The sequence below is a fragment of the Paenibacillus sp. NPDC056579 genome, assembly GCF_042793215.1.
Classification (GTDB): domain Bacteria; phylum Bacillota; class Bacilli; order Paenibacillales; family NBRC-103111; genus Paenibacillus_S.
Genome location: NZ_JBHTVD010000022.1, coordinates 1 through 55,706 on the forward strand (window position 1 = coordinate 1; position 55,706 = coordinate 55,706).

At 47.7% G+C, this 55,706-nt stretch carries 73 protein-coding genes, 1 rRNA gene and 1 other annotated feature (1 of these 75 running past the window's edge); of the genes, 2 read left to right on the forward strand and 72 right to left on the reverse strand.

The features are described 5' to 3' along the window. The 3 genes from ACFQ88_RS38545 to ACFQ88_RS38555 form a co-directional block, all read right to left on the reverse strand. Window positions 1-91: ribosomal RNA gene (locus tag ACFQ88_RS38545) — 16S ribosomal RNA — on the reverse strand; the annotation flags it as partial. Between the two features lie 346 nt (window positions 92-437). Continuing rightward, window positions 438-656, reverse strand: coding sequence for a hypothetical protein (locus tag ACFQ88_RS38550; protein ID WP_239630985.1), 219 nt, complete (start codon window positions 654-656; stop codon window positions 438-440). Window positions 657-842: 186 nt separating this feature from the next. Beyond that, entirely contained in the window at window positions 843-1,448 is a 606-nt protein-coding gene (locus ACFQ88_RS38555; protein ID WP_379463147.1) for a stage II sporulation protein M, read from the reverse strand. Between the two features lie 163 nt (window positions 1,449-1,611). On the opposite strand from ACFQ88_RS38555, the gene pdaB reads away from it, so the two are divergent. Continuing rightward, the gene (pdaB, locus tag ACFQ88_RS38560; RefSeq protein ID WP_239630983.1) at window positions 1,612-2,400 is read left to right on the forward strand and encodes a polysaccharide deacetylase family sporulation protein PdaB; all 789 of its coding nucleotides are present in this window, start codon (window positions 1,612-1,614) and stop codon (window positions 2,398-2,400) included. A 24-nt stretch (window positions 2,401-2,424) separates the two neighbouring features. Here the strand turns inward: pdaB and ACFQ88_RS38565 are convergent, their stop codons facing one another. Next, on the reverse strand, window positions 2,425-3,018 hold the full coding sequence (locus ACFQ88_RS38565) for a KinB-signaling pathway activation protein (protein ID WP_379463150.1): 594 nt from the start codon (window positions 3,016-3,018) through the stop codon (window positions 2,425-2,427). A 142-nt stretch (window positions 3,019-3,160) separates the two neighbouring features. On the opposite strand from ACFQ88_RS38565, the gene gerD reads away from it, so the two are divergent. After that, on the forward strand, window positions 3,161-3,850 hold the full coding sequence (gene gerD, locus ACFQ88_RS38570; protein WP_239630981.1) for a spore germination lipoprotein GerD: 690 nt from the start codon (window positions 3,161-3,163) through the stop codon (window positions 3,848-3,850). 67 nt (window positions 3,851-3,917) lie between these two features. Here gerD and ACFQ88_RS38575 read toward each other — a convergent pair whose 3' ends face one another. From ACFQ88_RS38575 to clpC, 68 genes are all read right to left on the reverse strand, one after another. Then, window positions 3,918-5,000, reverse strand: coding sequence for a P-loop NTPase (locus tag ACFQ88_RS38575; RefSeq protein ID WP_379463153.1), 1,083 nt, complete (start codon window positions 4,998-5,000; stop codon window positions 3,918-3,920). Window positions 5,001-5,057: 57 nt separating this feature from the next. Then, window positions 5,058-5,810, reverse strand: coding sequence for an N-acetylmuramoyl-L-alanine amidase CwlD (gene cwlD / locus ACFQ88_RS38580; protein ID WP_379463155.1), 753 nt, complete (start codon window positions 5,808-5,810; stop codon window positions 5,058-5,060). Window positions 5,811-5,873: 63 nt separating this feature from the next. Then, window positions 5,874-7,055, reverse strand: a complete 1,182-nt coding sequence (gene sat / locus ACFQ88_RS38585; RefSeq protein WP_379463157.1) for a sulfate adenylyltransferase — start codon at window positions 7,053-7,055, stop codon at window positions 5,874-5,876. Window positions 7,056-7,076: 21 nt separating this feature from the next. Next, window positions 7,077-7,769 (reverse strand): phosphoadenylyl-sulfate reductase, encoded by a 693-nt coding sequence (locus tag ACFQ88_RS38590; protein ID WP_379463159.1) that lies wholly within the window; start codon window positions 7,767-7,769, stop codon window positions 7,077-7,079. 207 nt (window positions 7,770-7,976) lie between these two features. Beyond that, window positions 7,977-8,369: a 30S ribosomal protein S9 gene (rpsI, locus tag ACFQ88_RS38595; RefSeq protein WP_094018023.1), complete on the reverse strand. Its 393-nt coding sequence runs from the start codon at window positions 8,367-8,369 to the stop codon at window positions 7,977-7,979. A 20-nt stretch (window positions 8,370-8,389) separates the two neighbouring features. Next, the gene (gene rplM / locus ACFQ88_RS38600) at window positions 8,390-8,827 is read right to left on the reverse strand and encodes a 50S ribosomal protein L13 (protein ID WP_094018024.1); all 438 of its coding nucleotides are present in this window, start codon (window positions 8,825-8,827) and stop codon (window positions 8,390-8,392) included. A gap of 241 nt (window positions 8,828-9,068) precedes the next feature. Next, the gene (gene truA / locus ACFQ88_RS38605) at window positions 9,069-9,830 is read right to left on the reverse strand and encodes a tRNA pseudouridine(38-40) synthase TruA (RefSeq protein WP_239630976.1); all 762 of its coding nucleotides are present in this window, start codon (window positions 9,828-9,830) and stop codon (window positions 9,069-9,071) included. Between the two features lie 89 nt (window positions 9,831-9,919). Beyond that, window positions 9,920-10,285 carry a 50S ribosomal protein L17 gene (gene rplQ, locus ACFQ88_RS38610; RefSeq protein ID WP_239630975.1) on the reverse strand — a complete coding sequence of 122 codons (366 nt, stop codon included), beginning with the start codon at window positions 10,283-10,285 and terminating at the stop codon, window positions 9,920-9,922. Between the two features lie 39 nt (window positions 10,286-10,324). Then, entirely contained in the window at window positions 10,325-11,269 is a 945-nt protein-coding gene (locus ACFQ88_RS38615; RefSeq protein ID WP_239630974.1) for a DNA-directed RNA polymerase subunit alpha, read from the reverse strand. A gap of 125 nt (window positions 11,270-11,394) precedes the next feature. After that, window positions 11,395-11,790: a 30S ribosomal protein S11 gene (gene rpsK / locus ACFQ88_RS38620; protein ID WP_013921137.1), complete on the reverse strand. Its 396-nt coding sequence runs from the start codon at window positions 11,788-11,790 to the stop codon at window positions 11,395-11,397. A gap of 20 nt (window positions 11,791-11,810) precedes the next feature. Further along, on the reverse strand, window positions 11,811-12,179 hold the full coding sequence (gene rpsM / locus ACFQ88_RS38625; protein WP_239630973.1) for a 30S ribosomal protein S13: 369 nt from the start codon (window positions 12,177-12,179) through the stop codon (window positions 11,811-11,813). 16 nt (window positions 12,180-12,195) lie between these two features. Continuing rightward, entirely contained in the window at window positions 12,196-12,309 is a 114-nt protein-coding gene (gene rpmJ, locus ACFQ88_RS38630) for a 50S ribosomal protein L36 (RefSeq protein ID WP_003333770.1), read from the reverse strand. 90 nt (window positions 12,310-12,399) lie between these two features. Further along, entirely contained in the window at window positions 12,400-12,618 is a 219-nt protein-coding gene (gene infA / locus ACFQ88_RS38635) for a translation initiation factor IF-1 (RefSeq protein ID WP_009676800.1), read from the reverse strand. 2 nt (window positions 12,619-12,620) lie between these two features. Continuing rightward, entirely contained in the window at window positions 12,621-12,929 is a 309-nt protein-coding gene (locus ACFQ88_RS38640) for a KOW domain-containing RNA-binding protein (protein ID WP_239630972.1), read from the reverse strand. An 8-nt stretch (window positions 12,930-12,937) separates the two neighbouring features. After that, a complete protein-coding gene (gene map / locus ACFQ88_RS38645; RefSeq protein WP_239630971.1) occupies window positions 12,938-13,690 on the reverse strand; it encodes a type I methionyl aminopeptidase in 753 nt (250 codons plus the stop codon). Next, window positions 13,687-14,340 (reverse strand): adenylate kinase, encoded by a 654-nt coding sequence (locus tag ACFQ88_RS38650; RefSeq protein ID WP_239630970.1) that lies wholly within the window; start codon window positions 14,338-14,340, stop codon window positions 13,687-13,689. Before ACFQ88_RS38650 ends, map begins: the two co-directional genes overlap by 4 nt. Before the next feature lie 84 nt (window positions 14,341-14,424). Next, a complete protein-coding gene (secY, locus tag ACFQ88_RS38655; RefSeq protein ID WP_239630969.1) occupies window positions 14,425-15,726 on the reverse strand; it encodes a preprotein translocase subunit SecY in 1,302 nt (433 codons plus the stop codon). Further along, on the reverse strand, window positions 15,726-16,166 hold the full coding sequence (gene rplO / locus ACFQ88_RS38660) for a 50S ribosomal protein L15 (protein WP_239630968.1): 441 nt from the start codon (window positions 16,164-16,166) through the stop codon (window positions 15,726-15,728). Before rplO ends, secY begins: the two co-directional genes overlap by 1 nt. A gap of 37 nt (window positions 16,167-16,203) precedes the next feature. Continuing rightward, the gene (gene rpmD / locus ACFQ88_RS38665) at window positions 16,204-16,392 is read right to left on the reverse strand and encodes a 50S ribosomal protein L30 (RefSeq protein WP_239630967.1); all 189 of its coding nucleotides are present in this window, start codon (window positions 16,390-16,392) and stop codon (window positions 16,204-16,206) included. A gap of 11 nt (window positions 16,393-16,403) precedes the next feature. Continuing rightward, complete coding sequence (rpsE, locus tag ACFQ88_RS38670; protein ID WP_028552000.1) at window positions 16,404-16,901, reverse strand: 30S ribosomal protein S5; 498 nt, start codon at window positions 16,899-16,901, stop codon at window positions 16,404-16,406. Between the two features lie 30 nt (window positions 16,902-16,931). Continuing rightward, a complete protein-coding gene (gene rplR, locus ACFQ88_RS38675; protein WP_379463166.1) occupies window positions 16,932-17,300 on the reverse strand; it encodes a 50S ribosomal protein L18 in 369 nt (122 codons plus the stop codon). A gap of 51 nt (window positions 17,301-17,351) precedes the next feature. Beyond that, window positions 17,352-17,894 (reverse strand): 50S ribosomal protein L6, encoded by a 543-nt coding sequence (gene rplF, locus ACFQ88_RS38680; protein WP_239630965.1) that lies wholly within the window; start codon window positions 17,892-17,894, stop codon window positions 17,352-17,354. A 31-nt stretch (window positions 17,895-17,925) separates the two neighbouring features. Next, a complete protein-coding gene (gene rpsH, locus ACFQ88_RS38685) occupies window positions 17,926-18,324 on the reverse strand; it encodes a 30S ribosomal protein S8 (RefSeq protein ID WP_379463169.1) in 399 nt (132 codons plus the stop codon). Window positions 18,325-18,355: 31 nt separating this feature from the next. Beyond that, a complete protein-coding gene (locus tag ACFQ88_RS38690) occupies window positions 18,356-18,541 on the reverse strand; it encodes a type Z 30S ribosomal protein S14 (protein WP_026326663.1) in 186 nt (61 codons plus the stop codon). A gap of 33 nt (window positions 18,542-18,574) precedes the next feature. Beyond that, entirely contained in the window at window positions 18,575-19,117 is a 543-nt protein-coding gene (gene rplE, locus ACFQ88_RS38695; RefSeq protein ID WP_239630963.1) for a 50S ribosomal protein L5, read from the reverse strand. Window positions 19,118-19,149: 32 nt separating this feature from the next. Continuing rightward, on the reverse strand, window positions 19,150-19,503 hold the full coding sequence (gene rplX, locus ACFQ88_RS38700; protein ID WP_239630962.1) for a 50S ribosomal protein L24: 354 nt from the start codon (window positions 19,501-19,503) through the stop codon (window positions 19,150-19,152). An 80-nt stretch (window positions 19,504-19,583) separates the two neighbouring features. Next, complete coding sequence (rplN, locus tag ACFQ88_RS38705) at window positions 19,584-19,952, reverse strand: 50S ribosomal protein L14 (RefSeq protein ID WP_239630961.1); 369 nt, start codon at window positions 19,950-19,952, stop codon at window positions 19,584-19,586. 41 nt (window positions 19,953-19,993) lie between these two features. Further along, window positions 19,994-20,257: a 30S ribosomal protein S17 gene (rpsQ, locus tag ACFQ88_RS38710; RefSeq protein WP_239630960.1), complete on the reverse strand. Its 264-nt coding sequence runs from the start codon at window positions 20,255-20,257 to the stop codon at window positions 19,994-19,996. A gap of 23 nt (window positions 20,258-20,280) precedes the next feature. Continuing rightward, complete coding sequence (rpmC, locus tag ACFQ88_RS38715) at window positions 20,281-20,481, reverse strand: 50S ribosomal protein L29 (RefSeq protein ID WP_239630959.1); 201 nt, start codon at window positions 20,479-20,481, stop codon at window positions 20,281-20,283. Beyond that, on the reverse strand, window positions 20,471-20,905 hold the full coding sequence (gene rplP, locus ACFQ88_RS38720) for a 50S ribosomal protein L16 (protein WP_028552009.1): 435 nt from the start codon (window positions 20,903-20,905) through the stop codon (window positions 20,471-20,473). The genes rpmC and rplP overlap by 11 nt, the downstream gene beginning before the upstream one ends. 2 nt (window positions 20,906-20,907) lie before the next feature. Next, a complete protein-coding gene (rpsC, locus tag ACFQ88_RS38725; protein ID WP_239630958.1) occupies window positions 20,908-21,573 on the reverse strand; it encodes a 30S ribosomal protein S3 in 666 nt (221 codons plus the stop codon). A 13-nt stretch (window positions 21,574-21,586) separates the two neighbouring features. Next, window positions 21,587-21,922, reverse strand: a complete 336-nt coding sequence (gene rplV / locus ACFQ88_RS38730; protein ID WP_239630957.1) for a 50S ribosomal protein L22 — start codon at window positions 21,920-21,922, stop codon at window positions 21,587-21,589. 45 nt (window positions 21,923-21,967) lie between these two features. Beyond that, the gene (gene rpsS / locus ACFQ88_RS38735; RefSeq protein WP_239630956.1) at window positions 21,968-22,246 is read right to left on the reverse strand and encodes a 30S ribosomal protein S19; all 279 of its coding nucleotides are present in this window, start codon (window positions 22,244-22,246) and stop codon (window positions 21,968-21,970) included. Window positions 22,247-22,285: 39 nt separating this feature from the next. After that, window positions 22,286-23,116 (reverse strand): 50S ribosomal protein L2, encoded by an 831-nt coding sequence (rplB, locus tag ACFQ88_RS38740; protein WP_239630955.1) that lies wholly within the window; start codon window positions 23,114-23,116, stop codon window positions 22,286-22,288. A gap of 31 nt (window positions 23,117-23,147) precedes the next feature. After that, complete coding sequence (rplW, locus tag ACFQ88_RS38745) at window positions 23,148-23,438, reverse strand: 50S ribosomal protein L23 (protein WP_028552014.1); 291 nt, start codon at window positions 23,436-23,438, stop codon at window positions 23,148-23,150. Beyond that, complete coding sequence (rplD, locus tag ACFQ88_RS38750) at window positions 23,438-24,061, reverse strand: 50S ribosomal protein L4 (RefSeq protein ID WP_239630954.1); 624 nt, start codon at window positions 24,059-24,061, stop codon at window positions 23,438-23,440. The genes rplW and rplD overlap by 1 nt, the downstream gene beginning before the upstream one ends. A gap of 25 nt (window positions 24,062-24,086) precedes the next feature. Then, window positions 24,087-24,704 (reverse strand): 50S ribosomal protein L3, encoded by a 618-nt coding sequence (rplC, locus tag ACFQ88_RS38755; RefSeq protein ID WP_239630953.1) that lies wholly within the window; start codon window positions 24,702-24,704, stop codon window positions 24,087-24,089. Window positions 24,705-24,755: 51 nt separating this feature from the next. Then, entirely contained in the window at window positions 24,756-25,064 is a 309-nt protein-coding gene (gene rpsJ / locus ACFQ88_RS38760; protein WP_005544556.1) for a 30S ribosomal protein S10, read from the reverse strand. Window positions 25,065-25,307: 243 nt separating this feature from the next. After that, a complete protein-coding gene (gene tuf, locus ACFQ88_RS38765) occupies window positions 25,308-26,498 on the reverse strand; it encodes an elongation factor Tu (RefSeq protein ID WP_239630952.1) in 1,191 nt (396 codons plus the stop codon). A gap of 33 nt (window positions 26,499-26,531) precedes the next feature. Then, complete coding sequence (gene fusA, locus ACFQ88_RS38770; RefSeq protein ID WP_239630951.1) at window positions 26,532-28,607, reverse strand: elongation factor G; 2,076 nt, start codon at window positions 28,605-28,607, stop codon at window positions 26,532-26,534. Window positions 28,608-28,642: 35 nt separating this feature from the next. Further along, window positions 28,643-29,113, reverse strand: a complete 471-nt coding sequence (gene rpsG, locus ACFQ88_RS38775) for a 30S ribosomal protein S7 (protein ID WP_239630950.1) — start codon at window positions 29,111-29,113, stop codon at window positions 28,643-28,645. A 44-nt stretch (window positions 29,114-29,157) separates the two neighbouring features. Beyond that, window positions 29,158-29,577 carry a 30S ribosomal protein S12 gene (gene rpsL / locus ACFQ88_RS38780; protein WP_239630949.1) on the reverse strand — a complete coding sequence of 140 codons (420 nt, stop codon included), beginning with the start codon at window positions 29,575-29,577 and terminating at the stop codon, window positions 29,158-29,160. A 129-nt stretch (window positions 29,578-29,706) separates the two neighbouring features. Further along, entirely contained in the window at window positions 29,707-29,958 is a 252-nt protein-coding gene (locus ACFQ88_RS38785; protein ID WP_379463178.1) for a ribosomal L7Ae/L30e/S12e/Gadd45 family protein, read from the reverse strand. Window positions 29,959-30,107: 149 nt separating this feature from the next. Beyond that, window positions 30,108-33,731, reverse strand: coding sequence for a DNA-directed RNA polymerase subunit beta' (rpoC, locus tag ACFQ88_RS38790; RefSeq protein WP_379463180.1), 3,624 nt, complete (start codon window positions 33,729-33,731; stop codon window positions 30,108-30,110). Window positions 33,732-33,897: 166 nt separating this feature from the next. Beyond that, window positions 33,898-37,434, reverse strand: a complete 3,537-nt coding sequence (gene rpoB / locus ACFQ88_RS38795) for a DNA-directed RNA polymerase subunit beta (protein ID WP_239630947.1) — start codon at window positions 37,432-37,434, stop codon at window positions 33,898-33,900. A gap of 328 nt (window positions 37,435-37,762) precedes the next feature. Then, on the reverse strand, window positions 37,763-38,359 hold the full coding sequence (locus tag ACFQ88_RS38800; protein ID WP_379463202.1) for a class I SAM-dependent methyltransferase: 597 nt from the start codon (window positions 38,357-38,359) through the stop codon (window positions 37,763-37,765). Window positions 38,360-38,492: 133 nt separating this feature from the next. Continuing rightward, window positions 38,493-38,858, reverse strand: coding sequence for a 50S ribosomal protein L7/L12 (gene rplL / locus ACFQ88_RS38805; RefSeq protein ID WP_239630946.1), 366 nt, complete (start codon window positions 38,856-38,858; stop codon window positions 38,493-38,495). A 53-nt stretch (window positions 38,859-38,911) separates the two neighbouring features. Beyond that, the gene (gene rplJ, locus ACFQ88_RS38810; protein ID WP_239630945.1) at window positions 38,912-39,418 is read right to left on the reverse strand and encodes a 50S ribosomal protein L10; all 507 of its coding nucleotides are present in this window, start codon (window positions 39,416-39,418) and stop codon (window positions 38,912-38,914) included. Between the two features lie 149 nt (window positions 39,419-39,567). Beyond that, window positions 39,568-39,716, reverse strand: a sequence feature (ribosomal protein L10 leader region). A gap of 54 nt (window positions 39,717-39,770) precedes the next feature. Beyond that, entirely contained in the window at window positions 39,771-40,463 is a 693-nt protein-coding gene (rplA, locus tag ACFQ88_RS38815; protein WP_239630944.1) for a 50S ribosomal protein L1, read from the reverse strand. 205 nt (window positions 40,464-40,668) lie between these two features. Next, window positions 40,669-41,094 carry a 50S ribosomal protein L11 gene (gene rplK / locus ACFQ88_RS38820; protein WP_028552028.1) on the reverse strand — a complete coding sequence of 142 codons (426 nt, stop codon included), beginning with the start codon at window positions 41,092-41,094 and terminating at the stop codon, window positions 40,669-40,671. Between the two features lie 42 nt (window positions 41,095-41,136). Continuing rightward, window positions 41,137-41,670: a transcription termination/antitermination protein NusG gene (nusG, locus tag ACFQ88_RS38825; RefSeq protein ID WP_239630943.1), complete on the reverse strand. Its 534-nt coding sequence runs from the start codon at window positions 41,668-41,670 to the stop codon at window positions 41,137-41,139. A 28-nt stretch (window positions 41,671-41,698) separates the two neighbouring features. Further along, window positions 41,699-41,911, reverse strand: coding sequence for a preprotein translocase subunit SecE (secE, locus tag ACFQ88_RS38830; RefSeq protein WP_239630942.1), 213 nt, complete (start codon window positions 41,909-41,911; stop codon window positions 41,699-41,701). Window positions 41,912-41,928: 17 nt separating this feature from the next. Further along, window positions 41,929-42,078: a 50S ribosomal protein L33 gene (gene rpmG, locus ACFQ88_RS38835; RefSeq protein ID WP_079914997.1), complete on the reverse strand. Its 150-nt coding sequence runs from the start codon at window positions 42,076-42,078 to the stop codon at window positions 41,929-41,931. 270 nt (window positions 42,079-42,348) lie between these two features. After that, window positions 42,349-42,993: an RNA polymerase sporulation sigma factor SigH gene (sigH, locus tag ACFQ88_RS38840; RefSeq protein ID WP_239630941.1), complete on the reverse strand. Its 645-nt coding sequence runs from the start codon at window positions 42,991-42,993 to the stop codon at window positions 42,349-42,351. Window positions 42,994-43,119: 126 nt separating this feature from the next. Further along, window positions 43,120-43,635, reverse strand: a complete 516-nt coding sequence (locus ACFQ88_RS38845) for an NYN domain-containing protein (protein WP_239630940.1) — start codon at window positions 43,633-43,635, stop codon at window positions 43,120-43,122. A gap of 11 nt (window positions 43,636-43,646) precedes the next feature. Continuing rightward, window positions 43,647-44,387, reverse strand: a complete 741-nt coding sequence (gene rlmB / locus ACFQ88_RS38850; protein ID WP_379463185.1) for a 23S rRNA (guanosine(2251)-2'-O)-methyltransferase RlmB — start codon at window positions 44,385-44,387, stop codon at window positions 43,647-43,649. Window positions 44,388-44,457: 70 nt separating this feature from the next. Beyond that, a complete protein-coding gene (locus ACFQ88_RS38855; RefSeq protein WP_379463187.1) occupies window positions 44,458-44,886 on the reverse strand; it encodes a Mini-ribonuclease 3 in 429 nt (142 codons plus the stop codon). Further along, complete coding sequence (gene cysS, locus ACFQ88_RS38860; protein ID WP_239630937.1) at window positions 44,886-46,283, reverse strand: cysteine--tRNA ligase; 1,398 nt, start codon at window positions 46,281-46,283, stop codon at window positions 44,886-44,888. The genes ACFQ88_RS38855 and cysS overlap by 1 nt, the downstream gene beginning before the upstream one ends. Then, entirely contained in the window at window positions 46,264-46,923 is a 660-nt protein-coding gene (gene cysE, locus ACFQ88_RS38865) for a serine O-acetyltransferase (RefSeq protein WP_379463204.1), read from the reverse strand. Before cysE ends, cysS begins: the two co-directional genes overlap by 20 nt. Window positions 46,924-47,000: 77 nt before the next feature. Continuing rightward, on the reverse strand, window positions 47,001-47,174 hold the full coding sequence (locus ACFQ88_RS38870; protein ID WP_239630935.1) for a hypothetical protein: 174 nt from the start codon (window positions 47,172-47,174) through the stop codon (window positions 47,001-47,003). Between the two features lie 133 nt (window positions 47,175-47,307). Further along, window positions 47,308-48,762, reverse strand: coding sequence for a glutamate--tRNA ligase (gene gltX / locus ACFQ88_RS38875; protein WP_379463190.1), 1,455 nt, complete (start codon window positions 48,760-48,762; stop codon window positions 47,308-47,310). A gap of 43 nt (window positions 48,763-48,805) precedes the next feature. After that, the gene (ispF, locus tag ACFQ88_RS38880; RefSeq protein ID WP_379463192.1) at window positions 48,806-49,291 is read right to left on the reverse strand and encodes a 2-C-methyl-D-erythritol 2,4-cyclodiphosphate synthase; all 486 of its coding nucleotides are present in this window, start codon (window positions 49,289-49,291) and stop codon (window positions 48,806-48,808) included. Continuing rightward, window positions 49,288-49,992 (reverse strand): 2-C-methyl-D-erythritol 4-phosphate cytidylyltransferase, encoded by a 705-nt coding sequence (ispD, locus tag ACFQ88_RS38885; protein ID WP_379463194.1) that lies wholly within the window; start codon window positions 49,990-49,992, stop codon window positions 49,288-49,290. The genes ispF and ispD overlap by 4 nt, the downstream gene beginning before the upstream one ends. Window positions 49,993-50,071: 79 nt before the next feature. Next, window positions 50,072-51,166, reverse strand: a complete 1,095-nt coding sequence (locus tag ACFQ88_RS38890) for a PIN/TRAM domain-containing protein (RefSeq protein WP_239630931.1) — start codon at window positions 51,164-51,166, stop codon at window positions 50,072-50,074. Between the two features lie 183 nt (window positions 51,167-51,349). Continuing rightward, on the reverse strand, window positions 51,350-52,084 hold the full coding sequence (pssA, locus tag ACFQ88_RS38895) for a CDP-diacylglycerol--serine O-phosphatidyltransferase (RefSeq protein ID WP_239630930.1): 735 nt from the start codon (window positions 52,082-52,084) through the stop codon (window positions 51,350-51,352). Between the two features lie 78 nt (window positions 52,085-52,162). Then, complete coding sequence (disA, locus tag ACFQ88_RS38900; protein WP_239630929.1) at window positions 52,163-53,242, reverse strand: DNA integrity scanning diadenylate cyclase DisA; 1,080 nt, start codon at window positions 53,240-53,242, stop codon at window positions 52,163-52,165. 146 nt (window positions 53,243-53,388) lie between these two features. Further along, window positions 53,389-54,756, reverse strand: coding sequence for a DNA repair protein RadA (radA, locus tag ACFQ88_RS38905; protein WP_239630928.1), 1,368 nt, complete (start codon window positions 54,754-54,756; stop codon window positions 53,389-53,391). A 270-nt stretch (window positions 54,757-55,026) separates the two neighbouring features. Beyond that, on the reverse strand, window positions 55,027-55,706 hold the final stretch of the coding sequence (gene clpC, locus ACFQ88_RS38910; protein ID WP_239630927.1) for an ATP-dependent protease ATP-binding subunit ClpC. Its footprint extends 1,765 nt past the window's final position; 680 of the gene's 2,445 nt are visible here — the last part of the coding sequence; its start codon lies off the right edge, out of view; its stop codon occupies window positions 55,027-55,029.

Sequence of the window (55,706 nt, forward strand, 5' to 3'; positions counted from 1 at the left end):
TCCGCCGCTATCCCCGAAGGGACCGCTCGACTTGCATGTATTAGGCACGCCGCCAGCGTTCGTCCTGAGCCAGGATCAAACTCTCCATTAAAGTGCCGCCGAAGCGACCGTATAACAGAGCTTGTCTTAAGCTCAAAATTCAATGCTAGCGAGAATTTTCATTCTCTATTTAACACTCACTCGTTGTTCAGTTTTCAAAGGACAATGCCACTGAAATCCGCAGTTTTACTGGTGATTTCAAGCTTTTCAATTCGTGCCACCTTGTTTAGCAGCGACTCTTATAATATATCACAGCCACCCATACAATTGCAAGCACTTTTTTAAAATCTTTTTCGTTGCTTTCAGCTTTTCCCCACCTAAAGTTCGAAGCTCAAAAGCGACGTTTACTAAAATAACACACATTATAATTCGAAGTCAAGCATTGGATTGAGAAAAGTTTAATGATACATCCGATTGCGTGCATACCTTGAGATTTCCTTCGGGGAAGCAAGCCGGGCGTACATCCGAAATATCACTTTATATCTCGATTCTATAGCCGCTTTAATATCGGCATCGATCCGCTTGTCGTTCAGATCAAACAGCATCTCGTCCAGCTCTTTTTTCAACACATAATCGAGTTCTCTGCATTCTCTTTCGTTAAATAAAAACCCGAGCATTACTTACTACCCCTCTCAGCAACGTTAGATGACCACCATATTTCGCGAAGACGCAAAAAGAGCATGTATTCAAAAAGCTTGGATTCGTTCATCAAGATGTTCGCGCTTTTCAATACACACTCTGTCAGTTAAGCATGATCACGCTTTACTGTTATGCACATATTTGGATATTTTTATGCGAAATGGTTATGGCTTAATTAGCCAATACGTCACTGTGCTCTCTATAAGAGCAGCTACTGTCAAGGTAATGATAATAATCACGAACACGGGAATAAGCGCCTTGGCGAAGCTTCGGAACTCTTCTTTATATACCGACGAGCGTGTTGGATTGACTAGTCCCCATAACGATTTCATAACAAGAACGCCCATTCTCAGACCGAATGCACAGGCAAATACGACAGCCGGTATTTCCAGTATCCCGTGAGGCAAAATACCTTTTATTACGAAAAGAACGGATTGCTGTTGAGCCGACACCGCTATGACGTAACCAAGAATCAAACCGTTCGCAATTAAAAAGAATAAAGGAATGACGCCAAAAAAGGCCCCAACCCCAATTACCAGCAACGATTTGGATATATTATTCCAAAAAATGAGCCAGAACAAAGACCACTGCGGATTCTCCGTCTTCGTGATCGACTGGGCCCATTGCTCCATCCCTTTCAGCTGCATCTCGATAAATGCCTGAAACTGCTCCGAATACCCCGCTCCAAGCACCATACTCACGGTAAAAACCAAGGCGGAAGCAATAAAATAATGCTTCATCCGCTTAAACTGCAGCATCAAATTGTTCATAGGTATCTCCCTTCCTCTGCACCAAAAGAGAACAAATGTTCTGTGTCTACTTAGTACGAGCCGTTAGCATATCTTTCTTGTCCACGCATACAATTTTATCAAAAGGAATTAAACAAGCCCTGATCCGGTTCATAGCGGGCATCCAAAAGGAGGTTCTGTTTTTGTGAATTATTTTTACGTGTTGAACGGAAAAAAATTAAAGCAGGCTTTTATTATTGCCATCGCCGTCGTTTTTGCCATCGGCATTATTTACTCCGAACGCGAGAATATTTCCGTATTTAGCCAAAATGAGCCCGCGGCCATCTACAGCGTACAGACCGACAAAAAGGTAATCGCCCTCACCTTTGACATCAGCTGGGGTGACGTTCGCACCGAGCCTATTCTCAAAATTTTGGAGGACAAGGGGGTCAAGAAGGCAACCTTCTTCTTATCTTCTCCATGGGCCAAGGATCATCCCGAGGTTGTCAGCCGCATCGTAAAGGGAGGGTGGGAAATCGGCAGCCACGGACATAAGCATGTGAACTACAGCAGCTTGAACACCGATGAGGAAATCCGCACGCAGATCAAGACGGCGCATCAAATTTTGAGTGAAGTGACCGGTCAAACTCCTACCCTCCTCCGACTGCCGAACGGAGATTTCGACAAAAGAGTATTGCGTATTGCCGACGAGTTGAACTATTCGGTAATTCAATGGGATACGGATTCCCAAGACTGGCTAAACAAAGGTGTAGATACGATTATTAACCGTGTAGTGACCAAAGCTCATCCTGGCGATATCGTCCTCTTACACGCTAGCGATTCGAGCAAACAAACGCACGAGGCCCTTCCGGTCATTATTGATCAGCTGAGAGCCAAAGGATACGAATTTGTTACGGTTGGAGAAATGCTGAAGCAAACACAGGTTGAGAATAAAGCGCAGGTTGAAGACCAGACCATGAAATCCATCAAATAGGATATGAATAAACAGGAAGAGCCGTTATAGCGGCTCTTTGTCTGTTTTCAGTACTTTGGATAAAATTAAAATTTGCCATGCATTGCTCGCAATCAAAGGAACCATCATAAAAATAGTGGATGCCGCGGTATTCAGACGAATGGCCGGGATGGCTTCTACAGCCGTTACAACGGTCATGAAGAACAAGGTCGGAATAAAGCCGTTGCGGTTGGTGAGCTTCACTTTCCAAGCCGATATCGCCAAGCCAGCTAGCAGCATAAATAAGGGTAAGAGAGAATAGGACAGCCAGCTATCTCCAGGATTATGACGCAGGATAACAAGGTCTATAATAGCTACGATTACCAATATAATTTGCACTGTATCCCAAACCCATTTTTTTCTTATGATCCCCATCATAATGAATCGGACAATCAAATACGCAAAAAAACCCATTTGGCTTAATACACTGATCGTTGCTCCACCAAGAAGCATTGTCAAAATATTGTAGCCGATCGCGTTGCCCCCCAGAAAACTGAACTGCTGATCGTTAGCTTGTAAAATAACTCCTGTGATCAATGCGCTGACGGCACCGATCAGCAAAGTTGTCCAAAATAAATAGAACCACTTTCTTAACGTCACATTGTCGACCCCCAAAACTTCATCTCTTCAAAAGTTAATTGTACCAACGTTCACAAAAAAAAGCCAATAAACCGGCGGAGTGAAAGTTCGTATCGCAGCAAATACTAAGGCCATATTCTTGTTAGGAAAGGAGCTCTAAGCAATGATGAAGCGATGGTGGCAATATGTTTCCCTCCTTCTTGTTCTTATGATTCTGGCTTCCTGCGGCTCGGATAAGCAAGCTTCGCAATCACATGGCGGCAGTTATAAAGATACAAAGACGATGGTGCTGGATATTTTGAAGACGGAAGACGGCAGGAAAGCCATTCAGACGGCCATTGAAAGGACAAATACGCTCGCTCAATCCGAAGGCCAAATGAAGCTCTTGGCGGCGGGAGACGGTCAGCAAATTCAATTGGCGGTAAAGGATGTTTTGACGGATACGTCGAACAACAAGTTTTTGCAAAATGTCATAACCGACCCCAAATTTGCAGGACAATTTGCCAAAGCGATTCAAAAAGATACGAAGCAGCTGCAAAAAGAGCTGATGAAAGACCCGGAGTACCAAAAAACGCTGATGGATGCAATGAAAAATCCGGATTTTGAAAAAATGCTGATGGATACGATGAAAGGCCCTCAGTATCGTTCGCAAATGAAGACCGTCATGCAGGAATCGCTGCAAAGTCCTTTATTTCGCCTTGAACTGATGAATTTGATGAAAAAAGTGCTCGAAGAGGAATCCATGCCGAAAGAACAGGGCCAAGGAAAACAAGCCGGCGGCGGTGGTGGCGGAGGCGGGCAAGAACAGAAGAAGCAGGACCAATCGGATCAAAAAGAGAAAAGTCAGCAGTAATAGTAGAACGAAGACAAAAAGGAGCTGCCCTGAACTGTTGGTTAACAGCTTAGGCAGCTCCTTGCGCTTACTCCACTTTATTGATCACTTTGCGTGCTAGATCCACATAAAGCTTACCTGTTTCGGAATCCTGTTTGTACACCGACGGAGAATAGTCAGGTTCAGCAACATGATTATCCGGAGCGCCAAGAGGCACTTGTATCAGCAGATCGGTATGCAGCTCTTCCGCAAGCTTGGCTCCCCCGCCCCTGCCGAACACATAATCCTTTTCTCCGCATTTGCCGCACTGATAGTAGGACATATTCTCAACGATACCGATGATTTCGTGATTGGTGTGCTTAGCCATAGCTCCAGCCCTGGCGGCAACGAAAGCCGCTGTAGCATGAGGCGTAGTGACGATAATTTCCTTGCTTTGCGGAATCATCTGATGAACATCCAGGGCAACGTCTCCCGTACCAGGCGGCAAATCAAGCAATACGTACTCGACATCGCCCCAGTTGACTTCCTGGAAGAAGTTGCGCAGCATTTTGCCGAGCATTGGGCCGCGCCAAATTACCGGAGTGTTCTCTTCGACGAAGAAGCCCATCGAAATCACCTTTACGCCGAAACGCTCGATCGGTACGATACGATTGCCTACAAGCTCCGGTTTGTCTTCGATTCCCATCATATCCGGTACGCTGAAGCCATAAATATCGGCATCGATAAGGCCGACTTTTTTGCCAAGCCTTGCAAGTGCGACAGCCAGGTTTACGGTTACGGTGGACTTGCCTACACCACCCTTGCCGCTCGCAATGGCAATAAAGTGTACGCCGGCCTCAGGAGCCAGTATATCGCGTACAGCGGCCGTTTCGGTGTTGGCTTGTACCGTATGCTCCTGCAGCTTGCGCGCCGTTTCATTGCGGTCATACTCGGTCATGGGACGAAACCGCAAATGAACCTCGTCCGCACCGGCGTTCCGGAAGGCAACGGAAATTTGCTCCTGCAGCTGCTCCTTATAAGTCTCATCTTCATTAGATAACAAGACGGTTGCCGAAACGCGTCCTTCTTTAATAACAACATCCCGGATCAACTGAAGCTCAGTCAGTCCGAGCTGGAATTCCGGATCATGGAGATGCTGTACTGTATTTAATAGTTGTTCTTTAGTAAGCAACGAATTCACCTCAGCCGATGATAAGTATGGTACTTCCCTTATTATATCATAATTTTGTTAGTAACCCACTTTTTCACCTGCGTAGTATCTTAAGATGCCCTGGTAGATGGAGGCGGCGACTTTTTTCTGGTAGGACGGATTTTTCAGCAAATTCGCTTCGGCCGGATTGGAGAGGAATCCAACTTCGACCAGAGAGCTAGGGACTTTAACCGTTTTGAGCAAATAGTTGCCCTCCAGCGGTTTGGCGACCCGATCCGTATTTTTCAGATTTTGCTTGATTTCATCTTGAATTAATGCCGCTAACATTCCGCTATCCTTATGATTCGGGTAATAAAATGTTTGCGCACCGGACCATTTGGAGGAAGGAATGCTATTTAAATGAACGCTGACAAATAAATCGGCATTTTGCTTGGATATAAATTGCGCCCGGTTTATTAAGTCCTCCGTCTTCCTCTTGCTGTACCCTTTGGTCGACGGCTCGGCCAAATCCTGGTCGCTTTCTCTGGTCATAACGACAATCGCCCCGGCTTCCTGCAAATAGTCTCTCAGATGCATCGTAATCGCCAGGTTAATGTCCTTCTCAATAAGTCCATCCTTGTTCTCCGCCCCTCCATCCGGACCGCCGTGACCCGCATCCAGCGCGATCGTCTTGCCTGACAGCGGCATCGTCCAGTACGTCCACGTCTTGGTTGCGGGCAGCTCATACGTAAATAGAAACAGCATGAGAACAACAAGCATAGCGGACATGACTAACTTCAAGCTGCTGTGCATCGTGAGCCAGACTACGACCCTTTTCCTCCTTTTAAACATGAAAAATCCACCTCACATCCCATAGACTCTGTAACATCTTATGGGACAGGGTGGACAAATATGCTACGAATTCGTAGGCTCGAACTGTTCTCTCATACCTTCGATCAGCACTTCCGCAACCTCAGGACGGGTAAATTGCGGAGGAGGGCATTGGCCGCCTCGCAGCAGCGCGCGAACCTTCGTTCCCGACAAATGGAGATGCTCCGCCTTGTCGTGCGGGCACGTTTTGCTGGATGCCATATTGCCGCATTTGGTGCAAAAGAAGCTGTGCTCGAAAAATAACGGGGTAATCCCCAGCTCTTCGCTGGTAAAGTTACTGAAAATTTCTTGTGCTTCATACGTTCCGTAATAGTCGCCGACACCAGCATGGTCGCGGCCGACGATGAAGTGGGTGCAGCCGTAATTTTTACGTACCATAGCATGGAAAATGGCTTCTCGAGGCCCTGCATAGCGCATAGCGGCCGGGAATACGCCAAGGAACGTGCGATTCCTCGGATAGTAGTTCTCAAGCAATACAAGGTAGCTGCGCATCCGAACGTCGGCGGAGATATCGTCGGATTTGGTTTCCCCCACGAGTGGGTTCAAAAACAACGCATCGACAATCTCCATTGCACTCTTCTGGATATACTCATGTGCGCGGTGAACAGGGTTCCTCGTCTGAAATCCTACGACGCTTTTCCAGCCTTTCTCAACGAACAACCGCCTAGTTTCCGACGGATCGAAGTAATATTGCTGGAACTTCTCCGGCTTCGAACGGTTCAATACTTGAATCGGTCCGCCCACATAAACAGAAGGGCGTGAGAACAGCTTCTGCACGCCTGGATGGGCTTCGTCATCGGTTTTAAATACTTTGAGAGCCTCATGCCTTTGGTCAGCGGTATAGACGCTTTGAACATCCAAAATGCCGTAAACAACGCCGTCCTGCTCGCCGATCAGCGCAGCTTGCTCACCAAGCTTGAGGCCCTCCGCTACGCTTTCCTCTACAGCCAAAGTCACCGGTATGCTCCATACCGTTCCGTCCGCCAAGCGCATCCGCTCGACAACCGATTCATAATCTTCCTTACCAAGAAATCCGGTCAATGGAGAAAACGCTCCTACGCCAATCAGATCAAGATCAGATATCGTCCAGGAATTAACCTTTAAAGGAACCAAACCTTTTGCCAGCTCCAACAAACGTTCTCTCTCTGCACCATCAACAACTCGATTGATTAAGACACCACCGTGTGGTTGAATCGTTTCTGCCATTGCTGCATTACCTCCTCAATATTATTTGTGGAGACCGCATTCCGTCTTCTCGAAGCCGGACCAGCGTCCAGCACGAGGATCTTCTCCTACTGCTACCTGACGTGTACAATGCTCGCAACCGATACTTGGGTAATTTCGATCGTGCAATGGGTTATATATAATATTATTCGTGCGGATATAATTCCAGACATCTTCCGAGGTCCAGGAAGCCAAAGGATTGAATTTTACCAAACCGAACTTTGTGTCATACTCGACTTTTCTAGCATTCGCCCGTGTAGGAGCTTGATCGCGGCGAATTCCCGTAATCCAGGCAGCGTAATTTTTGAGGATATCGGTCAGCGGGTCTACTTTACGGATATTGCAGCATTGCGTAGGATTGCCTTTCCACAGCTCATCACCATACTGCTCCGCTTGCTCGCTTAATGTCAATTTAGGGAGCACTTGAACGAATTCAACACCGTAGTGCTGCTGTAATCTATCCCGAGTTTCATAGGTCTCTTTAAAGTGTACGTTCGTATCTAAGTAAAATATGTCGGTTTTGGGGCTTACCTTCTGGAGCATATCGACCAATACGACGTCCTCTGCCCCGAAACTACAGGCTAAAGTAATGTTCGGAAACTTCTCAACCGCCCAGGCAATCAGAGCTTCCGGACTTTGTTTTTCAAACTGCTCCGCTGCTTCCTGTATGAGCTTCTCTTTTTCAAATAAATTCATTACTGTTCCTCCCATCTTATAATCCCGAGTATATTACTATGTTTTGTTGTATATATAATTATATCTCAACCCTACTTTTTGTCAATTTAAAATTTTCTTGGGCCATTCTTTATAGTATGAGGTGCCCAGAACTTGGTGAAATAAAAAACAAAAAAACCTTTCCACCGTAATAGTGAAAAGGTCTTTGTATATTTCGTATAAAGAAAATTAACGCTTGGAAAACTGAGGCGCACGACGAGCGGCTTTCAAGCCGTATTTCTTACGCTCTTTCATACGAGGGTCACGAGTCAAGAATCCGGCTTTTTTCAAAGAACCGCGGAATTCTGGATCTGCCTTCAACAATGCGCGGGAGATACCGTGACGGATTGCTCCTGCTTGTCCGGAAATACCACCGCCGTTAGCGATAACCAATACATCGTATTTGCCCAATGTTTCGGTCAGGTTCAGCGGTTGTTTCACGATCAATTTCAATGTTTCAAGACCAAAGTACTCATCCAAGTTACGTTTATTGATAATGATTCGGCCTTCGCCTGGTACGAGACGTACACGTGCTACCGAATGCTTACGACGACCTGTTCCATAATATTGAACTTGTGCCACAAAACAGTCCTCCCTTTATCTTAACCGCGAAGTTCCCAAACTTCAGGTTGTTGTGCTTGATGCGGATGCTCAGAACCAGCATATACTTTCAGTTTCGTCTTCATGCTGTCGCCAAGACGATTTTTTGGAAGCATGCCGTGAATTGCGAATTCAAGCACACGCTCCGGTTTTGTGTTCAACAAATCTTGAGCGGAAGTTACTTTCAAACCGCCGGAGTACAAAGAGTGACGATAGTACATTTTGTTTTGCAATTTCTTACCGGTCAATCTGATTTTCTCTGCATTAATGACGATTACAAAATCACCAGTATCCACGTGAGGCGTGAATTGAGGCTTGTGCTTGCCGCGGATGATGCTAGCAGCTTCGCTTGCAAGACGACCCAGAGTTTTGTCTGTCGCGTCAATAATGTACCATTTGCGCTCTACTTCATTAGGCTTAGCCATATATGTGGTACGCATGAATAGTTCCTCCTAAACATTGTTCGCTTCGGTGCTTACGCTTTGATGAAATGACACAGTCATGTGATGATTGTGAAGACAAAAGGTCATTCCATCACCAAATCTATCTGTATCAAACGTTTAATTTGTCATGTTGGGTAAATCAGCAGCCTTCTCTTGACCCGGGGCCGTGGGTTAGCCGATCAAGAAACGCCAAGTGATATTTTACTATAAATCTGACAGGAAATCAAGTCTTGATTGATTATTCATCGTACAAAACTTCCCACATCATCAGTCCGTGTGGCACAGCCGTAGGCCCTGCTTTAGCACGGCTCTGAGCAGCCAGGATGTCCCGCATCGATTCACTCGTACGTTTCCCTTCTCCCACCTGGATCAAGGTGCCTGCAACGATTCTCACCATGTTGTATAAAAACCCGTTACCGGTCAAATAAATATGAATAGCAAACGATTGCAGCACCGGATCCACCGGCTCGCACTCCAGCCTGGCTTCATATATCGTTCTGACGTGCGATAACTTCGTGGATCGGACCGAGCAGAAGGACGTAAAGTCATGCGTCCCCTCAAGCCACTGCAGCCCCTCACGCATCGCTTCCGTGTTTAAGGACGTAGGATGGAAAAACTCCATATGCCGCTTAAACAGGTCGGGATGGCGTCCACAACGGATCGTATAGCGGTACGTTTTCCGAACAGCCGATCTTGTCGAGTGAAACGCAAGATCCACTTCCCTCGCACCGCTCACGACGATATCCTCTGGCAGCCTTGTATTCAGCGCCATGCACCAACGGTTTACCGGAATTTGCGATTCCGTATAAAAGTTGATCACTTGGCCGCGGGCATGTACTCCCGCATCCGTCCGGCCCGACGATGTAAGCTTCACCCGTTCCCCCGTCAGGGAGAACACGGCTTGCTCCAATACATCCTGAACCGTGTTCTTGCTAGGCTGCGTTTGAAATCCGTTGTAAGCTGTCCCGTCATAACTGACGGTCATGCATATATTTCTCACGGCCGTCCTCCATTATCCGTTCGAGCTTAGGCTACAAAAAAAAGGGTTTCATCAGAATCATGAGATCCCGTCCACCCTTTCCCACCCTTTTATGCACGATCTACTAATTCTAAATATACCATTGGCGCTGCATCGCCGCGGCGAGGACCCAGCTTCAAGATTCTGGTGTATCCGCCTTGACGCTCAGCATAGCGTGGAGCCAATTCAGCAAATAGCTTTTGGATCGCATCTTGATTCTCGTTAACTGCTTCACGACGTACAAAGGAAGCAACTTGACGGCGAGCATGAAGATCTCCGCGTTTTGCCAACGTGATTAGTTTTTCTGCAATAGAGCGCAATTCTTTAGCTTTCGCTTCCGTAGTTTGGATGCGCTCGTGTATGAACAAGTCAGTTACCAGGTCACGGAACAATGCTTTACGTGCGCTGGAATCACGACCTAACTTTTGGTATGCCATTTATGTGCAACCTCCTTCTGCTTAATGATTACCTGACGCTTAGTCTTCCATTCTGAGGCCAAGTCCAAGCTCTTCGAGCTTCTCTTGAACTTCTTCCAAGGATTTGCGTCCAAGATTACGAACCTTCATCATGTCTTCTTCCGTTTTCGTAATCAATTCTTGTACCGTATTAATACCCGCACGCTTCAGGCAGTTGTAAGAACGAACAGAAAGATCGAGTTCTTCGATCGTCATTTCCAACACTTTCTCTTTCTTGTCCTCTTCTTTTTCTACCATGATCTCGGCATCCTTAGCTTCATCGGTCAAGCCGACAAATAGCATCAGATGCTCAGTCAAGATTTTAGCGCCCAAGCTAACGGCTTCTTCAGGTCGAATACTTCCATCGGTCCAGACTTCGAGGGTTAGTTTGTCGTAGTTGGTAACTTGGCCGACGCGAGTGTTTTCTACGCTGTAGTTGACGCGGGTAATCGGAGTGTAGATCGAATCAATAGGGATGACGCCGATTGGCTGATCTTCCTTCTTGTTCTTGTCCGCTTGAACATATCCGCGTCCCCGATTCGCATGAATGCGCATATGAAGACGTGCATCGGAGGATAGTGTAGCGATATGCAGATCCGGGTTAAGAATCTCCACATCACTGTCACCACGAATATCGCCGGCAACGACTGGTCCTTCACCTTCAGCATCAATTTCCAACACTTTCTCTTCGTCGGAATGAATCTTTAACGATAGCCCTTTGAGGTTAAGGATAATCTCCGTAACATCTTCCATGACACCTGGAACGGTGGAGAACTCATGCAGCACTCCGTCAATTTGGACAGAGGTTACTGCTGCCCCCGGTAGCGAGGACAGCAAGATTCTGCGAAGCGAATTCCCCAGTGTCGTTCCATAGCCTCTCTCAAGAGGCTCTACAACAAACTTGCCGTAAGTGCCATCCTCACTCAATGATACGGTTTCTATTTTCGGCTTTTCGATTTCGATCATTTATAACCCTCCTTCAAAACGTCGTTTCCCTCTGGATAACTTAAGACGCATAGAACGTGCAGTATGCCTATCCAAACAGTATTCACAACTTTTGGATATTTATACCACTCTTTTGCAATCCTGAATTAGACACGACGACGTTTTGGAGGACGGCAACCGTTATGTGGAATTGGAGTCACGTCTTTAATCAGGTTAACTTCCAAACCAGCTGCTTGAAGTGAACGAATTGCTGCTTCACGACCAGCGCCAGGACCTTTAACCATAACTTCAACGGCTTTCATGCCATGTTCCATAGCTGCTTTGGCAGCAGATTCTGCAGCCATTTGCGCAGCAAACGGTGTGCTTTTACGGGAACCTTTGAAGCCCAGGTTACCGGCACTTGCCCAGGAAATTGCGTTCCCGTGGGGATCCGTAATAGTTACAATCGTATTGTTAAACGTAGAGCGGATATGAGCCACTCCGGAGTCGATATTTTTCCGATCACGGCGTTTCGTACGAACAACTTTTTTAGGTTTAGCCATTTATTTGTTAACCTCCTTTACTATTTCTTCTTGTTAGCTACAGTACGACGAGGACCTTTACGCGTACGAGCGTTAGTTTTAGTACGTTGACCACGAACAGGCAAGCCGCGACGATGACGAACACCACGGTAGCATCCGATTTCGATCAAACGTTTGATGTTCAGTGCGATTTCACGACGAAGGTCGCCTTCCACCTTAACGGTTTTGTCGATCGCGTCACGAAGTTTGCTTACTTCATCTTCAGTCAAGTCACGAACGCGAGTCGAAGGGCTAACACCAGTGTTGGCCAAAATTGTCTCCGAAGTCGTTCTGCCGATACCGAAAATGTATGTCAAAGCGATCACTACGCGTTTGTCACGCGGCAAGTCTACACCAGCAATACGTGCCATTTATAGGAGCACCTCCTTAACCTTGTTTTTGTTTATGCTTAGGGTTTTCGCAAATTACCATTACATTACCTTTGCGGCGAATGACTTTGCATTTTTCGCAAATAGGTTTGACCGATGGTCTTACCTTCATTGTTATTACCTCCTGAGAGTTTTTCGCGAGAAAAACTTGCTTCGAAAGCATGACTGAGCTTACGCTAGCAAACCAAACTACAACTGACATCTATTTAAAACGATAGGTTATACGGCCTCTGGTCAAGTCATAAGGGGAAAGTTCCACTGTCACTTTATCTCCAGGCAGGATCCGGATAAAATGCATTCTGATTTTACCGGAAACATGAGCAAGAATTTTATGACCGTTCTCGAGTTCCACCTTAAACATTGCATTAGGAAGAGGTTCAATCACTGTACCTTCAACTTCAATTACATCTTCTTTGGCCACAGTCATTCTCCTTTCTCTTGCGCTTCTGATTTCATTGGTTCCACATACTTATTCAGTGCAAAACGTAATTTCCCGTTCGTCACGCGACCGCTTTCCTTCAAGCTGTCCACTACTTCGCTGCTGATCGCTTGCAATAACTCGAGATGATTCAAGTTTTTCTTTTTAGGTTGATCGAACTTCCGTTTGTCGCCGTCGGCAATCCAGACGAATCGTTGGTCTTCGACGTTGATTATTACGGCGTACTTCCCGGAGTCCTTTCCGCGAACGATCCTAACAATTTGTCCGAGCTGTGGAATGTTAGCCGAATCCAATCTATCACCTACGTCCGAGACTGCGTCAATATTTCGTAACCGTCTGGAGTGATAGCGATGGTATGCTCAAAATGCGCGCACAGTGTGCCATCCACTGTAACAACCGTCCAATTGTCTTCGAGGGTCTTAACATACCGTTCACCGACGTTGACCATTGGCTCAATTGCTAATACCATTCCCGGCTTCAGGCGAGGACCTCGACCTGGGATGCCGTAATTCGGAATTTGAGGTTCTTCATGAAGCTCTGTCCCTACACCATGCCCTACATACTCTCGAACAATGGAAAAACCTTCATCCTCGACGCATTTTTGAATCGCGTGGGAGATAGTGTACAATCGCGCATCCGGTTTGGCTTCCGCAAGACCCGCATATAGAGAACGTTCCGTCACTTCCAGCAGCTTGCGCGCTGTGTCCGAGATATTCCCTACGCCATACGTCCAAGCGGAGTCACCATGGTATCCTTTATAGTTTGCACCGATATCGATACTGATGATGTCGCCATCTTTTAGCTTACGCCCACTGGGTATGCCGTGTACCAATTCATCATTGACTGAAGCACAGATGCTGCCAGAAAAACCGTTATAGCCTTTAAAAGATGGGGTTGCGCCCTGACTGCGAATATATTCTTCTGCGATTTGATCCAGCTCTTTAGTTGTAATATCGGGCTGAACGGATTTCTGCAACAAGCGATGCGTATCGGCTACAATGCGGCCGGCTTCTCTCATTAACTCCAATTCAGCTGCAGACTTACAAATGATCATTCCGCTTGCCCTCGCAATAGTGAACTGATTTGTGTAGTAACCGCACTTATTTCTTGCTCACCGTTAACCTCACGCAAATTTCCTTTGTTACGGTAATACGACAAAAGAGGTGCTGTCTTGTTCGTGTATTCGTCAAGACGGGTACCGACTTTTTCTTCGGTATCGTCCGATCTTTGATACAATTCGCCGGAACATTTATCACACACATTTTCACGTGCAGGAGGGTTAAACAAGATGTGGTACGTAGCTCCACAAGACTTACAGATTCTTCGACCAGTCAAACGAGCCAAAAGCAGATTGCGATCTACTTTCAAATTGATTACATGGTCTATGCTTCTTCCCAAGGATGCCATTATGTCGTCCAGCGCTTCCGCTTGAGAGATCGTTCTTGGAAATCCGTCAAGCAAAAAGCCTTTCTCACAATCCGGCTGCTGCAAGCGCTCCTTGACGATACCGATAGTGATTTCGTCAGGTACGAGCAAGCCCTGGTCCACATATTTTTTTGCTTCCAAGCCAAGTGCCGTTTCCTGTTTCATAGCCAAACGGAATGCATCACCGGTTGAAATATGCGGGATTTGAAACTCATTAACGATTCCTTCCGCCTGCGTACCTTTACCTGCACCAGGAGGTCCCATAAAGATCACGTTCATAATGACTTCCTCCCCATCGCATCAAATGATGCTAACAGCACAATAGGTGCCGATAGCCAATAAATAACTACCAGAACCTATTTGCTATTTATTAATGAAGCCTTTGTAGTGACGCTTGATCAATTGGCTTTCGATCTGCTTCATCGTCTCCAAACCTACACCGATAACGATCAGCAAGGAAGTACCGCCGATGCTTACCGAGCTAGGCAAGCCTGCTAAGCTTCCAAGGAGCATAGGCAGGATGGAGATCGCGGATAAGAACAAAGCGCCCGACAAGGTAATGCGAGTCATCACTCTTGTCAAGTAAACGGAAGTGGTTTTACCTGGGCGGATACCCGGGATATAGCCTCCGTTTTTCTTCATTTGATCCGCCATTTGCTCAGGGTTAATCTGAACAAACGTGTAGAAGAACGTAAACCCAATAATCAGCAGAACATACAAAACCATCCCTATTGGATGAGTATAGTTCAGGTTCGTAATAATCCAGTCCGCTACCGGATTACCTCTCCAGAAGCTCGCAAGCGTAGGAGGGAATACAAGAAGCGAAAGTGCAAAGATAACTGGAATTACGCCTGCTGCATTAACCTTCAAAGGGATATGCGTCGATTGTCCACCATACATCTTGCGGCCGACTACCCGTTTCGCATACTGAACCGGAATTTTACGAACGCCCTGCTGCACGAAGATAACCCCGGCAATCAAAGCGATAACGACGATTGCGATAATGACCATCTTGATGACGTTCAAGAACAATGCGTCGCCTGCATCCGTAAACTCGGACTTCACGATTTGCGAAATTCCCGTAGGGATAGCAGCCACGATCCCCGCAAAGATGATCATGGAAATACCATTGCCAATTCCATTCTCAGTGATTTGTTCCCCTAACCACATCAAAAATGCGGTTCCCGCGGTAAGAACAATAGCAATCAATATATACGTTGTGACTGTTGGATTTACAACCAAGCCGGCATAGATCCGGTTAAAACCGATAGCTAAGCCAAACGCCTGGATAAGACCCAACACGATTGTTCCGTAACGGGTAATTTGAGCAAGCTTCTTTCTTCCGACTTCGCCTTCTTTAGCCCATTGTGCAAACCTTGGGATTACATCCATCGACAACAGCTGAACTATGATCGAGGACGTAATGTAAGGCATGATTCCCATCGCAAAGATGGAGAACTGGAACAAAGCGCCGCCGGAGAAGGTGTTCAGCAAGCCAAACACATCACTAGAATTAGCCCGATCCTGCATTTTCAAAATGTCCGTGTTAATGTTAGGTACCGGTATAAAAGCACCAATTCGGTAGACGATCAATACCAGCAAGGTAAATATAATCCTACGTCTTAAATCGTCCACTTTAAAAATATTGGAAATGGTACGAAACATTAAATCACCTCGGTTTTACCGCCGGCAGCCTGAATTTTCTCTACCGCAGATTGAGAGAACTTATTAGCTTTTACGTTAAGCTGTACCGTAATCTCGCCATTACCCAAGATTTTGATTCCGTCTCTTGCACTTTTCACAACACCGGACTCAAGCAGCAATTCTGGAGTAACTTCAGTTCCAGCAGCAAACTTGTTAAGCTCGGTCAGATTCACAATCGCGAATTCCTTACGGAAACGGTTAGTGAAACCACGCTTAGGCAAGCGACGATATAGAGGATTTTGACCTCCTTCAAAACCTGGACGAACACCACCGCCGGAACGAGCGTTTTGCCCTTTATGACCGCGAGTAGCTGTTTTACCCATTCCGCTTCCGATACCGCGGCCTACACGTTTACGAGCCTTACGGGATCCTTCAGCAGATGCAAGTTCATGCAACTTCATCGTTTGCACCTCCTCTAATACATTTTGTTGTGCGCTATTATGCTTCGATTTCTTTAACTTCGATCAAATGACTTACTTGGTTGACCATGCCGCGGATAGCCGCATTGTCGTTATGTGTAACCGATTGATGCAGCTTGCGGAGTCCAAGGGAAGTAACTGTACGACGTTGTACTTCCGGACGACCGATCAGGCTGCGTTTGAGGGTGATTTGCAATTGCTTAGCCATTGGTTTCCCTCCTAACCTAACAGTTCTTCAACGGTTTTGCCACGCAGTTTTGCAACTTCTTCAGCACGCTTCAGACGCTGCAATCCTTCCAATGTAGCATTAACCATGTTGATGGAGTTAGAAGAACCTAGGGATTTTGTCAAGATGTCGCCTACACCTGCAAGTTCCAGCACGGCGCGAACAGGTCCGCCTGCGATAACTCCGGTACCTTTGGAAGCTGGCTTCAGAAGAACGCTGCCTGCTCCGAATTTACCGATTACCAAGTGAGGGATTGTAGTTCCAACGATAGGTACATGAATCAGGTTTTTCTTGGCATCTTCGATACCTTTGCGAATCGCATCAGGTACTTCACCAGCTTTACCGATTCCTGCGCCTACCCAGCCTTTGCCGTCGCCTACAACGACCAATGCGCTGAAGCTGAAGCGACGTCCGCCTTTTACTACTTTAGCTACGCGATTAATGTTAACAACTTTTTCAGTTAACTCTAAAGTATTGGGATCAATACGCAAGTGACTTTACCTCCTTATTAAATGGTTTTATTAGAATTCAAGACCAGCTTCACGAGCTGCATCAGCCAAAGCTTGCACACGACCATGGTACAGGTATCCGCCGCGGTCAAATACTACTTGCTCAACACCGTTATTTTTAGCGCGCTCTGCAATCAATGCTCCGACCTTGCGAGCTGCTTCAACGTTACCGCCGTTACCGATGCTGTCTTTCAACTCTTTATCTTGAGTCGAAGCGGAAGCGATCGTTACACCTTTCACATCGTCGATCAATTGAGCGTACATGTGTTTGGAGGAACGGAAGATATTCAAGCGTGGACGCTCAGTCGTACCTTGAATTTTCTTACGAACACGAAGGTGTCTTTTCAAACGGGCTTTATTTTTATCGCCTTTAGTAATCATTCTTGGTTCACTCCTTTCAGCTTGAATGAGAGGTTACCGCATTACGCGATCTTATTTCTTCTTACCAGCTTTACCTTCTTTGCGAAGGATGCGCTCGCCTTCATACTTAATACCTTTACCTTTATAAGGCTCTGGTTCACGTACGGAACGAACTTTCGCTGCTGTAGCTCCGACCAACTCTTTATCGATACCTTTAACGATGATCTTAGTGTTCGAAGGAACTTCGAATTCGATGCCGTTCTCAGGCTCGATTTCTACCGGATGAGAGTAACCTACGTTCAAAACCAGCTTGTTACCAGTTTTGTTGGCACGGTAACCTACACCAACCAGCTCAAGGGATTTTACGAAGCCTTCCGTTACGCCATTAACCATGTTGGCAACAACACTTCTTGTCGTACCGTGAAGGGAACGATGTAATTTATTATCAGAAGGACGCTCGACAGAAATTTCACTTTCTGTAACAACTACCTTCATATCTCTGTGTAATTCGCGGCTCAACGTTCCTTTAGGACCTTTTACCGTAATCAGGGTATTGTCCAAAGTTACATTAACTCCACCTGGAATTGTAATTGGTTTGCGACCAATACGGGACATGGTTTGCACCTCCGTTCATTTGAATTCTGTATTACCACACGAAGCAGATAACTTCTCCGCCTGCTTTGGATTGACGAGCTTCTTTGTCGGTCATAACGCCTTTGGATGTGGAAATGATTGCAATTCCCAATCCACCCAGAACGCGAGGAACCTCTTGGCTTTGAGTGTAAACGCGCAAGCCAGGTTTGCTGATTCTTTTCAATCCGGAGATAACGCGCTCGTTGTTAGGGCCGTATTTCAAGAAAAGACGGATAATCCCTTGCTTGTTATCCTCGATATATTCAGCGTCACGGATAAAGCCTTCCTTCTTCAAGATCTCAGCGATTTCTCTCTTGATCGTCGAAGCAGGGATTTCAACTGTTTCATGACGCACTACGTTTGCATTGCGAATACGAGTAAGCATATCTGCAATTGGATCTGACATCACCATATTGTGAACCTCCTTCCCGAAACTAGGGTAATTACCAGCTTGCCTTTTTAACGCCAGGGATCTGGCCTTTGTATGCTAATTCACGGAAACAAATTCTGCAAATTTTGAATTTCCGTAGAACGGAATGCGGACGACCACAGCGTTCGCAGCGTGTATACGCCTGTACCTTAAACTTAGGAGGGCGCTGCTGCTTAACTTTCATCGAAGTTTTTGCCACTTACTTTTACACCTCCGCTTTGTACCGTTTCGATTACTTCGTAAACGGCATTCCTAATTGGGTTAATAATTCACGGGACTCTTCGTCAGTATTAGCTGTCGTTACGATAACGATATCCATACCCCGAACTTTGTCCACTTTATCGTACTCGACTTCAGGGAAAATCAATTGTTCTTTAAGACCCAACGTGTAGTTACCGCGTCCGTCGAATGCTTTGTTGGAAACACCACGGAAGTCACGAACCCGAGGAAGTGCCACATTGAACAATTTGTCCAAGAAATGATACATACGCTCGCCGCGCAATGTTACTTTCACACCGATTGGCATATTTTCACGCAGTTTGAAACCTGCGATCGATTTTTTTGCTTTAGTTACTACTGGCTTTTGACCAGCGATCAGCTGAAGATCTTGAACTGCAACGTCAAGCACTTTGGAATTGGAAACCGCCTCACCAACACCCATGTTGATAACGACTTTCTCAATTTTAGGAACTTGCATAACAGTGGAGTAGCTGAACTTTTGCATCAACGAAGGTGTAACTTCGTTCAGAAAACGATCTTTTAATCTTGCTGTCATGTTTCATGTACCTCCTTTCCTAACTTATACGATTAATCGATGACTTCACCGGATTTTTTAGCAATACGCACTTTTTTGCCGTTGTCCAATACTTTGTAACCTACACGCGTAGGTTGGCCGCTCTTAGGATCAACCAGCATCACGTTAGAAACGTGAATTGGTGCTTCTTGAGTGATGATACCGCCTTGTGGATTAGCTTGCGATGGTTTCGTGTGCTTCTTGATCAAGTTCACACCTTCAACCAAAACGCGGTTCTCACGAGGGTATGCTGCGATTACGCGACCTTTTTTACCTTTGTCTTTACCAGTAATCACGAACACGGTATCGTCTTTTTTCACGTTCAACTTGTTATTGTAAGACTCTAACTTCTTACCTTTGTTTGGCATCGAAATTCCACCTCCTAAGAGTTTTCGTTAGAAAACCCACATCGTAAGCACTGCTTTATTTAACCGAACACGGTTACTGATTAGATAACTTCCGGTGCAAGAGATACGATTTTCATGAAATCTCTGTCACGAAGCTCACGAGCAACTGGTCCAAAGATACGAGTTCCGCGAGGACTCTTGTCATCTTTTACGATAACAGCTGCATTTTCGTCAAAGCTGATGTAAGAACCGTCTTTACGACGAGCACCGCTCTTTGTACGAACGATAACTGCTTTAACTACATCACCTTTTTTGACAACGCCACCTGGTGTTGCTTCTTTCACGGAGCAGATGATCAAATCACCGATATGTCCCACACGACGACCTGTACCACCCAACACACGGATACACATAAGCTGTTTTGCACCAGAGTTGTCAGCCACATTTAAGCGAGATAGAGGTTGAATCATTGTTTAAACCCTCCTTCCGGAATTGATGCATTGTGCATATCTTAAACGATAACCGCTTTTTCTACTACTTCAACCAGTCTCCAACGCTTGTCTTTGGAGATCGGACGAGTTTCCATGACTCTTACAACGTCACCGATTTGAGCTTCATTGTTTTCATCATGAGCTTTGAATTTCTTCGTATATTTAATTCTCTTGTGGTAAAGGTTATGCTTTTTGTAAGTCTCAACAGCAACAACGATGGTTTTGTCCATTTTGTTGCTCACGACTTTACCAACTTGAGTTTTACGTTCGTTACGTTCACTCATGGGAGATCCTCCTCTCTCGTTCATTAACTAATGATACCCAGTTCTCTTTCACGCAAAACAGTCTTTGCACGAGCAATCTCTTTGCGGACTTCTCGAATCTGAACTGGGTTATCCAGTTGACCGGTAGCCAGTTGAAAACGGAGGTTAAAGAGTTGTTCCTTAAATCCGGCAACCTTTTGTTCAATCTCAGCAGTGGTTAAGTTGCGAAATTCACTAGCTTTCATTTGCTTCACCACCTACATCTTCTCTTTTAACAAACTTCGTTTTGATCGGCAGCTTGTGAGAAGCAAGACGCATTGCTTCGCGAGCAATCTCTTCACTTACGCCGGCAAGTTCAAACATGATTTTACCTGGCTTAACAACAGCAACCCATTTTTCTACGTTACCTTTACCGCTACCCATCCGGACTTCAAGAGGTTTTTGCGTAATTGGCTTCGCAGGGAAAATTTTGATCCAAACTTTACCGCCCCGTTTGATATAACGAGTCATTGCAATACGGGCAGCTTCGATTTGACGGTTAGTCACCCAAGCAGGCTCCATAGCTTGCAAACCATATTCGCCGAAATGTACTTCAGTACCGCCTTTAGCACGTCCGCGCATGTTACCGCGATGCTCTTTACGGTGTTTTACACGTTTAGGAACTAACATGATTAGTTGCCTCCTTCCGTTACAGCCTTTTTCTTAGCCGTTGGAAGAACTTCGCCACGATAGATCCATACTTTTACGCCGATACGACCGTAAGTGGTGTGAGCTTCTGCTGTACCATAGTCGATATCCGCACGCAACGTATGAAGAGGTACTGTACCCTCGCTGTATCCTTCCGTTCTGGCGATTTCCGCTCCACCCAAACGACCGCTTACTGATGTCTTGATCCCTTTAGCTCCGGCTCTCATCGATCTTTGGATCGCTTGTTTCATCGCACGACGGAAAGAAACGCGACGCTCCAATTGTTGAGCGATACTTTCAGCAACAAGGATTGCATCCAGTTCAGGGTTTTTGATTTCAGAGATGTTGATGTGAATCTTTTTGCCGTTAGTCAGTTTGGAAATATAGTTACGAATAACTTCCACTTCCGAACCACCCTTACCGATAACCATACCAGGCTTCGCCGTATGAATAGTAACATTAACACGGTTAGCAGCACGCTCAATATCAATATGGGAAACAGCCGATTCCTTCAGCTTTTCTTTCAGGTATTCGCGGATTTTCACGTCCTCAAGCAGCAAATCGCCGAAATCTTTACCAGCGTACCACTTGGATTCCCAATCGCGGATAATACCAATTCTAAGTCCTACCGGGTTTACTTTCTGACCCACACGTTATCCCTCCTTATTTTTCAGATACCACTAATGTAATGTGGCTGGTACGTTTATTAATACGGCTCGCACGTCCCATTGCGCGAGGACGGAATCTTTTCATTGTTGGACCTTGGTTAACATAAGCCTGAGAGATCACCAAGCTGTTAGGATCCATGGAGTAGTTGTGCTCAGCATTTGCGATAGCCGAGTTCAGAACCTTCTCCACAATCGGGGATGCCGCTTTTGGAGTGTGACGCAAAATTGCGATCGCTTCTCCAACTTGCTTGCCGCGGATCAAGTCTACCACCAATTGCGCCTTACGAGGAGCAATGCGGACGAATCTTGCAATAGATTTAGCTTCTTGCATGGAAGTACCTCCTCTCATCTACAACTCATATTGCGAAACGCTCAATTAGCGTTTACCTGTTTTCTTGTCATCATCGTGACCTTTGTAAGTACGAGTTGGCGCAAACTCACCCAGTTTGTGTCCAACCATATCCTCAGTAACATAAACCGGCACGTGCTTTCTACCATCGTACACCGCAAATGTGAATCCGATAAATTGCGGGAAAATAGTGGAGCGGCGAGACCAAGTTTTGATTACTTGTTTCTTCGTAGTGTCACCTTGCGCTTCGACTTTCTTAAGAAGATAGCCGTCAACGAAAGGGCCTTTTTTCAAACTGCGACCCATGTTTCGTTCCTCCCTTCATTAATCGTAACGAGAATGAAATTACTTCGTACGACGACGAACGATATATTTATCAGAAGCTTTGCCTTTTTTACGAGTTTTATAACCAAGAGTCGGTTTACCCCATGGAGACATCGGGGATTTACGTCCGATTGGAGCGCGGCCTTCACCACCACCGTGAGGGTGATCGTTAGGGTTCATTACAACCCCGCGCACTTCTGGTCTTTGACCCAACCAGCGGGAACGTCCGGCTTTACCGATTTTAACCAGCTCGTAGTCTTCGTTACCTACGGATCCGATCGTAGCGCGGCAAACTTTGAGGACTTTTCTTACTTCGCCGGAAGAAAGACGAATGGTTACATACTCATCTTCTTTACCGAGCAATTGAGCTTCTGTACCGGCAGCGCGTACCAATTGTCCGCCTTTACCTGGTTTCAACTCAATGTTGTGGATCACAGTACCTACAGGAATATTTTCAAGAGGCAGTGCATTACCGATCTTGATATCCGCGCCAACGCCGGACACGATTTGATCGTCCACTTTCAAGCCTTTAGGAGCGATGATGTAACGCTTCTCACCATCAGCATAGTGAATCAAAGCGATGTTAGCCGAACGGTTCGGGTCATACTCGATAGTAGCAACGCGTCCAGGTATTCCATCTTTGTTCCGTTTGAAATCGATAATCCGGTATTTACGCTTATGTCCACCACCGTGGTGACGAACCGTAATTTTACCTTGGTTATTGCGACCTGCTTTTTTGCTCAGAGGAGCCAGCAAGGACTTCTCCGGTGTAGATGTCGTGATTTCTTCAAATGTAGAAACCGACATAGCACGTCTTGCAGGTGAAGTTGGTTTATATTTTTTGATTGGCACTTGGATTCCCTCCTTACTTTAAAAGAATTAATTACGCGTTCTCGAAGAATTCGAGTTCTTTGCTGTCTGCGCTCAAGGAAACAATCGCTTTTTTCCACTCGGATGTATATCCGGAATGACGACCGTAACGCTTAGGCTTAGCAGGCATTCTCAATGTGTTAACATTCGTTACTTTCACTTTGAAAATAGACTCAATGGCCTGCTTGATTTCCGTCTTGTTCGCACGGAGTTCCACTTCGAAGACATATTTCTTCTCGGCCATCATATCACTCGTACGCTCAGTGATCACAGGGCGCTTAATAATGTCGCGAGGGTTCTTCATTACGCAAACACCTCCTCTACCTTCTGTACCGCGTCCTTAGTAATGATCAGCTTGTCATAAACCATAACATCAAGCACGTTAATTCCTTCAGCAACTACAAACTTAACGCCAGGAATGTTGCGTGCGGACAATGCTACGTTTTCTTCGTAACCAGCCGTTACTACCAAAGCTTTGCGGTCCACTTTCAGGTTGCTAAGAATCGCTGCAAAATCTTTTGTCTTCGGTTGAGCCAATTGCAATTGATCCAACACGATGATTTCATTTCCAATTACCTTGGAAGATAATGCAGATTTAATCGCAAGACGACGAACTTTTTTAGGCAGCTTGTAGGAATAGCTCCGAGGAGTCGGTCCGAATACTACGCCGCCACCTTTCCATTGAGGAGCACGAATACTACCTTGACGTGCACGGCCTGTACCTTTTTGTTTCCAAGGTTTACGACCACCGCCGCGAACTTCGGAACGCCCCTTTACCTTATGAGTACCAAAACGCAGAGAAGCGCGCTGCATCAGAACAGCCTCGTTCAACACGTGAACGTGAGGTTCAATTCCGAATACGGAATCCGACAATTCAACTTCTCCCACTTGGGAACCACTAACGTTGTATAATGCTACTTTTGGCATCTGTAATCCTCCTTTCTTGCTTTACTTATTTCTTAACCGTAGATTTCACGCTAACGTAGCTGTTTTTAGCACCTGGGATGGAGCCTTTAACCAAGATTACATTGCGATCTGTATCCACTTTAATGACTTCAAGGTTTTGCAATGTTACGGTTTCGCTACCCATATGTCCTGGCAGGTTTTTACCTTTAGGAACACGGTTAGCTTGGATCGAACCCATGGAACCTGGACCGCGGTGATAACGGGAACCGTGAGCCATTGGACCTGTGGATTGGTTATGTCTTTTGATAACACCTTGGAACCCTTTACCTTTGGAAGTACCTGTTACGTCAACGAATTCGCCTGCTGTGAACAAGTCAGCTTTAATCTCTTGGCCAACTTCATACTCAGTCATTCCGCGAAACTCTTTTACGTAGCGCTTAGGTGTTGCGCCTGCTTTCTTCGCATGGCCCAACTCAGGTTTGTTAGCATTCTTTTCTTTCTTATCTTCAAAGCCGATTTGGATGGACTCGTAACCGTCGTTCTCCACGTCCTTCTTTTGAAGTACAGTACAAGGACCAGCTTGGATAACTGTTACTGGAATAACCAAACCTTCTGGAGTAAATACTTGAGTCATCCCAAGCTTTTTCCCTAAGATACCTTTCATCGTTGACACCTCGTTTCTTCTTATACGTTCATTTATTTATACACATGTGAATTACAGTTTGATTTCGATGTCCACACCGGACGGCAGATCCAAACGCATCAAAGCATCTACTGTTTGCGGCGTTGGGTTAACAATATCGATCAAGCGCTTATGTGTGCGCATTTCGAATTGTTCGCGAGAGTCTTTGTATTTGTGAACCGCACGAAGAATCGTAATGATTTGTTTCTCCGTAGGCAGCGGAATCGGACCAGATACACCTGCACCGGAACGTTTCGCAGTTTCTACAATTTTCTCAGCGGATTGATCCAGAATTCTGTGATCATAAGCCTTCAAACGAATACGAATTTTTTGCTTTGCCATAGTATTCCCTCCTTCTATCGCCCAATTTAGTATCGGACATACTCAGTGAAAATCTCCTGACGCCGCCCCTATGGCAAAGGGGCCGGGTGTGTCAGCAACCTCTCACGTCATCGCAACGTCACAGACCAACGTTCACTATTATATAAAAACCAGAAACAAAAAGCAAGTAAATCTTTATGCATTTGTCTAAAAAAATAAATCCCCTCATCTTATAGAAGATGAAGGGATTATTGGAATCAACAATTACTTGCTGATTGTAGCAACCGCGCCCGCACCAACAGTACGTCCGCCTTCACGAATCGCGAAACGAGTACCTTCTTCGATAGCGATTGGAGCGATCAGTTCAACTGTAACTGTGATGTTGTCGCCAGGCATAACCATTTCAGTACCTTCTGGAAGGTTGATGATACCTGTAACGTCAGTTGTACGGAAGTAGAACTGTGGACGGTAGCCTGTGAAAAAAGGCTTATGACGGCCACCCTCTTCTTTAGTCAAAACGTAGATTTGAGCAGAGAAGTTAGTGTGAGGCTTAACGGAACCCGTTTTAGCCAATACTTGTCCACGCTCGATATCTTTACGGTCTACACCGCGAAGCAATGCGCCGATGTTGTCGCCCGCTTGAGCGGAATCCAACAATTTGCGGAACATCTCAACGCCTGTAACTACGCATTTGCGAGTTTCTTCAGCCAAACCAACGATTTCAACCTCGTCTTGTACTTTAACAGTACCACGCTCTACACGACCGGTAGCAACTGTACCACGACCAGTGATGGAGAATACGTCCTCGACAGGCATCAAGAAAGGCTTGTCAGTGTCGCGCTCTGGAGTTGGGATGTAAGTATCGATTTGCTCGAACAGCTCAACGATTTTGTCAGCCCATGCTCCGTCTGGATTTTGAAGAGCTTCACGAGCAGCACCACGAACGATTGGAGTATCGTCGCCTGGGAACTCGTATTCGTTCAGAAGGTCGCGAACTTCCATTTCAACCAGCTCAAGAAGTTCTTCGTCTTCTACCATGTCGCATTTGTTCAAGAATACTACGATGTAAGGAACGCCTACTTGACGGGACAACAGGATGTGCTCGCGAGTTTGTGGCATTGGGCCGTCAGCTGCGGATACAACCAGGATTGCGCCGTCCATTTGAGCAGCACCAGTGATCATGTTTTTAACATAGTCAGCGTGGCCTGGGCAGTCTACGTGTGCGTAGTGACGGTTAGGAGTTTCATATTCAACGTGTGCAGTGGAGATAGTGATACCGCGCTCACGCTCTTCTGGAGCTTTGTCGATTTGGTCGAAAGCTACCGCTGCGCCACCGTATCTTTTGGACAATACAGTTGTGATAGCAGCAGTCAAAGTTGTTTTACCGTGGTCAACGTGACCGATGGTACCGATGTTAACATGGGGTTTATTACGTTCGAATTTAGCTTTTGCCATGGTTAGATTGCCTCCTTAAATAGACATTTATTATTAGGCGCCTTTGTTCTTTGCAACGATTTCTTCTGCAATGGACTTAGGCACTTCTTCATAGTGGGAAATTTCCATAGAGTAAACACCGCGACCTTGAGTACGGGAACGCAAAGTAGTGGAGTATCCGAACATCTCGGAAAGAGGTACTTTGGCACGGATGATTTGTGCTCCGTGACGAGCATCCATTCCTTCGATGCGTCCGCGGCGGGAGTTCAGGTCGCCCATTACGTCGCCCATGTACTCTTCCGGTACGGTTACTTCTACTTTCATGATCGGCTCAAGCAATGCCGGACGGCATTTCTCAGCAGCGGCTTTCAGAGCCATGGAACCGGCAATTTTAAACGCCATCTCACTGGAGTCAACATCATGGTAGGAACCGTCAACGACAGTTGCCTTAATGTCAACAAGAGGGAAGCCAGCGTATACGCCGTTCTTCATGGATTCTTCAATACCTGCTTGGATCGGAGCGATATATTCTCTAGGAATAGATCCACCCACGATTTTGCTCTCGAACTGGAATCCAGTACCAGCTTCAAGCGGTTCGAACTCAACCCAACAATGTCCGTATTGACCACGGCCACCGGATTGGCGAACGAATTTACCTTCAACTTTAGCCGCTTGACGGAACGTTTCACGGTAAGCAACCTGTGGTTTACCCACGTTGGTTTCTACCTTGAACTCGCGAAGCATACGGTCAACCAAAATCTCCAGGTGAAGCTCACCCATACCGGCGATAATCGTTTGACCTGTTTCTTCGTCCGTATGTGCACGGAAAGTAGGGTCTTCTTCGGAAAGCTTTTGCAAAGCGATACCCATTTTGTCTTGGTCAGCCTTAGTTTTCGGCTCAACCGCAAGCTGGATAACCGGCTCAGGGAAGTTCATGGACTCCAGGATAACCGGATTTTTCTCGTCACAAAGCGTGTCGCCTGTCGTAGTATCCTTCAGACCGACGGCAGCTGCAATGTCACCAGAGTATACAATACTGATTTCTTGACGGCTGTTAGCATGCATTTGCAGAATCCGACCGATTCTTTCACGCTTGCCTTTTGTGGAGTTGATAACGTAAGATCCGGAGTTCAAGATACCGGAGTATACGCGGAAGAACGTCAATTTACCAACAAACGGATCCGTCATGATCTTGAACGCAAGAGCAGCGAACGGTTGATCGTCAGCAGATTTACGAACGACTTCCGTACCGTCATCCAAAGTCCCTTTAATGTCAGGAACATCGATAGGAGCCGGCAAATAATCCACAACCGCGTCAATCATCAATTGAACGCCTTTGTTGCGGTACGAGGAACCACAAACAACAGGGAAGATTTTCACTTGGCAAACACCACGGCGCAGCGCTGCTTTGAGCTCTTCAACCGTAATTTCTTCGCCCTCGAGGTATTTCATTGTAAGCTCTTCATCGAGCTCAGCAACTTTTTCCACGAGTTCAAGACGAAGCTCTTCCACTTTGTCTTTGTATTCAGCAGGAATTTCGGTTTGCTCGATGTCTTTGCCCAAATCATCTTTATACATGTAGGCAACTTGTTCGACCAAATCGATAATTCCGATGAAATCACTTTCAGCACCGATTGGCAATTGGATAGCAACTGCATTTGCGCCAAGTCTTTCGCGCATTTGATCAATTACTCCCAAGTAATCCGCACCGATGATGTCCATTTTGTTTACGTATGCAATACGAGGAACTCCGTAACGGTCAGCTTGACGCCAAACTGTCTCGGATTGAGGCTCAACGCCTTCCTTCGCACTAAACACACCAACTGCTCCATCCAACACGCGCAGGGAACGTTCAACTTCAACGGTGAAGTCGACGTGACCCGGGGTATCGATAATATTGATGCGGTGACCTTTCCAAGCAGCTGTAGTAGCGGCGGAAGTAATCGTAATCCCGCGCTCCTGCTCTTGCTCCATCCAGTCCATAGTCGCTGCACCTTCGTGCACCTCACCGATTTTGTGAGTACGGCCTGTATAGAACAAGATACGCTCGGTAGTCGTCGTTTTACCCGCATCAATATGCGCCATAATCCCGATATTACGCGTATCTTTCAAGGAGAACTCTCTAGCCATTAGGTTGTCTCCTTCCTATTATCAGGAATGTAATTTTACCAACGATAGTGTGCGAACGCTTTGTTGGCTTCAGCCATTTTGTGCGTATCTTCACGTTTCTTAACGGAAGCACCTGTGTTGTTGCTGGCATCGATAATTTCTTGAGCCAATCTTTCTTCCATCGTTTTCTCACCGCGAAGGCGAGAATAGTTTACCAACCAACGAAGACCCAAAGTCGTACGACGCTCTGGTCTAACTTCGATAGGTACTTGATAGTTGGCACCACCAACACGACGGGCTTTAACTTCAAGAACAGGCATGATGTTTTTAATGGCTGCTTCAAACACTTCCATCGGCTCTTTACCTGTACGTTCTTGAATCAGATTGAAAGCATTATAGAGAATTGTCTGAGCGACACCTCTTTTGCCATCGATCATAATACGGTTGATCAAACGAGTTACCAGCTTGCTATTATAAATAGGATCTGGCAATACGTCTCTGCGAGTAACTGGACCTTTACGAGGCATAGTTATCCCCCTTTCTCAAAAAGTTCATTCTATTTTAGATCAAATTACTTTTTCACTTTCGGACGTTTCGTACCGTACTTCGAACGAGCTTGCATACGGTTGTTAACACCGGATGTATCCAAAGCGCCGCGAACGATATGGTAACGTACCCCTGGAAGGTCTTTTACCCGTCCACCACGAATCAATACAACGCTGTGCTCTTGCAGGTTATGTCCGATACCCGGAATGTAAGCAGTAACCTCTACACGGTTAGTCAAACGTACACGGGCATATTTACGAAGGGCGGAGTTCGGTTTCTTCGGTGTCATTGTACCTACACGAGTACATACACCGCGCTTTTGAGGAGCGCTCAGGTCTGTAGCTTCTCTTTTCAGAGCGTTAAAACCTTTTTGAAGAGCCGGGGATTTCGATTTATCCACCTTCGCTTGACGTCCTTTACGAACGAGTTGGTTAATTGTTGGCATGTCGCCACCTCCTTCCAAAATGGTTGACTTTAATTTTTAAGCCCACAGATCCAGGCGAATCGTAAATGAACAAATGAAAAGTTTTTGCCATCATCACATCGCTGTTTTGTTGACAAAAACATGCTTACATCATTCATCTACTACAGCTGCCATCGCAGCTCCAACTTCAATACCACACGCCTTACCTAGCAACTTCATGGAATCAACGTATGTTACTTTAACCCCCATTTTCTTGCAGAGGTTAACCATTTTTATCGTTATTCGCGGATCTGCATCGTTAGCAACAAAAACTTCGCTGGCTTTACCCAACTCTACCATTCTTGTCGCTTGCTTCGTACCTATGCTAATGTTTGCTGCCTGTTTCACTTTTTCATAAGACATGAAAGCATCCTCCAAAGGAAAATGGCACACTTCGATATATTAGCATCCGGATTCCACCGTGTCAAGAAAATTGCTTGTCTTCACAAAAAGAAAATATTTGTCATCTCTCTTCGTGAAGACAAGCGTTTAACAGCCTTCCTTGCGGCGGTTTATTCTACCGATACAGGCTCCATCTCTAACGACTGATCCTCATCGGCTTCCAGCTCATTCGGGTTGGTAATGCGGATATTGCGGTATCTGGACATTCCCGTACCTGCAGGAATCAGCTTACCGATGATGACATTTTCCTTCAAGCCGAGCAGCTGGTCGACTTTGCCCTTGATAGCGGCATCGGTCAATACGCGAGTTGTCTCTTGGAAGGATGCCGCGGACAAGAACGAATCCGTCTCGAGCGATGCTTTCGTAATACCGAGGAGCACCGGTCTGGCAACGGCCGGCTCTTCGCCTGCGAACAACGCCACCTTGTTAGCTTCTTCATATTCATGCATGTCAACGAACGATCCAGGAAGCAGCGTGGTATCTCCAGCGTCAACGATACGGATTTTACGAAGCATTTGGCGAACCATAACTTCGATATGCTTATCGTTGATTTCAACGCCCTGGTTACGATAAACGCGCTGTACTTCTTGAAGAATGTAGTTTTGTACCCCGCGGATACCTTTAATACGCAGCATTTCTTTAGGATCGATGGAGCCTTCCGTCAATTCGTCGCCGGCTTCGACTTGCTGGTTCACCGACACACGAATACGGGATCCGTAAGGAACGGCGTATACTTTGGATTCCGCTTCGCCCAACACTTCAATCTCGCGGCGGTCTTTAGCTTCACGAATATCTTTGACGGTACCGTCGATTTCCGTGATAATCGCTTGACCTTTCGGATTTCTGGCTTCAAACAGCTCCTGGATACGCGGCAAACCTTGGGTAATATCGTCTCCCGCAACGCCCCCGGTATGGAACGTACGCATCGTCAGCTGTGTTCCCGGTTCCCCGATGGACTGAGCCGCGATAATACCTACAGCTTCACCGATTTCCACGTGCTGGCCTGTGGCCAGGTTACGTCCGTAGCATTTTTTGCACACGCCATGTCTGGAGCGGCAGCTGAGTACGGAACGAATTTGCAGTTTTTCAATACCGGCAGCAATGATTTGGTCGGCAATGTTCGCTTCGATAAGCTCATTACGTCCAACAATGGTTTCACCGGTTTTCGGATCACGGATCGTTTCAAAAGCATAGCGTCCTTCAATACGATCGTACAGATCCTCGATAACCTCTTTACCGTCTTGAATTCGGCTCACAATGAAGCCTTTATCCGTACCGCAGTCCTCGTCGCGAACGATAACGTCTTGCGCAACGTCTACGAGACGTCGAGTCAAGTAACCGGAGTCCGCCGTACGAAGCGCCGTATCCGCAAGACCTTTACGAGCACCGTGAGTGGAGATAAAGTACTCCAATACGGTAAGACCTTCACGGAAGTTCGATTTGATCGGCAATTCGTAGATACGACCCGTCGGTGTCGCCATCAGACCGCGCATACCGCCAAGCTGTGTAATCTGCGATTTGTTACCCCGTGCTTTGGACTCCACCATCATGTTAATGGAGTTGTACTTATCCAGCGATTTCATCAAAATGTCCGTGATTTCATCCTTCGTTTTACTCCAGATGGAAATAACGCGGTCATAACGTTCGTCGTCGGTAATCAAGCCTCGGCGGTATTGATTTGTAATGACGTTAACCTTTTCTTCGGACTCTCTCAGCAATGCATCCTTCTCAGGCGGTACCGTAACGTCCGAAACGGCGATGGTAATACCGGCTTTCGTAGAATACGTGAAGCCAAGCTCCTTGATGCGGTCCAAAATAACCGACGTCAAGGTAGTATGATATTTGCGGAAGCACTCCGCAATGATAGTTCCCAAATACTCTTTGCCTACCGCTTTGCACTCAGGCAAATCTTCCATCACTTTGCGGAGATCGGCGCCTTTTTCAAATACAAAGTAATTGTCGGAAGCTCCGTTCAGCAAGTTCGCCTTAGTTGGCTCGTTGATGAAAGGGAAATCGGCAGGATAAATTTCGTTGAAAATAACCTTACCGATCGTCGTGATCAGCATGGCTTCCTGCTGTTCAGGCGTGAAGCTTGTTTTGTTAAGGACCTTCGCCGGAATGGCGATCCGTGCATGCAAGGAAGCGGCTCCGCGTTGGTACAAGGAAACGGCTTCGGCCACGGAACGAACGATCGACAAAGCGCCTTTGGCGAATTTGTTATCGGTAGTCAAATAGAAACTGCCGAGAACCATATCCTGGGAAGGCGTTACGACCGGCTTGCCGTCTTTCGGGTTCAGGATGTTGCCGGATGCAAGCATAAGGACGCGGGCTTCCGCCTGAGCCTCGGAGGACAACGGTACGTGCACGGCCATTTGGTCACCGTCAAAGTCTGCGTTGTACGCCGTACATACGAGCGGATGCAGCTTGATGGCGCGGCCTTCAACCAAAATCGGTTCGAACGCCTGGATACCCAAACGGTGAAGCGTAGGAGCACGGTTCAGCAGTACCGGATGTTCCTTGATAACTTCCTCCAGCACATCCCATACTTCAGGGCTTACGCGTTCTACTTTACGCTTGGCGCTCTTGATGTTATGAGCCAAACCTTTATTTACAAGCTCTTTCATAACGAAAGGCTTAAACAATTCCAAAGCCATTTCTTTCGGAAGACCGCATTGATACATTTTGAGGCTCGGTCCTACAACGATAACCGAACGTCCGGAGTAGTCAACGCGCTTACCGAGCAGGTTTTGACGGAAACGGCCTTGTTTACCCTTCAGCATATGGCTCAAGGATTTCAGAGGACGGTTACCAGGACCTGTTACCGGACGGCCGCGGCGGCCGTTATCGATCAAGGCGTCAACCGCTTCCTGCAGCATCCGCTTCTCGTTCTGAACGATAATATCCGGCGCTCCAAGATCAAGCAAACGTTTCAGACGGTTGTTCCGGTTAATAACACGGCGGTACAAATCGTTCAAGTCGGACGTAGCAAAACGGCCGCCATCCAATTGAACCATCGGACGAAGCTCCGGAGGAATAACCGGAAGCACGTCAAGAACCATCCACTCCGGCATATTTTTCGAGTTCCGGAATGCTTCCATTACTTCAAGACGCTTAATGGCACGATTACGGCGCTGACCTTGAGCTGTCTTAAGCTCTTCTTTCAACGTTTCCACTTCTTTGTCGATATCGATGTCTTGAAGCAGCTTTTTGACTGCTTCGGCACCCATACCGGCTTGGAATGCGTAGCCGTACTTCTCGCGGTAGCTGCGGTATTCTTTCTCGGACAGCAGCTGTTTTTTCTCCAGAGGTGTATCTCCTGGATCCGTAACAACATAGGATGCAAAATAGATGATCTCTTCGAGGGAACGAGGAGACATATCGAGAGCCAAGCCCATACGGCTCGGAATCCCTTTGAAATACCAAATATGCGATACAGGAGCAGCAAGCTCGATGTGACCCATGCGCTCACGACGGACTTTTTGACGTGTAACTTCGACGCCGCAGCGGTCGCAAACTACGCCTTTATAACGAACGCGCTTGTATTTACCGCAATGACATTCCCAGTCTTTTGTCGGTCCAAAAATCTTTTCACAAAACAAGCCTTCTTTTTCCGGCTTTAATGTTCTGTAGTTGATGGTTTCCGGCTTCTTTACTTCCCCGCGGGACCAAGAACGGATCTTCTCCGGAGAGGCTAAGCCAATTTTCATAAATTCGAAGTTGTTAACGTCCATCAAGGAGCAACCCTCCTTAAAGTTTTGTGGAACAAAACTGCATCGTACGCATAAAGCCTCTTACGAGGCTATAGAATGAACAAACCGGGAATCAGGCGATGCGCCTAAGGAGGAAGCAGCTTCCACCTCTTCATGCACCACCCGACTTCTAACGGTCTTACGAATTGCGTTATTCTACACCTAACTCCGTGCCTTCGAGATTGAGATTCAGCTTGTCGCTTGTAACCTCATCTTCGTCGTCCATTTCCTTCATTTCGATCTCTTGCTCGTCTCCGGACAAGATCTTCACGTCCATGCCCAAGCTTTGAAGCTCTTTAATCAATACTTTAAAGGATTCAGGAACGCCTGGCTCAGGAACGTTCTCCCCTTTGACAATCGACTCGTAAGTCTTAACGCGGCCAACCACGTCATCGGACTTCACGGTCAAGATCTCTTGCAGCGTATAGGCTGCTCCATATGCCTCGAGAGCCCATACCTCCATCTCCCCGAAACGCTGCCCGCCGAACTGAGCTTTACCGCCCAGAGGCTGCTGTGTAACGAGAGAGTATGGACCCGTGGAACGGGCATGGATTTTATCATCAACCATGTGCGCCAGTTTGATCATGTACATGACACCTACGGTAACTTCACGTTCAAACGGCTCGCCTGTACGGCCGTCATACAGCATCGTTTTACCGCTGCGGTTCATACCGGCTTCTTCCATCGTATCAAATACGTCGTACTCGCGTGCGCCGTCAAATACCGGCGTTGCGGTATGGATACCGAGCAGGTTCGCCGCCATACCCAAATGCACTTCAAATGCCTGACCGATGTTCATCCGGGAAGGAACACCCAGCGGGTTCAGTACAACCTGTACCGGCGTACCGTCCGGCAGGAACGGCATGTCCTCTTCAGGCAGGATTCTCGCGATAACCCCTTTGTTACCGTGACGGCCGGCCATTTTATCGCCTTCGGAAATTTTCCGTTTTTGCGCGATATAGACACGAACCAGTTGATTTACCCCAGGAGGAAGCTCATCGCCGTTCTCACGGGTAAATACTTTGACATCTACAACAATACCATCGGTACCATGCGGTACGCGGAGGGAAGTGTCGCGAACTTCGCGGGCTTTCTCACCGAAAATCGCGTGCAGCAAGCGCTCTTCCGCTGTAAGCTCCGTAACCCCTTTAGGCGTTACTTTACCTACGAGAATATCGCCGGCACCAATTTCCGCACCGACACGAATAATACCGCGCTCGTCCAGATTCTTCAGCGCATCTTCGCCCACGTTCGGAATATCGCGCGTAATTTCCTCAGGACCCAGCTTCGTATCACGTGCTTCGGACTCGTATTCCTCGATATGAATGGATGTGTATACATCCTCTTTAACCAGCTTCTCACTTAGAAGAATAGCATCCTCGTAGTTGTAGCCCTCCCAAGTCATGAACGCTACGACAACGTTACGTCCTAGTGCCAATTCTCCCATTTCCGTGGAAGGACCGTCAGCCAAAATATCGCCGACACGCACTTTTTCGCCTTTATGGCAAATTGGACGCTGGTTAATGCACGTTCCTTGGTTGGAACGCATAAACTTATGCAGCTTGTGCTTCACCAAATCTCCGTTAACCAGCTTGCCGTCAACTACAGCTTGGCGGCGGACCCAAATCTCATTGGCCGATACGCGCTCTACCACACCGTCTACTTTGGATACGATACATACGCCGGAGTCTTTCGCAGCCTTATGCTCCATCCCCGTACCTACGACAGGCGCTTTAGGAATAAGCAATGGAACGGCTTGCCGCTGCATGTTCGAACCCATCAAGGCGCGGTTGGAGTCGTCATTTTCCAGGAACGGAATCAACGCAGTCGCAACGGACACAACCTGTTTTGGCGATACGTCCATATAGTCAACGCGATCTTTCGGAAGCGTCAAAATATCGTCTTTGTAACGAACGATTACGGAATCGTTGGCAAAAAGGCCTTCCTCCGTCAAATCGGCATTCGCCTGCGCAACGACGTAGTTATCTTCCTCGTCCGCTGTCAAATATGCGATTTGCTCTGTAACGATCCCCGTCTTAGGATCAACCCAACGGTAAGGAGCTTCAATGAAGCCATACTCGTTGATTCTCGCAAAAGTAGAGAGAGAGTTGATCAAACCGATGTTCGGACCCTCTGGAGTCTCGATAGGACACATACGGCCATAGTGAGAGTGATGCACGTCGCGGACTTCAAAGCCTGCGCGCTCTCTCGTCAAACCGCCCGGTCCCAAGGCAGACAAACGACGTTTATGCGTCAGTTCGGCCAAAGGATTCGTCTGGTCCATAAACTGAGACAGCTGGGAGCTTCCGAAGAACTCTTTAATCGATGCGATAACAGGTCTAATATTGATCAGAGCCTGCGGAGTGATAACATTGGCGTCCTGAATGGACATCCGCTCGCGCACTACGCGCTCCATACGGGACAACCCGATACGGAACTGGTTCTGCAGCAGCTCGCCTACAGAGCGCAAGCGTCTGTTGCCAAGATGGTCAATATCATCCGTGCTGCCAATACCGTGCAGAAGATTAATAAAGTAGTTGATAGATGAAATGATATCTGCAGGCGTGATGTTTTTCACGGATTTATCGATTTTACCGTTCGCGATGACTTTTACGATTTTACCGTCTTCGATAGGAGAGTACACGTTAATGCATTGGAAAGGGATATGCTCCATCTCCGTTACACCGTTAACAGCCGTATACTCCTTGAAGCCTACGCCGTCTTCCAAATGCGGAATGATTTCGTCGAGCAAGCGGCGATCCAGCAGTTGGCCGGCTTCCGCAATAATCTCTCCGGTACTCGTATCCACCAATGTTTCAGCCAAACGCTGGTTGAAGAGGCGGTTTTTGATATGAAGCTTTTTGTTGATTTTGTAACGTCCCACGTTAGCCAAGTCATAACGCTTTGGATCGAAGAATCGAGCGACCAGCAAGCTTCTTGCATTATCCAGCGTAGGCGGCTCGCCTGGACGCAAGCGTTCGTAGATCTCGATCAACGCTTTATCCGTCGAATCCGTGTTGTCTTTATCCAGTGTATTGCGGATGTACTCATCGTCACCCAGCAGATCCAAAATCTCTGCATCCGTACCGAAGCCCAACGCTCTCAACAATACGGTAACAGGGATTTTCCGTGTGCGGTCAATCCGGACATAAATGATGTCCTTTGCATCCGTCTCTAACTCAAGCCAAGCGCCGCGGTTAGGAATAACGGTTGCCGTATATGTTTTCTTGCCGTTTTTGTCCACTTTCGTGCTAAAATAGACGCTAGGAGATCGAACCAGCTGACTGACGATAACCCGTTCGGCACCATTGATAATAAAAGTCCCCGTTTCCGTCATCAGAGGGAAATCTCCCATAAATACTTCCTGCTCTTTGACCTCGCCGGTTTCCTTATTGATCAAGCGCACTTTCACACGAAGTGGAGCTGCGTAAGTAACGTCGCGTTCTTTGGATTCATCGACGGAGTACTTAGGTTCACCTAAGCTGTAATCGATAAACTCCAACACCAAGTTCCCCGTGAAATCTTGAATCGGGGAAATATCCTGAAACATTTCACGCAATCCTTCTTCCAAAAACCACTCATATGATTTTTGTTGGATCTCAATCAGGTTCGGAACCTCCAGAACCTCATGAATCCGAGCGTATGACCTGCGTTTGCGTCGACCTAATTGAACAAGATGACCCGCCAACTTTGATTCACCCCTCATGTCTACTCAATAGAACAAAATAAAAGCCTCTCCTGAAGCCTTCTCGAGTAAATACTGTTGAAGTGATACTTCTTTTGGAAGCTTCTAAATGCATCAACTTTCATGTTACCATAATTTTCTTCATACCTTGTAGGTTTTACCTAAAATTTAAACATTATACGTCGAATGCCTAAACTTTATTCATCCTGGTACGAAAAAAATGTCTTGACATTTTAGTAAACTAAAGACATAGTTACCTACCCTAATGCTGACATTTTATAATAATATCACATACGAAATGTCAAGTCAACAAAATTGTATTTCAATCCACTTATTTCACGGCTTTAATGATACGGTAGCCTTTATCCTTGCCGATCTCGCTCACTTTGGAGTATAAACTCTCCAGCTTGGCGAATGCAGTCGGCGCGCCCTGCTTCTTCTGAATGACGATCCACAGTGAGCCTCCCGGGTTCAACACCTCATTGGCTTGTTCAAATATGCGATGCACCGTTTCTTTGCCTGCCCGGATCGGCGGATTCGTCAGTACAACATCAAACTTCCGCTCCATTACTTCGGACAGCATGTCGCTTTGCAAGATTTCAACGTTCGTTATGCCGTTTCTCTCCGCATTTTGTCGAGACAGCTCAATCGCTCTCTCATTGATATCCACCATGGTCACTTTCCCTTGCGGGATCACGCTAGCCGCCGCAAGTCCGATAGGTCCGTAACCGCAGCCGACATCCAAAACACTAGCGCCTTCGGGCAGCTCCATCGCGGCAATCAAAGCCTTCGATCCGTAATCCACCCCCTTTTTGGAAAAGACCCCCGCATCCGTTACAAAGGTAAATTTACGGCCTACCAGCGTCTCTTCGACCCTATGTACGTCATGCGCCGCGGTCGGATTTTTAGAATAATAATGCTCGCTTATTGCAATCACCTCCAGGAATGTTTTTTCGCGGTGACTATCTGCTATTGGCCTATTACCTCAACTTCGGCTTCACTAGCAGATAAAGAAGACCCCTTGAAGGTAAGATCTCCAAGGGGTCTGTTGACAACTTTAATTATTTCACTTCTACAGATGCGCCAGCTTCTTCAAGCTTAGCTTTAACTGCTTCTGCGTCTTCTTTGCCCACTTTTTCTTTGATTGGCTTAGGTGCGCCGTCAACCAGATCTTTAGCTTCTTTCAAGCCAAGGCCAGTGATTTCACGAACAACTTTGATAACGTTGATTTTGGAAGCGCCAGCGTTAGTCAGAATTACGTCGAATTCTGTTTGCTCAGCAACTTCAGCAGCGCCGCCGCCGCCAGCTACTACTGCTACAGGAGCTGCTGCAGTAACGCCGAATTCTTCTTCGATTGCTTTAACAAGATCGTTCAATTCCAAAACTGTCATGCCTTTGATGGCTTCCAAGATTTGCTCTTTACTCATGGTATATATACCTCCAGTTATTTGTGTTTTTGGGTAATCAACTACAAAGCTTATTAAGCTTCTTGTGCGCCGTCTTTTTCTGCCACAGCTTTAACCGCAAGGGCGAAGTTGCGAACAGGAGCTTGGAGCACGCTGAGCAACATGGACAGCAAACCTTCTCTGGAAGGAAGCTCTGCCAGTGCTTTGATTTGGTCGAAATCAACTACTTTACCTTCAACCACACCTGCTTTTACGCTAAGATGTTCGTTTTTCTTTGCAAAAGCCGTCAAGATTTTTGCAGGAGCTACGACATCGTCTTTGCTGAATGCGATAGCCGTTGGACCAGTTAAGTACTCATCCAGTGCACTAAGTTCAGCATTCGCAGTTGCACGTCTTGCCAAAGTGTTTTTCAATACTTGGAACTCAACGCCCGCTTCGCGCAGTTGTTTACGCAGCTCAGTTACTTGAGCAACGTTCAATCCACGGTAGTCTGCGACGATTGTACAAGAGCTTTCTTTCAGCTTTTCTGCTACTTCTGCAACTTGCTGAGATTTTTGCTCGAGAATTTTCGCGTTTGCCATTTTTGCACCTCCTAAGTGCTTCCGTAAGGAAGCATTCTTCGTAAGCATTAGCTTGTTTTCGCTAGAAAACATATCGTGATTCACTTATCTCGTAAACAATCCGTTAGCATTCCGTTACACGTTCTATCGGAAGTGCCGCGGAGGCATCCGCTAAAAGCAAAAATGCCTCCGCAGACACTGCGAAGGCATGATGATTCGTTATCTTTGCAACCAAAGAATCCGATCTTATATCATAACACCTCGGCAGGAAATTAAGCTCGAAAGCACCTGCTGTCTACGGTAAGTCATATTCGTTTGTCAACTTAGATAGGTTAGCATGTGTGACCGCAAAAGTCAACAGCCAAACTTGACCTTATCTGAAGGTTTGAGCGTTTACGCGCGCGCCAGGACCCATGGTCGAGGAAACAGCGATGTTTTTCAGGTATACACCTTTAGCAGCCGCAGGCTTCGCTCTGTTCAAAGCATCGATCAATGCGCGGAAGTTGTCAGCCAGCTTCTCAGCATCAAAGGAAACTTTACCGATAGGAGCATGGATTTGACCAGCCTTATCCAAGCGGTATTCGATTTTACCAGCCTTGATCTCTTGAACCGCCTTCGCTACATCAAATGTAACGGTACCGGCTTTAGGGTTAGGCATCAAACCTTTACCACCCAAGATACGGCCCAGCTTACCCACTTCACTCATCATGTCCGGAGTAGCTACGCACACATCAAAGTCGAACCAGCCTTGCTGGATCTTGTTGATCATGTCTTGATCGCCTACGAAGTCAGCGCCAGCAGCTTCCGCTTCTTTAGCTTTCTCCCCTTTAGCAAATACAAGAACACGCTTAGTTTTACCAGTTCCGTGCGGCAATACAACAACGCCACGAACAGCCTGGTCTTGCTTTCTTGGGTCTACGCCCAAACGAACTGCTACTTCAACGGTTTCGTCGAATTTTGCAGTCGCTGCTTTTTTCACAAGCTCGATAGCTTCCAACGGCTCGTAAACCGCTTCAGTATCGATCAGCTTTGCAGCTTCCAAATACTTTTTACCGTGTTTTGGCACTTTGTTTTCCTCCTATGTGGTATTAGCGGAATATCCTCCCACTGGTAGTGCAACCGTTGCTTAGGCGAAGCCAAGTCGGTCGTCACTGGTAGTGCAACTGTTACTTTATGCAAAGCAAAAGTCAGTTGTCACTTCGGTTGTGCAACCGTTACATCACGCGAAGCGATGCCAGTTGTTACGTCAGCCCCTTGCGGAGCAAATTAAATTAGTCCTCGATAACTACGCCCATGGAGCGAGCAGTACCTTCGATCATGCGCATTGCAGCCTCAACGGATGCAGCGTTCAAATCAGGCATTTTTTGCTCGGCAATTTCACGAACCGTTGCACGTTTAACAGTAGCAACTTTCTTTTTGTTAGGTTCGCCGGAACCTTTTTCGATTTTTGCAGCAACACGCAGCAATACAGCAGCCGGTGGAGTTTTGCAAATAAACGTGAAGGAGCGGTCCTCGAATACTGTGATTTCAACAGGAATAATCAAACCTGCTTGATCAGCTGTACGAGCGTTGAACTCTTTACAAAAAGCCATGATGTTAACACCTGCTTGACCGAGAGCCGGACCGATTGGTGGAGCCGGATTCGCTTTACCAGCAGGAACTTGCAGTTTAACAATCTTAATAACCTTTTTCGCCATTGTGTGACACCCCCTTGTACGTAGTGTGGCGGTACCTCGCTATTACAGCTTCTCCACCTGATGGAAATCCAATTCTACAGGCGTTTCACGACCGAACATGTTCACATGAACCTTCAGCTTCGCCTTATCGACAAGAATTTCTTCTACGGATCCGACAAAGTTAGCGAACGGCCCAACTTTCACACGAACGGTTTCCTTCAGATCGAAGTCGATCTTCGGCTTCGGCTCCTCGATACCCATGTGCTTGAGAATGGCATCCACTTCCTCAGGAAGCAGTGCAGTCGGTTTCGAGCCGGACCCCGTCGAACCTACAAACCCGGTTACGCCAGGCGTATTGCGCACAACATACCACGAATCATCGGTCTGGATCATTTCGACCAGAACGTAGCCCGGATACACTTTACGCATTACCGTCTTTTTCTTGCCGTCCTTGTTCACAAGTTCTTCTTCCATCGGCACGAGAACACGAAAGATTTTGTCCTTCATATCCATCGATTCAACGCGTTTTTCCAAGTTTGCCTTAACTTTGTTCTCATACCCGGAATAGGTATGTACTACGTACCATCTTTTTTCCATTTCCATATTAGCCACCTATGCTCCCGCTTTATTTAAAAACAAGGCGAAGCAGCTCAGAAATACCCAAATCAAGGACGTAGAAGTAAACTGTCGTAAAGGCAACCGTAAAGAGAACAACTAGCGTGTAGCTGATCAATTCTTTACGACTTGGCCACTTCACTTTTTTCAATTCGGACCAGCTGTCCGCAAAAAAAGAAAACGTGTTGCCGAATCCCTGCTTCATTCTAGCCAAAAAGGACACAACTACACCTCCAAAAACTACCTAGTTTCGCGATGAGCGGTATGTTCATTGCAAAACTTGCAAAACTTCTTCAACTCCATGCGGTCTGGATGGTTGCGCTTATTTTTATTGGACGTATAGTTTCTTTGCTTGCAGTTCGTGCACGCTAATGTGATAATAACCCGCATGATGTACACCTCCTACGGACCAGCCTCAAATTTTTACCTTAAACCTTAAAGGTTCAGCAAAAAAAACGCCTTACAGTTTTAAGGCTACCTATGTACTTTAGCACAGCCCGATATGGGTGTCAAGGGAAACCTAGCACTACCATAACCGCTCATCGGCTTTTGCGTATAAGTGCTAGTATTAACATGGCAAAGTCAAGGTAAACCTCAAATATCCGATAATTTATACAAAAAAAAATAAAGCACCCCTCTATATGAGCCTGGGTGCACGTACTATGCGTCTCGAACTTCCAAATATCGTTCCAGCTTTCGTTTCACACGCTGCAAAGCGTTGTCAATCGACTTGACATGACGGTCCAAGTCCACCGCAATCTCCTGATAGGAACGGCCGTCTAAATAAAGCATCAGCACTCTTCGTTCCAGGTCGCTCAAGATCTCTCCCATCTTGTCTTCCAAACCGCTGAATTCCTCTTGATTAATGATCAGCTCTTCCGGATCCGTAACACGGGAACCGCAGATGACATCAAGGAGCGTACGGTCTGAATCTTCATCATAAATGGGCTTGTCCAAAGAAACGTACGAATTAAGAGGAATATGCTTCTGGCGCGTGGCGGTCTTAATGGCCGTAATGATTTGACGAGTGATGCAAAGCTCTGCAAAAGCCTTAAAGGACGCGAGTTTGTCTCCACGAAAGTCCCGGATCGATTTATATAAACCTATCATACCTTCTTGTACGATATCTTCTCTGTCTGCTCCTATTAGAAAATAAGAGCGCGCTTTGGCGCGAACGAAGTTCTTGTACTTGTTAATCAAGTACTCCAATGCGTCGCTGTCACCTTCGCGAACCGCATCGACAATGTCTTCATCTGCCTTGAGGTCATATTCGTACATTCTCAGTTCTTTGAGGTCGACACTCACCGACAATCCCTCCGGCCTAGCAAGACTACGATTTTTATTACCCTTGAAAGATAGGATAAGTATACATTATGTAATCTGTTATCGTCAACCAAATTCCAGATAGGAAAATGCCGCTAACCCTGAATTCTACTGGCCTCTCCGCCATTTTTCGAACAGATCCCGCATCTCGCCGGTCAGTTTGCTGTCGAACGTATTGCGCTTGCCGGTGGGCTCATCCTCAATTTTATGCCGGATATCCCGCTTCGACTGCTTCATCTTGATCAAGAGCTCGCTCGCGGGCACGCGAAAGGCCCCTTTACCAAAAATCACATGCTGCTCCGTCATGTCGGACGTGGCTACGTAAATTTGCCGGCGTCGGCCGATATTTTCGGTTACCAGCCGCTCGATCAGCTCATCTGCGGTTTCTTTTTCCTTCGTATAATACACGCGCAGCTTGCTTTGCGTATACTTTCCTCCAAGGCCAGGAACATAGTAGGCGTCGAAAACGAGGAGCACCTTGGTCCCCGAGAACGACTGGTACTCCGCAAGCTGCTCGATCAACCGGTCCCGCGCATCCTCCAGGCTGATATCCTTAAGCTTTTGCAGCTCGGGCCAAGCACCGATAATGTTGTATCCGTCGACAATCAGGATTTCCTGGATCATTGGCTAGCTCTTTATTTCGCGGACAAACGCTGGCGGACGACTTCATACATAAAGACGGACGCCGCCACCGACGCGTTCAAAGAATTGATGTGCCCGAACATCGGAAGCTTCAGCAGAAAGTCGCATTTTTCTTTTATGAGGCGGCCCATTCCCTTATTCTCGTTCCCTATAACGAGCGCGAGGGGCATATTCAGGTTCGTTTGGTACAGCGGCTGCGGCGCAGCCACATCGGTTCCGGCGACCCAAACGCCCTGCTCCTTCAGCTGCTCGATCGTTTGCGCCAAATTCGTAACGCGGGCGACACGGACATATTCTACGGCGCCTGCCGATGTTTTGGATACGGTAGCGGTGAGGCCGACCGAACGCCGCTTCGGAATAATGACACCGTGTACCCCCGTACAATCCGCCGTCCGGAGAATGGAGCCCAGATTATGCGGATCCTCGATCTCATCCAAAATGAGGATGAACGGCTCCTCGTTGCGGCTCCGGGCATATTCAAGAATGTCGTCTACTTCCACATAATCGTAAGCGGCTACTTGGGCAACGACACCTTGATGCTGCACATTCTCGACCATTTGGTCCAGCTTGCGCTTATCCGCGGTTTGAACGATAACCCCTAGCTGCTTCGCTTCGGCGATTATGGGCTGGGTCAGCTGCTTTTGCGCATTTTCCGCAATCCAAATTTTGTTGATGGTTCGTCCCGAACGTAAAGCCTCAAGCACTGAATGCTTGCCGGCGATAAAATCTTCCATTGCATGTCTCTCCTTATCAAGGCAATCCAAAGGTTGCGCTTGGCTTCCTGGTTTCGGCTTCCGCCGGTGCTCAAGCTTCGTTTTGTTCAATGGATACCATGAGCAAATATTGAAGCCGCTCGAATTGCTTCGTGTAATATAAATAGCCGATCAGACTCTCGAACGCCGTACTATGACGGTATTCCAATACGTCTGCGTTTTTGGCCGTTGTTCCCGATTTGGCGTTGCGTCCCCGTTTCACGATGTCAGTCTCTTCTTCGGTAAGAAGCGGCATCCACACTTGCAGCGATTTGGCCTGGGCTTTGGCCGATACGTACTTCGTCGACAACCGGTGAAGATGATTGGGCCGGTGATTGGCCTGAGAAATGACGTACTGCCTGATAAACACCTCGTATACCGCATCGCCGATATAAGCAAGCACAATCGGATTCAGCTGCTTCGGGTCTTTGGCCGGCGGGAAACAGAACAGGTCCGAGTCCAAGGAAAACGGTTCCTTCATCATTTCCTCCGCCAGCGGATACCTTGCGCCGTGTCCTCCAGCAAAATGCCGCGTTCCGTCAGCAAGTCGCGGATCTCGTCGGCACGGGCCCATTGCTTCGCCTTGCGCGCTTCTGTCCGTTCGATGATCAGCTGCTCGATCTCCTCATCCAGAAGCTCTTCCTCCGCTTTGGTCAGTATGCCCAATATGCGATCCATCGTTTCAAAGCTCTCCAGCAAGAAGGACAGTGTTCCGCGAGTGACCTGCTCCTGCTGCACATAAGGGTTGGCGATATTAACCAGCTCGAATACGGCAGTTACCGCATCCGGCGTATTGAAGTCATCTTCCATCTTGCTCTCGAACAGGTGTTTTACCGCTTCAACCGCTTGGGTGATCTCTGCTGAAGCTTCTCCCTCCGGAGCGTTAGCAAGACGGTGCTTGATGTTGGCAATACAGTTCTCAATCCGGGTCAAGCCGTTCTTCGCTTGTTCGATCGTCTCGTCGCTGAAGTTCAGCGGATTGCGGTAGTGAGCCGACAGCATAAAGTAACGGATGACTTGCGGGCTGATCGTTTTCAACAGCTGGTTTACGTTGACGCCGTTGCCAAGCGATTTGGACATTTTCTCGTTGTTGATATTGATGTAGCCGTTATGCATCCAGTAGTTGGCCATCGGATGGCCGGTCAAACATTCGGACTGAGCGATCTCACACTCGTGGTGCGGAAACTGCAGGTCCTGGCCGCCCCCGTGAATATCGATCGTCTCGCCCAAATATTTGCGCACCATGGCGGAGCATTCAATATGCCAGCCCGGTCTTCCTTCCCCCCATGGACTAGACCAGGAAATTTCGCCCGGCTTGGCGCCCTTCCACAATACGAAATCCTGCGGATTCTCTTTGCGGTCGTCCACCTCTACACGGATGCCGAACTGGAGCTCCTCCAGGTTTTGCTGGGAGAGCTTTCCGTATTCCGCAAACTTTGTTGTACGGAAATAGACGTCTCCGCCGTTTTCGTAAGCGTAGCCCTTCTCTACCAAGCCTTCGATAAAGGCGATGATCTCATCGATATTTTCCGTAACGCGAGGATTCAGCGTCGCTTTATGAACGCCCAAGCCTTCCGTATCCTCGTAAAACTTCTGAATGAACGTATCGGCCACTTCCGGCACTGTCGTTCCCATTTGCGCCGCTTTTTTGATCAGCTTATCATCGACATCCGTGAAGTTGACGACGTAATTGACCTCATAGCCTGCATGCTCCAGGTAGCGCCGTACCACATCAAAAAAGATCACCGGCCGCGCATTGCCGATATGAATATAATCGTATACGGTCGGACCGCAAACGTACATTTTCACTTTGCCCGGCTCAATGGTCTTGAATTCTTCCTTTGTGCGGGTCAGCGTATTATAAATTTTTAGCGCCATGCTCGTGAACGCCTCCGTTCTTAGACTGTAAATCTTGAACCGTTTGCTTCAGTTCATCAATTTGCTGCTGCATTTGCCGAAACATATCAATGACTGGATCCGGCAGGTTATTGTGATCCAGCTTGCCTATACGAACACCATCACGCTTCACGATCATGCCCGGGATCCCCACTACCGTGCTGTTCGGCGGAACTTCCTTCAGCACCACCGCATTCGAACCGATCCGTGAGTTGTCGCCTACCGTAAAGGAGCCAAGCACTTTGGCGCCGGAGGAAATAACGACATTGTTCCCTATGGTAGGATGCCGCTTGCCCTTCTCTTTCCCGGTACCGCCTAATGTTACTCCTTGATACAGTACGACATCGTTGCCGATTTCACAAGTTTCCCCGATAATAACCCCCATGCCGTGGTCGATAAAAAAACGTCTGCCGATGACGGCTCCGGGATGAATTTCAATTCCGGTCATAAAACGGCTGAATTGGGAAACCATCCTTGCGGACGTGAACCATCCTCTCCTATAAAGCCAGTGCCCCACCCGGTGCGCCCATAGGGCGTGCAGTCCGGAATAAGTAAAGGCTACTTCAAACCAGCTTCGGGCTGCGGGGTCGTTTTCGAAAATCGTCTCGATGTCTTCTTTCATGTACTTAAACAAGATGAATCACCTGCTTTCTCCCCATCATCAATTTCCCACAAATGAAGCAAATATAAAAAACGCCCCTACAGCCATAACGGCTGCAGAGGCGTGAAAGTGCGCGGTTCCACTCTGCTTTGGACCCAGTTCTCGTCCATCTCGTCGTTCGTAACGTGAACGTGTTCGGTACGACTACCCTGCTTCCGTTCCGAAACGGACAACAGCTCGTCGATACGGCTCCCAGGTGCATTTCCAATCAACGGGAATGGACAACTTCCAGCCCAGGCCCTCGCGAGCCCGGTTGCCCTCTCTGTAAATCCCAGCTTAATCGTACTCTCCTGTTCAACGCCTCGTGTTATTAATGTTACTTAGTATAACGAAAAACCTTACGGTTTACAATAACTTCTTCAGCCGTGAGACGACCTTTTCCTTGCCCAGCAAGTACAGGCTCATATTCAGATCGGGACCGTGCATTTGCCCTGTCAGGGCAACTCGGATCGGCATAAAGAGCTGCTTGCCTTTATAGCCCGTATCCTTCTGAACGGCCTTCAGCATAGCTGGGATCGACTCTACGGCGAACGACTCCGCCTGCTCCACCTGCTGCAGAAAAGCTCCCAGCACCGCAGGAACGAACTCCTCGGAGAGTACCGCTTTCGCTTCGTCGTCTTCACACGAAACCTCGTCCTGGAAGAACAGCTCGGACAGCGGAACGATTTCCGCCGCATAATTCATCCGGTCCTGATTTAAGCCGACCAGACGGCTTACCCATTCCTGCTGCTCCGCCGTAAGTTCAGCGGAAATGCGGCCTGCTTTTTGCAGGTGAGGCACTGCCAGCTCTACAACACGGGACAAGTCCGCTTTTTTCAAATATTGGTTATTCATCCAGTTGAGCTTGTCCATATCGAACACGGCCGGACTCTTCGACAACCGGTCAAGATCGAATTGGGCGATGAGCTCTTCCTTCGTGAATATTTCTTCCTCGCCTTTAGGCGACCAGCCTAGCAGCGTAATGAAATTCAGAACCGCTTCCGGCAAATAGCCAAGCTCCCGGTACTGCTCGATAAACTGAATGATCGATTCGTCGCGCTTGCTCATCTTTTTGCGGTCCTGGTTCAAAATCAGCGCCAAATGGGCAAATTCAGGAACAGCCAGTCCCAACGCTTCATACATCAAGATCTGTCTCGGCGTATTGGACAAATGCTCTTCTCCGCGAATAACAAGCGTAATATTCATCAGATGATCATCGAGAATCACGGCAAAGTTGTAGGTCGGAATCCCGTCAGGGCGCACGATAATGAAATCACCGATACCGTTCGATTCGAACTCTACGTGCTCGCGAATGCGGTCCTCGAATGCGATAATCTTGTCGGCCGGAACGCGGAAGCGAATCGACGGCTTGCGTCCCTCCGCTTCAAACTGTGCAATCTGCGCCGGTGTCAAATGACGGCATCTGCCGGAATATCGCGGCATTTCGCCTTTGGCTTCCTGCTCTGCCCGCTCCTGCTCCAGGTCGGCCTCCGAGCAATAGCAATGGTATGCATGACCATCACGAAGCATTTGCTCCACGAAAGGGCGATACAAATCCAAACGCTCGGTTTGACGGTAAGGGCCGAACGGACCGCCGACATCGACGCTCTCGTCCCAATCCAGGCCAAGCCATTTCAAACCGTCCAGCTGGCTGCCGATTCCGGATTCCATATGACGCGTTTGGTCCGTATCCTCGAACCGGATAATGAATTGACCGTTATTTTTGCGAGCTATCAAATAATTGAATAATGCCGTACGGGCGCCGCCGATATGCAAATGGCCGGTCGGGCTTGGCGCGTATCTTACGCGAAATGGTGTCATAGCTGCCGCTCCTCTCTTGTTTCAAAAAACCGCCAAATTGAATTTATGATAGCACATCTTGAATCAAACAAACAACCGATTGCGCAGCGATTCCTTCGCCCCGTCCGGTAAAGCCGAGCTGCTCGGTCGTCGTAGCCTTCACGTTAACTTGCGACAGGTCCGCTTCCAAAGCTTCCGCTATGCGCTGAACCATTGCCGGGATGTAAGGAGCCATCTTCGGCTTCTGGGCAATGATCGTCGAATCGATATTGCCGAGCTTATATCCCGCTTCCTTAGCCAGCTTCCATACATCGAGCAGCAGCTTGTAGCTGTCGGCGTCTTTAAATTCCGCGGACGTATCCGGAAAATGCTTGCCAATATCGCCAAGCCCGAGCGCCCCCAATATGGCGTCGCTAATCGCATGCAGCAGCACATCGGCGTCCGAATGGCCGAGAAGCCCTTTCTCATACGGAATGTCTACCCCGCCGATAATGCACTTTCTTCCTTCCACCAGCTGGTGTACGTCGAATCCTTGTCCCACTCGAATCATCGTTTGTCCTCTCCCCTGACATTCTGTAGTATCCATTGCGCCCAAGGCAAATCTTCCGGTGTCGTTATTTTGATATTGTAGTAATCCGCCTCGACGACCTGGACAGGCGTGCCGATCCTCTCGACCAGCATGGCGTCGTCGGTCCCGAGGAATGCGTCCTTCTCCGCCTGCTGGTAAGCGTTCAGCAGCAAAGAAAGACGAAAAGCTTGTGGGGTTTGAATCGCCCACAAGCTGCGCCGGTCCGGGGTCGATTGGATCGTCCCACTCGGATCGACTACCTTGATCGTATCTTTGACCGGCACGGCAAGCACGGCGGCCTCAGTCTCCATCGCCTTGCGCCAGCATGCGATAACATGCTCCTCCGCGGCAAAAGGCCGGACGCCGTCATGCACCATCACCCATTCGACGCTGCCTTCCAGCTGCTGAAGCCCTTTGTATACGGAGTCTTGACGCTCCTTGCCGCCGGCGACGATATGCCGCACCTTCGTAAGGCGGTATTGCTCCACATAGCCGCGGCAGCGCTCCACGTCCTCTGTTCCGGTTACGAGAACGATGGTGTCGACCTCCGCAATCCGCTCGAACAATGCCAATGTATGTACAAGAATCGGTTTGCCGTTCAAGTGCAAATATTGTTTGCTTTCTTTCGTGCCCATACGCGAGCCTTTGCCCGCGGCTACAATCACTACTCCCAGCTGATTCATGCCTTCACCTACTACCTGCTTCTATGCCGCCGGAAATGATCCTTCCCGTTTAGCACGCACTCCCACTATCATATACGTTTTAGAGAGCTTTTTCCAATAGTTTCGGTTTAGCAAAAATCATTCGTCCGGCCGACGTTTGCAGCACGCTGGTAACCAGCACATCGAGCGTGGTCCCTATGAAGTCGCGTCCGCCTTCCACTACAATCATCGTGCCGTCATCCAGATAAGCGACGCCTTGTCCGTGCTCTTTGCCGTCCTTGATCACCTGGACCAAGATTTCTTCCCCCGGCAGTACTACCGGCTTCACCGCATTGGCCAAATCGTTGATATTCAGCACCGAAACGCCCTGCAGCTCGCACACTTTATTCAAATTGAAATCGTTCGTAATGACTTTGCCCTGCAGCACTTTGGCCAGCTTGACCAGCTTGCTGTCCACTTCGGAAATCTCTTCGAAATCTCCTTCATAGATCAGCACCTTGACTTCCAGCTCTTTTTGAATTTTATTAAGGATGTCCAGCCCGCGGCGCCCTCTGTTGCGCTTGAGCAAGTCGGAGGAATCCGCGATATGCTGCAGCTCCTCTAATACAAATTCAGGAATGACCAGCGTGCCTTCGATAAATCCGGTTTTGCAAATGTCCGCAATACGGCCGTCGATAATGACGCTCGTGTCCAGTATTTTATGCTCCTCGAAGCCTTTGCCCTCACCTTGGTTGCGGTCCTTGGCCGAACGCCCCTTGGCCAGCAGCACGATGAGCTCTTCTTTTTTGGCATAGCCAAGCCGGAACCCTACAACACCCAGCATCATTGTAAAAATGACGTGCAATACCGGGGAATACAATCCCGCTTGCTCGAAAGGCGTAAGTAGAATAACCGCAAGCACCAATCCTACAGCCATGCCGACCGTTCCTGCGATTAAATCCGTAATGGGAATGGAAGACACCTTTTCTTCGCTTTGCTGCATTTTTTGCAATCCATAATTCACAGCCCATGAGCTGATTAAATAAAAGAGCACGACTCCCGCCAGCATCATCCAGTATGCTTCGCCCCGCACCTGCTCCACGCCGAATACCGTTTCTATGATTTTGAAAAATGGTTGTCCGACGGTATCACTCCATTCATAGCCTAACACGCCTCCGATAACTGCAAATAAACATTGGAACCATCTTTTCATCATAGAATCACCTCCAACCTTTTCAATTTAAAATTTCACTCGTTACAATTATGAACCAAAAGTTTCCTGCCTAATCGTCGTTGCGAAAGAAAAATAAAAAAAGCATTTACTTTCCCGTTCAGGAAAATAAATGCTTTTCATTTCCGCTTTTGACGAATCATGGATGGTTTACTGAGCCGTCAGCCTTTACATGGACCTCGTCTCGGAATTCACTTCGTCCATGGATTTGTTCTTTCTTCTTCGTTTCGGAAAAAGGCGTTCAACGTTTTTTTTTAAGCCGTACAGCGCGTAAAGAAGCAACGGTACGAAAATCATTTTGGAGAGCATGCTCGGATACTGATAAGCCAGCAGCACAGCGATGATGACGACAATCGGCGCAATCCAGATCGCTTTTTTCGGGATTCCTACTTTTTTGAAGTTAGGATATTTGACCGTGCTGACCATCAAGTACGACAAGAGCAAAGTGCTCAAAACCAATACGAATGTATTTAATTCGTTATGAAACAGCGCCAGCGTACAAAGCACGCCTCCGGCAGCAGGAATCGGCAAACCGATGAAATATCCTGGAACGCCTGCCACTACATTAAACCGTGCCAAGCGGAGAGCTCCGCAAATCGGGAAAATGGCTGTGATGATCCAGGCTGCCGCAGCATTCATCTCCGTAAACGCAACCACGTACATAATGAACGCAGGAGCGACACCAAACGAAATGACATCGGACAGAGAATCCAGCTCTTTGCCGAACTCGCTCTGGGCATTCAGCGCTCTTGCCACACGGCCGTCCAGACCGTCGCACAGCATGGCTATAATTACCATGATTGCCGCCCATTCCGCTTCCTTGTTAAAGGCAAGAATGATCGAAATAAATCCCAGAAACAAGTTGCCTATTGTAAAAAGGTTGGGAATTGATTTAGTTAGCATTGTTATTGTCCACCTCTGGTTTCCTGTACCCTAATACACATGTTCGTCATATTAGACTACCCTCTGATTGTATGCAAGTTAGATATGTCTGTCAATGAGTACTTGATCTTGAATTCGTTTTAATCCTTCTTTGATGGTACGGGCGCGCACTTCTCCAATTCCGTCCACTTCATCAAGCTCGTCAATCGTAGCCATCATTAAATGCGGCAGCTGCTGGAACCGCTCTACCAGATTGTGAATGATGACCGACGGAAGCCGCGGGATTTTGTTCAGTACCCGGTATCCTCTAGGCGAGACCGTTTCCTCGGCGCTGATGCTGGAGTGAGGATAGCCCAATATTCTCGCTATGTGAGAATGATCGAGCATTTCATCCGTCGCAAGGCGTCTCAAGCTTTGGTTAATTTCTTTAATTTTGTCTTCTTGATATTCTCTTACGTAGTCTTTGACTAAAAGTTGCGCCTCATGCTCGGTAGCTCCAACCAATTCTTCCAGCTGCATGCTGATAAGACGCCCTTCCGTTCCGAGCTCATTGATATACCGTTTAATCTCCGCTTTGATCCGAAGCACCATCTCGATCCGCTGAACGACGTTCGTTACATCGTGCAGCGTGACCAGCTCCTCGAATTCGGAAGCGCCGAGGTTCGTTAAGGCTTGATCGAGCACCGATTTATATTTTTCCAAAGTTTGGATCGCCTGATTCGCTTTGGTTAAAATCACTCCGATATCCTTCAAGGCATAGCGCAAATTGCCTTGATACAGCGTGATGACGTTTCTGCGTTGGGAGATGGACACGACGAGCTTGGAAGTTTGCTTGGCAACCCGCTCCGCCGTCCGGTGGCGAATTCCCGTCTCGGACGAGGAGATGGACGAATTGGGGATTAGCTGCGTATTCGCATACAAAATCCGCTTCAGATCCTCGCTCAAAATAATGGCTCCGTCCATTTTCGCCAGCTCGTACAAATAGTTCGGCGAGAAGTCGCAATTGATAGAAAAGCCGCCGTCCACAAGCTCCATCACTTCGGGGCTGTAGCCTACCACGATCAGCGCTCCGGTTTTGGCCCGCAGCACGTTCTCGAGTCCGTCGCGAAAGGCCGTGCCTGGCGCAACCATTTGCAGCAGCTGGCTCATCACGTCCCTTTTTATTTCTTCCTTGCTCATGTTGTCCCTCCTAAGGGTTTTCCGATGGAAAACCTACTTCGTAAGCTTTAACTGGGTTTTCCGTAGGAAAACCTACTTCTTCGTCAGCACTGCTTCGGCTTTCCGGCAGAAAGTCTCGTCGCCTGGCATGATCTATTACCCCGCTTTTATCCTAAGGCAGCCTTCAATGCTTCAGCCACCGTATTTACGCCAATAACCTCGATACCGCTCGGAGGGGTCCAGCCCTTCAAGCTCTTCTCCGGCAAAATGACTCTCCGGAAGCCCAGCTTCTCCGCTTCCTTCACCCGCTGATCTACGCGGGATACGCCCCGCACCTCGCCTGTCAGGCCTACTTCCCCAAACACAACATCGTAAGGCTGTGTAGGCTGCTCTCTTAAGCTGGAGGCAATGCTCACCGCAATCGCCAGGTCAACGGCAGGCTCATCGAGCTTGACGCCGCCAGCTACGTTGACATACGCATCCTGATTTTGCAAAAACATGCCGATTCGTTTCTCCAGCACCGCTATAATTAACGAAAGCCTGTTATGGTCTATACCTGTCGCCATTCGTCGTGGCGAAGGGAAATTAGTGGAGGACACAAGCGCTTGCAGCTCGACAAGCACCGGCCGTGTCCCTTCCATGCTGGCCACTACCGTCGATCCTGAGACGCCTAATGGACGCTCCGACAAGAACAACTCGGAAGGATTGTTCACTTCCACCAAGCCGTTCTCCTGCATTTCGAAAATACCGATTTCGTTCGTTGAACCGAAGCGGTTTTTGACTGCTCGCAGCAGCCGGTATGAGTGATGCCGCTCTCCTTCGAAATAAAGGACGCAGTCCACCATATGCTCCAGCAATCTTGGGCCTGCAATAGCCCCTTCTTTAGTAACATGGCCAACGAGTACCGTCGCAATACCTTTAATCTTGGCGACCCGCATAAAATGGCCGGTACATTCCCGGACCTGCGCTACGCTGCCCGGAGCCGATTGAACGCCCGGGTGATACACCGTCTGGATCGAATCGATGACAACAAAATCCGGCTGCACCTCTTCGATCGCCGCTTCAATCAATTCCAGGTTCGTTTCGCACAATACGAACAATTGTTCCGACGAGGCATTCAGACGATCTGCACGCAGCTTCGTTTGCCGCACGGATTCCTCGCCCGATACGTACAATACCTTTTGTCCGGACAGGGTCAGATCGTGTGATGTCTGGAGAAGCAGCGTCGATTTGCCGATGCCGGGGTCTCCCCCGACCAGCAGCAGTGAGCCTGGGACTACGCCACCGCCGAGCACCCGGTTCAGTTCTTTGTTTCGCGTTACGATACGCTGCTCTTCACTGCTTTTTATATGTATGATAGAAACAGGCTTTTCTTTCGTCTTCAATAAAGAAGAACTAATACCTTGTGTTTTCGTGATGGTTTCTACTTCTTCTACAAATGTGTTCCAGGATTGGCATCCCGGGCATTTGCCAAGCCATTTGGGCGACTCGTAGCCGCACTCCTGGCAGCAGAATTTCGTCTTTTGCTTTGCCATTATTATTCTCCCTGCTGTTATTCCATCCGTTGCCTAATGTCTTATCAAAGTTTACCATTTTGTGGAGGTTATGAAAACCCTTCTATTGTATAAAAAAGTCTCGTAAAAGCAAAGTTTTTACGAGCGGCTTGTCCTCCGGCTTGGACATACTGAAGCCCGCCGGTGCGGTATAGCTTCACAGGACGCCGCCGTAATATATATGATGCCAAAGACAAAAAAAGAACATCCTGCCCCTTCGAAAGAAGGGTACAGGATGTTTAACGTTACAAATCATGAAGATGTTGCAACACCTTGATTGCGTTCTACGGTCAGCTCTCCGTCTTTTTCGTCGATGGTCAACGAATCGCCTTTGGTGATTTGGCCGCGAAGCAGCTCTTCGGACAACCGGTCCTCGATATGCTTCTGGATTGCTCTGCGCAGCGGTCTCGCTCCGTAAGTCGGATCGAAGCCCTCTTTGGCGAGGAAAGCTTTCGCCTTGTCGGTAAGAACAAAGTCCACTTCCTGCTCTTTCAGACGCTTGCGGAGATCGTCGGCCATCAGCGTCACGATTTGTGCGATGTGCTGCTCTTCCAGAGAGTGGAACACGATGATTTCATCAATCCGGTTCAGGAACTCCGGACGGAAGCTCTTTTTCAGCTCGCCCATCACTTTATCTTTCATATTGTTGTAATCTTTGCCCGCATCATGCGCTGCAGTGAAGCCGAGCGAAGAATTTTTCTTGATCGTATCGGCACCGACGTTCGAGGTCATGATGATCAGCGTATTGCGGAAGTCTACCGTACGTCCTTTGGAGTCGGTCAAACGGCCGTCCTCCAGCACCTGGAGCAAAATATTGAACACTTCAGGATGTGCTTTCTCGATCTCATCCAGCAGGACGACCGAGTAAGGCTTGCGGCGTACTTTCTCCGTCAGCTGGCCGCCTTCTTCGTAGCCGACATATCCTGGAGGCG

Bases quoted from the DNA above. Each gene is read 5' to 3' on its own strand.
- secY (WP_239630969.1), bottom strand. From the start codon at position 15,726: ATGTTTCGTACCATTTCCAATATTTTTAAAGTGGACGATTTAAGACGT.
- rpsQ (WP_239630960.1), bottom strand. From the start codon at position 20,257: ATGAGTGAACGTAACGAACGTAAAACTCAAGTTGGTAAAGTCGTGAGC.
- rplN (WP_239630961.1), bottom strand. From the start codon at position 19,952: ATGATTCAACCTCTATCTCGCTTAAATGTGGCTGACAACTCTGGTGCA.
- rplL (WP_239630946.1), bottom strand. From the start codon at position 38,858: ATGAGTAAAGAGCAAATCTTGGAAGCCATCAAAGGCATGACAGTTTTG.
- rlmB (WP_379463185.1), bottom strand. From the start codon at position 44,387: ATGGAAGATTTTATCGCCGGCAAGCATTCAGTGCTTGAGGCTTTACGT.
- rpsG (WP_239630950.1), bottom strand. From the start codon at position 29,113: ATGCCTCGTAAAGGTCCAGTTACTCGCAGAGACGTATTGCCAGATCCT.
- ACFQ88_RS38650 (WP_239630970.1), bottom strand. From the start codon at position 14,340: ATGAACGTGATCTTTATGGGACCTCCTGGTGCAGGTAAAGGTACGCAG.
- rplF (WP_239630965.1), bottom strand. From the start codon at position 17,894: ATGTCCCGTATTGGTCGCAAACCAATTACAATTCCAGGTGGAGTTAAT.
- rpsJ (WP_005544556.1), bottom strand. From the start codon at position 25,064: ATGGCAAAGCAAAAAATTCGTATTCGTTTGAAGGCTTATGATCACAGA.
- cysS (WP_239630937.1), bottom strand. From the start codon at position 46,283: ATGGCGCTAAAAATTTATAATACGCTGACCCGCACAAAGGAAGAATTC.
- cwlD (WP_379463155.1), bottom strand. From the start codon at position 5,810: ATGTTTAAAAGGAGGAAAAGGGTCGTAGTCTGGCTCACGATGCACAGC.
- rpsS (WP_239630956.1), bottom strand. From the start codon at position 22,246: ATGGGTCGCAGTTTGAAAAAAGGCCCTTTCGTTGACGGCTATCTTCTT.
- ACFQ88_RS38615 (WP_239630974.1), bottom strand. From the start codon at position 11,269: ATGATCGAAATCGAAAAGCCGAAAATAGAAACCGTATCATTGAGTGAG.
- sat (WP_379463157.1), bottom strand. From the start codon at position 7,055: ATGGCAGAAACGATTCAACCACACGGTGGTGTCTTAATCAATCGAGTT.
- rpsK (WP_013921137.1), bottom strand. From the start codon at position 11,790: ATGGCTAAACCTAAAAAAGTTGTTCGTACGAAACGCCGTGATCGGAAA.
- tuf (WP_239630952.1), bottom strand. From the start codon at position 26,498: ATGGCAAAAGCTAAATTCGAACGTAATAAACCCCATGTTAACATCGGT.
- rpmG (WP_079914997.1), bottom strand. From the start codon at position 42,078: ATGCGGGTTATTATCACATTAGCGTGCACGAACTGCAAGCAAAGAAAC.
- rpmC (WP_239630959.1), bottom strand. From the start codon at position 20,481: ATGAAAGCTAGTGAATTTCGCAACTTAACCACTGCTGAGATTGAACAA.
- rplX (WP_239630962.1), bottom strand. From the start codon at position 19,503: ATGCCAAACAAAGGTAAGAAGTTAGAGTCTTACAATAACAAGTTGAAC.
- rplK (WP_028552028.1), bottom strand. From the start codon at position 41,094: ATGGCGAAAAAGGTTATTAAGATTGTTAAACTGCAAGTTCCTGCTGGT.
- ispD (WP_379463194.1), bottom strand. From the start codon at position 49,992: ATGAATCAGCTGGGAGTAGTGATTGTAGCCGCGGGCAAAGGCTCGCGT.
- ACFQ88_RS38590 (WP_379463159.1), bottom strand. From the start codon at position 7,769: ATGAATTTATTTGAAAAAGAGAAGCTCATACAGGAAGCAGCGGAGCAG.
- rpsH (WP_379463169.1), bottom strand. From the start codon at position 18,324: ATGGTGATGTCAGATCCAATTGCAGATATGCTTACTCGTATTCGCAAT.
- rplP (WP_028552009.1), bottom strand. From the start codon at position 20,905: ATGTTAGTTCCTAAACGTGTAAAACACCGTAAAGAGCATCGCGGTAAC.
- rpsM (WP_239630973.1), bottom strand. From the start codon at position 12,179: ATGGCACGTATTGCTGGTGTAGACTTGCCGCGTGACAAACGCGTAGTG.
- rplD (WP_239630954.1), bottom strand. From the start codon at position 24,061: ATGCCAAAAGTAGCATTATACAACGTTAGTGGTTCCCAAGTGGGAGAA.
- rplJ (WP_239630945.1), bottom strand. From the start codon at position 39,418: ATGGCAAACGCGAAAATTCTCGAGCAAAAATCTCAGCAAGTTGCAGAA.
- disA (WP_239630929.1), bottom strand. From the start codon at position 53,242: ATGAGCAAGGAAGAAATAAAAAGGGACGTGATGAGCCAGCTGCTGCAA.
- radA (WP_239630928.1), bottom strand. From the start codon at position 54,756: ATGGCAAAGCAAAAGACGAAATTCTGCTGCCAGGAGTGCGGCTACGAG.
- pssA (WP_239630930.1), bottom strand. From the start codon at position 52,084: ATGCTAACTAAATCAATTCCCAACCTTTTTACAATAGGCAACTTGTTT.
- rplM (WP_094018024.1), bottom strand. From the start codon at position 8,827: ATGCGTACCACATATATGGCTAAGCCTAATGAAGTAGAGCGCAAATGG.
- rplW (WP_028552014.1), bottom strand. From the start codon at position 23,438: ATGAAGAACCCTCGCGACATTATTAAGCGCCCTGTGATCACTGAGCGT.
- rplO (WP_239630968.1), bottom strand. From the start codon at position 16,166: ATGAAGTTGCATGAACTTGCATCTGCTGAAGGATCCCGTAAGGCTCGT.
- ACFQ88_RS38555 (WP_379463147.1), bottom strand. From the start codon at position 1,448: ATGAACAATTTGATGCTGCAGTTTAAGCGGATGAAGCATTATTTTATT.
- cysE (WP_379463204.1), bottom strand. From the start codon at position 46,923: ATGAAAGAAGACATCGAGACGATTTTCGAAAACGACCCCGCAGCCCGA.
- rpmD (WP_239630967.1), bottom strand. From the start codon at position 16,392: ATGGCTAAGCAATTGCAAATCACCCTCAAACGCAGCCTGATCGGTCGT.
- rpmJ (WP_003333770.1), bottom strand. From the start codon at position 12,309: ATGAAGGTAAGACCATCGGTCAAACCTATTTGCGAAAAATGCAAAGTC.
- gerD (WP_239630981.1), top strand. From the start codon at position 3,161: ATGATGAAGCGATGGTGGCAATATGTTTCCCTCCTTCTTGTTCTTATG.
- ispF (WP_379463192.1), bottom strand. From the start codon at position 49,291: ATGATTCGAGTGGGACAAGGATTCGACGTACACCAGCTGGTGGAAGGA.
- rplQ (WP_239630975.1), bottom strand. From the start codon at position 10,285: ATGGCATACCAAAAGTTAGGTCGTGATTCCAGCGCACGTAAAGCATTG.
- ACFQ88_RS38855 (WP_379463187.1), bottom strand. From the start codon at position 44,886: ATGAAGGAACCGTTTTCCTTGGACTCGGACCTGTTCTGTTTCCCGCCG.
- rplV (WP_239630957.1), bottom strand. From the start codon at position 21,922: ATGCAAGAAGCTAAATCTATTGCAAGATTCGTCCGCATTGCTCCTCGT.
- nusG (WP_239630943.1), bottom strand. From the start codon at position 41,670: ATGGAAAAAAGATGGTACGTAGTACATACCTATTCCGGGTATGAGAAC.
- rplE (WP_239630963.1), bottom strand. From the start codon at position 19,117: ATGACAGCAAGATTAAAAGATCGTTTTCTGAACGAAGTTACACCTTCG.
- fusA (WP_239630951.1), bottom strand. From the start codon at position 28,607: ATGGCTAGAGAGTTCTCCTTGAAAGATACGCGTAATATCGGGATTATG.
- map (WP_239630971.1), bottom strand. From the start codon at position 13,690: ATGATCATTTGTAAGTCTGCAGCTGAATTGGAGTTAATGAGAGAAGCC.
- rplR (WP_379463166.1), bottom strand. From the start codon at position 17,300: ATGATTACTAAAGGCGATAAAAATAAAGCCCGTTTGAAAAGACACCTT.
- rpsL (WP_239630949.1), bottom strand. From the start codon at position 29,577: ATGCCAACAATTAACCAACTCGTTCGTAAAGGACGTCAAGCGAAGGTG.
- rplC (WP_239630953.1), bottom strand. From the start codon at position 24,704: ATGAAAGGTATCTTAGGGAAAAAGCTTGGGATGACTCAAGTATTTACT.
- ACFQ88_RS38785 (WP_379463178.1), bottom strand. From the start codon at position 29,958: ATGTCTTATGAAAAAGTGAAACAGGCAGCAAACATTAGCATAGGTACG.
- ACFQ88_RS38550 (WP_239630985.1), bottom strand. From the start codon at position 656: ATGCTCGGGTTTTTATTTAACGAAAGAGAATGCAGAGAACTCGATTAT.
- gltX (WP_379463190.1), bottom strand. From the start codon at position 48,762: ATGACACCATTTCGCGTAAGATACGCGCCAAGCCCGACCGGCCATTTG.
- ACFQ88_RS38845 (WP_239630940.1), bottom strand. From the start codon at position 43,635: ATGATCCAGGAAATCCTGATTGTCGACGGATACAACATTATCGGTGCT.
- ACFQ88_RS38890 (WP_239630931.1), bottom strand. From the start codon at position 51,166: ATGATGAAAAGATGGTTCCAATGTTTATTTGCAGTTATCGGAGGCGTG.